General features: G+C 45.1%; 63 protein-coding genes and 1 pseudogene (2 of these 64 running past the window's edge). 13 read left to right on the forward strand and 51 right to left on the reverse strand.

The window, feature by feature from the left end:
- Positions 1–322 carry the 5' end (the start) of a zinc-ribbon domain-containing protein gene (locus HFA01_RS04060; protein WP_167506153.1) on the reverse strand. Its footprint begins 830 nt before the window's first position, so the window shows 322 of its 1,152 coding nt (coding positions 1–322); its start codon is at positions 320–322; the stop codon falls past the left edge of the window.
- Between the two features lie 439 nt (positions 323–761).
- On the opposite strand from HFA01_RS04060, the gene HFA01_RS19195 reads away from it, so the two are divergent.
- Positions 762–1,256 carry a 3D domain-containing protein gene (locus HFA01_RS19195; protein ID WP_146813488.1) on the forward strand — a complete coding sequence of 165 codons (495 nt, stop codon included), beginning with the start codon at positions 762–764 and terminating at the stop codon, positions 1,254–1,256.
- A 116-nt stretch (positions 1,257–1,372) separates the two neighbouring features.
- On the opposite strand, the gene HFA01_RS04070 is transcribed toward HFA01_RS19195, so the two are convergent.
- Positions 1,373–1,609 (reverse strand): hypothetical protein, encoded by a 237-nt coding sequence (locus HFA01_RS04070; protein WP_146813490.1) that lies wholly within the window; start codon positions 1,607–1,609, stop codon positions 1,373–1,375.
- A gap of 706 nt (positions 1,610–2,315) precedes the next feature.
- Between HFA01_RS04070 and HFA01_RS04075 the strand changes: the two genes are divergently transcribed.
- Positions 2,316–3,563, forward strand: coding sequence for a YeeE/YedE family protein (locus HFA01_RS04075; protein WP_146813492.1), 1,248 nt, complete (start codon positions 2,316–2,318; stop codon positions 3,561–3,563).
- Positions 3,564–3,891: 328 nt separating this feature from the next.
- Here HFA01_RS04075 and HFA01_RS19220 read toward each other — a convergent pair whose 3' ends face one another.
- The 6 genes from HFA01_RS19220 to HFA01_RS04105 form a co-directional block, all read right to left on the reverse strand.
- Positions 3,892–3,996 (reverse strand): putative holin-like toxin, encoded by a 105-nt coding sequence (locus tag HFA01_RS19220; RefSeq protein WP_146813494.1) that lies wholly within the window; start codon positions 3,994–3,996, stop codon positions 3,892–3,894.
- 155 nt (positions 3,997–4,151) lie between these two features.
- On the reverse strand, positions 4,152–4,547 hold the full coding sequence (locus tag HFA01_RS04085; RefSeq protein ID WP_146813496.1) for a secondary thiamine-phosphate synthase enzyme YjbQ: 396 nt from the start codon (positions 4,545–4,547) through the stop codon (positions 4,152–4,154).
- A 4-nt stretch (positions 4,548–4,551) separates the two neighbouring features.
- Positions 4,552–5,520, reverse strand: a complete 969-nt coding sequence (dapF, locus tag HFA01_RS04090) for a diaminopimelate epimerase (protein ID WP_146813498.1) — start codon at positions 5,518–5,520, stop codon at positions 4,552–4,554.
- Between the two features lie 75 nt (positions 5,521–5,595).
- Complete coding sequence (locus HFA01_RS04095; RefSeq protein WP_146813500.1) at positions 5,596–7,620, reverse strand: iron ABC transporter permease; 2,025 nt, start codon at positions 7,618–7,620, stop codon at positions 5,596–5,598.
- 14 nt (positions 7,621–7,634) lie between these two features.
- Positions 7,635–8,645 carry an ABC transporter substrate-binding protein gene (locus tag HFA01_RS04100; RefSeq protein ID WP_167506154.1) on the reverse strand — a complete coding sequence of 337 codons (1,011 nt, stop codon included), beginning with the start codon at positions 8,643–8,645 and terminating at the stop codon, positions 7,635–7,637.
- Positions 8,646–8,887: 242 nt separating this feature from the next.
- Positions 8,888–9,709, reverse strand: a complete 822-nt coding sequence (locus HFA01_RS04105; protein ID WP_146813502.1) for a helix-turn-helix domain-containing protein — start codon at positions 9,707–9,709, stop codon at positions 8,888–8,890.
- A 387-nt stretch (positions 9,710–10,096) separates the two neighbouring features.
- Here HFA01_RS04105 and HFA01_RS04110 point away from each other — a divergent pair, with 387 nt between their 5' ends.
- Positions 10,097–10,393, forward strand: coding sequence for a spore morphogenesis/germination protein YwcE (locus tag HFA01_RS04110; protein ID WP_146813504.1), 297 nt, complete (start codon positions 10,097–10,099; stop codon positions 10,391–10,393).
- A gap of 25 nt (positions 10,394–10,418) precedes the next feature.
- Here HFA01_RS04110 and HFA01_RS04115 read toward each other — a convergent pair whose 3' ends face one another.
- The 13 genes from HFA01_RS04115 to HFA01_RS04175 form a co-directional block, all read right to left on the reverse strand.
- Positions 10,419–10,625, reverse strand: a complete 207-nt coding sequence (locus HFA01_RS04115; RefSeq protein ID WP_146813506.1) for a cytochrome C oxidase subunit IV family protein — start codon at positions 10,623–10,625, stop codon at positions 10,419–10,421.
- Between the two features lie 20 nt (positions 10,626–10,645).
- Complete coding sequence (gene qoxD, locus HFA01_RS04120) at positions 10,646–11,020, reverse strand: cytochrome aa3 quinol oxidase subunit IV (protein WP_146813508.1); 375 nt, start codon at positions 11,018–11,020, stop codon at positions 10,646–10,648.
- A 1-nt stretch (position 11,021) separates the two neighbouring features.
- Positions 11,022–11,627: a cytochrome aa3 quinol oxidase subunit III gene (gene qoxC, locus HFA01_RS04125; protein WP_146813510.1), complete on the reverse strand. Its 606-nt coding sequence runs from the start codon at positions 11,625–11,627 to the stop codon at positions 11,022–11,024.
- A gap of 1 nt (position 11,628) precedes the next feature.
- Positions 11,629–13,572, reverse strand: coding sequence for a cytochrome aa3 quinol oxidase subunit I (qoxB, locus tag HFA01_RS04130; RefSeq protein ID WP_146813512.1), 1,944 nt, complete (start codon positions 13,570–13,572; stop codon positions 11,629–11,631).
- A 24-nt stretch (positions 13,573–13,596) separates the two neighbouring features.
- Entirely contained in the window at positions 13,597–14,544 is a 948-nt protein-coding gene (gene qoxA, locus HFA01_RS04135) for a cytochrome aa3 quinol oxidase subunit II (protein ID WP_146813514.1), read from the reverse strand.
- A 433-nt stretch (positions 14,545–14,977) separates the two neighbouring features.
- Positions 14,978–16,012, reverse strand: a complete 1,035-nt coding sequence (locus HFA01_RS04140; RefSeq protein ID WP_146813516.1) for a zinc-binding dehydrogenase — start codon at positions 16,010–16,012, stop codon at positions 14,978–14,980.
- A gap of 98 nt (positions 16,013–16,110) precedes the next feature.
- Positions 16,111–16,554 (reverse strand): AraC family transcriptional regulator, encoded by a 444-nt coding sequence (locus HFA01_RS04145; protein WP_146813518.1) that lies wholly within the window; start codon positions 16,552–16,554, stop codon positions 16,111–16,113.
- A 39-nt stretch (positions 16,555–16,593) separates the two neighbouring features.
- Complete coding sequence (locus HFA01_RS04150) at positions 16,594–16,956, reverse strand: GNAT family N-acetyltransferase (RefSeq protein ID WP_246139267.1); 363 nt, start codon at positions 16,954–16,956, stop codon at positions 16,594–16,596.
- Between the two features lie 151 nt (positions 16,957–17,107).
- A complete protein-coding gene (locus HFA01_RS04155; protein WP_146813522.1) occupies positions 17,108–17,608 on the reverse strand; it encodes a DUF4188 domain-containing protein in 501 nt (166 codons plus the stop codon).
- 13 nt (positions 17,609–17,621) lie between these two features.
- Entirely contained in the window at positions 17,622–18,158 is a 537-nt protein-coding gene (locus tag HFA01_RS04160; protein ID WP_146813524.1) for a GNAT family N-acetyltransferase, read from the reverse strand.
- A gap of 145 nt (positions 18,159–18,303) precedes the next feature.
- Positions 18,304–18,771, reverse strand: a complete 468-nt coding sequence (locus tag HFA01_RS04165; protein WP_246139268.1) for a thioesterase family protein — start codon at positions 18,769–18,771, stop codon at positions 18,304–18,306.
- Between the two features lie 13 nt (positions 18,772–18,784).
- A complete protein-coding gene (locus HFA01_RS04170; protein WP_146813528.1) occupies positions 18,785–19,738 on the reverse strand; it encodes a 3-hydroxyacyl-CoA dehydrogenase NAD-binding domain-containing protein in 954 nt (317 codons plus the stop codon).
- On the reverse strand, positions 19,735–20,631 hold the full coding sequence (locus HFA01_RS04175; protein WP_146813530.1) for a beta-keto acid cleavage family enzyme: 897 nt from the start codon (positions 20,629–20,631) through the stop codon (positions 19,735–19,737). Before HFA01_RS04175 ends, HFA01_RS04170 begins: the two co-directional genes overlap by 4 nt.
- Positions 20,632–20,994: 363 nt before the next feature.
- On the opposite strand from HFA01_RS04175, the gene HFA01_RS04180 reads away from it, so the two are divergent.
- Positions 20,995–22,539, forward strand: coding sequence for a BCCT family transporter (locus tag HFA01_RS04180; protein ID WP_146813532.1), 1,545 nt, complete (start codon positions 20,995–20,997; stop codon positions 22,537–22,539).
- 16 nt (positions 22,540–22,555) lie between these two features.
- A complete protein-coding gene (locus tag HFA01_RS04185; RefSeq protein ID WP_146813534.1) occupies positions 22,556–22,957 on the forward strand; it encodes a carboxymuconolactone decarboxylase family protein in 402 nt (133 codons plus the stop codon).
- A 57-nt stretch (positions 22,958–23,014) separates the two neighbouring features.
- Here HFA01_RS04185 and HFA01_RS04190 read toward each other — a convergent pair whose 3' ends face one another.
- Positions 23,015–23,557 carry a TetR/AcrR family transcriptional regulator gene (locus tag HFA01_RS04190; protein ID WP_146813536.1) on the reverse strand — a complete coding sequence of 181 codons (543 nt, stop codon included), beginning with the start codon at positions 23,555–23,557 and terminating at the stop codon, positions 23,015–23,017.
- A 56-nt stretch (positions 23,558–23,613) separates the two neighbouring features.
- Complete coding sequence (locus tag HFA01_RS04195) at positions 23,614–23,856, reverse strand: hypothetical protein (RefSeq protein ID WP_146813538.1); 243 nt, start codon at positions 23,854–23,856, stop codon at positions 23,614–23,616.
- A 192-nt stretch (positions 23,857–24,048) separates the two neighbouring features.
- Here HFA01_RS04195 and HFA01_RS04200 point away from each other — a divergent pair, with 192 nt between their 5' ends.
- Positions 24,049–25,068: a hypothetical protein gene (locus HFA01_RS04200; protein ID WP_146813540.1), complete on the forward strand. Its 1,020-nt coding sequence runs from the start codon at positions 24,049–24,051 to the stop codon at positions 25,066–25,068.
- A 70-nt stretch (positions 25,069–25,138) separates the two neighbouring features.
- Here the strand turns inward: HFA01_RS04200 and HFA01_RS04205 are convergent, their stop codons facing one another.
- From HFA01_RS04205 to HFA01_RS04215, 3 genes are all read right to left on the reverse strand, one after another.
- The gene (locus tag HFA01_RS04205; protein ID WP_167506155.1) at positions 25,139–25,318 is read right to left on the reverse strand and encodes a hypothetical protein; all 180 of its coding nucleotides are present in this window, start codon (positions 25,316–25,318) and stop codon (positions 25,139–25,141) included.
- Between the two features lie 59 nt (positions 25,319–25,377).
- Entirely contained in the window at positions 25,378–25,929 is a 552-nt protein-coding gene (locus HFA01_RS04210; RefSeq protein ID WP_146813544.1) for an ATP-binding protein, read from the reverse strand.
- Positions 25,930–25,994: 65 nt separating this feature from the next.
- The gene (locus HFA01_RS04215; RefSeq protein WP_146813546.1) at positions 25,995–26,822 is read right to left on the reverse strand and encodes an AraC family transcriptional regulator; all 828 of its coding nucleotides are present in this window, start codon (positions 26,820–26,822) and stop codon (positions 25,995–25,997) included.
- A gap of 113 nt (positions 26,823–26,935) precedes the next feature.
- Between HFA01_RS04215 and HFA01_RS04220 the strand changes: the two genes are divergently transcribed.
- On the forward strand, positions 26,936–28,144 hold the full coding sequence (locus HFA01_RS04220) for an MFS transporter (RefSeq protein WP_167506156.1): 1,209 nt from the start codon (positions 26,936–26,938) through the stop codon (positions 28,142–28,144).
- A 99-nt stretch (positions 28,145–28,243) separates the two neighbouring features.
- Here HFA01_RS04220 and HFA01_RS04225 read toward each other — a convergent pair whose 3' ends face one another.
- Positions 28,244–28,615: a VOC family protein gene (locus HFA01_RS04225; protein WP_146813551.1), complete on the reverse strand. Its 372-nt coding sequence runs from the start codon at positions 28,613–28,615 to the stop codon at positions 28,244–28,246.
- A 138-nt stretch (positions 28,616–28,753) separates the two neighbouring features.
- A complete protein-coding gene (locus HFA01_RS04230; RefSeq protein ID WP_146813554.1) occupies positions 28,754–29,173 on the reverse strand; it encodes an NUDIX hydrolase in 420 nt (139 codons plus the stop codon).
- Between the two features lie 79 nt (positions 29,174–29,252).
- Here HFA01_RS04230 and HFA01_RS19225 point away from each other — a divergent pair, with 79 nt between their 5' ends.
- Positions 29,253–29,585, forward strand: coding sequence for a TIGR04104 family putative zinc finger protein (locus HFA01_RS19225; RefSeq protein ID WP_371860307.1), 333 nt, complete (start codon positions 29,253–29,255; stop codon positions 29,583–29,585).
- A 43-nt stretch (positions 29,586–29,628) separates the two neighbouring features.
- Positions 29,629–29,865 (forward strand): hypothetical protein, encoded by a 237-nt coding sequence (locus tag HFA01_RS04240; protein WP_146813558.1) that lies wholly within the window; start codon positions 29,629–29,631, stop codon positions 29,863–29,865.
- Positions 29,866–29,951: 86 nt separating this feature from the next.
- On the opposite strand, the gene HFA01_RS04245 is transcribed toward HFA01_RS04240, so the two are convergent.
- Complete coding sequence (locus HFA01_RS04245) at positions 29,952–31,313, reverse strand: DUF2254 domain-containing protein (protein WP_167506158.1); 1,362 nt, start codon at positions 31,311–31,313, stop codon at positions 29,952–29,954.
- Between the two features lie 647 nt (positions 31,314–31,960).
- Here HFA01_RS04245 and HFA01_RS04250 point away from each other — a divergent pair.
- Positions 31,961–32,118: pseudogene (locus HFA01_RS04250) on the forward strand (DUF2200 family protein); the annotation flags it as partial.
- Positions 32,119–32,171: 53 nt separating this feature from the next.
- On the opposite strand, the gene HFA01_RS04255 reads toward HFA01_RS04250, so the two are convergent.
- The 9 genes from HFA01_RS04255 to HFA01_RS04295 form a co-directional block, all read right to left on the reverse strand.
- The gene (locus HFA01_RS04255; protein ID WP_146813562.1) at positions 32,172–32,957 is read right to left on the reverse strand and encodes an SRPBCC domain-containing protein; all 786 of its coding nucleotides are present in this window, start codon (positions 32,955–32,957) and stop codon (positions 32,172–32,174) included.
- Between the two features lie 405 nt (positions 32,958–33,362).
- Positions 33,363–33,836: a GNAT family N-acetyltransferase gene (locus HFA01_RS04260; protein WP_146813564.1), complete on the reverse strand. Its 474-nt coding sequence runs from the start codon at positions 33,834–33,836 to the stop codon at positions 33,363–33,365.
- Positions 33,837–34,136: 300 nt separating this feature from the next.
- Positions 34,137–34,490: a DUF2200 domain-containing protein gene (locus HFA01_RS04265; protein ID WP_146813566.1), complete on the reverse strand. Its 354-nt coding sequence runs from the start codon at positions 34,488–34,490 to the stop codon at positions 34,137–34,139.
- A 99-nt stretch (positions 34,491–34,589) separates the two neighbouring features.
- The gene (locus tag HFA01_RS04270; RefSeq protein ID WP_146813568.1) at positions 34,590–37,757 is read right to left on the reverse strand and encodes a hypothetical protein; all 3,168 of its coding nucleotides are present in this window, start codon (positions 37,755–37,757) and stop codon (positions 34,590–34,592) included.
- 170 nt (positions 37,758–37,927) lie between these two features.
- Entirely contained in the window at positions 37,928–38,764 is an 837-nt protein-coding gene (locus HFA01_RS04275; protein WP_146813570.1) for an STAS domain-containing protein, read from the reverse strand.
- A gap of 251 nt (positions 38,765–39,015) precedes the next feature.
- Positions 39,016–39,813 carry an MBL fold metallo-hydrolase gene (locus tag HFA01_RS04280; RefSeq protein ID WP_146813572.1) on the reverse strand — a complete coding sequence of 266 codons (798 nt, stop codon included), beginning with the start codon at positions 39,811–39,813 and terminating at the stop codon, positions 39,016–39,018.
- Positions 39,814–39,860: 47 nt separating this feature from the next.
- Positions 39,861–40,145, reverse strand: coding sequence for a hypothetical protein (locus tag HFA01_RS04285; RefSeq protein WP_146813574.1), 285 nt, complete (start codon positions 40,143–40,145; stop codon positions 39,861–39,863).
- Between the two features lie 62 nt (positions 40,146–40,207).
- Complete coding sequence (locus HFA01_RS04290) at positions 40,208–40,381, reverse strand: Fe3+ hydroxamate ABC transporter substrate-binding protein (RefSeq protein WP_146813576.1); 174 nt, start codon at positions 40,379–40,381, stop codon at positions 40,208–40,210.
- 162 nt (positions 40,382–40,543) lie between these two features.
- Positions 40,544–41,002: a nucleoside deaminase gene (locus HFA01_RS04295; protein WP_146813996.1), complete on the reverse strand. Its 459-nt coding sequence runs from the start codon at positions 41,000–41,002 to the stop codon at positions 40,544–40,546.
- 378 nt (positions 41,003–41,380) lie between these two features.
- Between HFA01_RS04295 and HFA01_RS04300 the strand changes: the two genes are divergently transcribed.
- Positions 41,381–41,767 (forward strand): DoxX family protein, encoded by a 387-nt coding sequence (locus HFA01_RS04300; protein WP_146813578.1) that lies wholly within the window; start codon positions 41,381–41,383, stop codon positions 41,765–41,767.
- Between the two features lie 252 nt (positions 41,768–42,019).
- Positions 42,020–42,868 carry a hypothetical protein gene (locus HFA01_RS04305; protein ID WP_146813580.1) on the forward strand — a complete coding sequence of 283 codons (849 nt, stop codon included), beginning with the start codon at positions 42,020–42,022 and terminating at the stop codon, positions 42,866–42,868.
- Positions 42,869–43,068: 200 nt separating this feature from the next.
- Here HFA01_RS04305 and HFA01_RS04310 read toward each other — a convergent pair whose 3' ends face one another.
- From HFA01_RS04310 to HFA01_RS04365, 12 genes are all read right to left on the reverse strand, one after another.
- Entirely contained in the window at positions 43,069–44,070 is a 1,002-nt protein-coding gene (locus HFA01_RS04310) for an aldo/keto reductase (protein ID WP_146813582.1), read from the reverse strand.
- A 142-nt stretch (positions 44,071–44,212) separates the two neighbouring features.
- Positions 44,213–45,313: an NADH:flavin oxidoreductase gene (locus HFA01_RS04315; RefSeq protein ID WP_146813584.1), complete on the reverse strand. Its 1,101-nt coding sequence runs from the start codon at positions 45,311–45,313 to the stop codon at positions 44,213–44,215.
- 254 nt (positions 45,314–45,567) lie between these two features.
- Positions 45,568–46,041 carry a hypothetical protein gene (locus tag HFA01_RS04320; protein WP_146813586.1) on the reverse strand — a complete coding sequence of 158 codons (474 nt, stop codon included), beginning with the start codon at positions 46,039–46,041 and terminating at the stop codon, positions 45,568–45,570.
- Between the two features lie 553 nt (positions 46,042–46,594).
- Positions 46,595–47,803 carry a Bcr/CflA family efflux MFS transporter gene (locus HFA01_RS04325; RefSeq protein ID WP_146813588.1) on the reverse strand — a complete coding sequence of 403 codons (1,209 nt, stop codon included), beginning with the start codon at positions 47,801–47,803 and terminating at the stop codon, positions 46,595–46,597.
- A 381-nt stretch (positions 47,804–48,184) separates the two neighbouring features.
- Positions 48,185–49,129: an esterase/lipase family protein gene (locus HFA01_RS04330; RefSeq protein WP_146813590.1), complete on the reverse strand. Its 945-nt coding sequence runs from the start codon at positions 49,127–49,129 to the stop codon at positions 48,185–48,187.
- A 138-nt stretch (positions 49,130–49,267) separates the two neighbouring features.
- Entirely contained in the window at positions 49,268–49,924 is a 657-nt protein-coding gene (locus tag HFA01_RS04335; RefSeq protein WP_246139269.1) for a methanogen output domain 1-containing protein, read from the reverse strand.
- 156 nt (positions 49,925–50,080) lie between these two features.
- A complete protein-coding gene (locus tag HFA01_RS04340; protein ID WP_146813594.1) occupies positions 50,081–51,067 on the reverse strand; it encodes a Gfo/Idh/MocA family protein in 987 nt (328 codons plus the stop codon).
- A 164-nt stretch (positions 51,068–51,231) separates the two neighbouring features.
- The gene (locus HFA01_RS04345) at positions 51,232–52,680 is read right to left on the reverse strand and encodes a PTS mannitol transporter subunit IIBC (protein ID WP_281290444.1); all 1,449 of its coding nucleotides are present in this window, start codon (positions 52,678–52,680) and stop codon (positions 51,232–51,234) included.
- A gap of 62 nt (positions 52,681–52,742) precedes the next feature.
- Positions 52,743–53,183: a PTS sugar transporter subunit IIA gene (locus tag HFA01_RS04350; protein ID WP_146813596.1), complete on the reverse strand. Its 441-nt coding sequence runs from the start codon at positions 53,181–53,183 to the stop codon at positions 52,743–52,745.
- 20 nt (positions 53,184–53,203) lie between these two features.
- On the reverse strand, positions 53,204–54,367 hold the full coding sequence (locus tag HFA01_RS04355) for a mannitol-1-phosphate 5-dehydrogenase (protein ID WP_146813598.1): 1,164 nt from the start codon (positions 54,365–54,367) through the stop codon (positions 53,204–53,206).
- Positions 54,368–54,614: 247 nt separating this feature from the next.
- Positions 54,615–55,175, reverse strand: a complete 561-nt coding sequence (gene hxlB, locus HFA01_RS04360; RefSeq protein ID WP_146813599.1) for a 6-phospho-3-hexuloisomerase — start codon at positions 55,173–55,175, stop codon at positions 54,615–54,617.
- Positions 55,168–55,878, reverse strand: a complete 711-nt coding sequence (locus HFA01_RS04365) for a ribulose-phosphate 3-epimerase (protein WP_146813601.1) — start codon at positions 55,876–55,878, stop codon at positions 55,168–55,170. Before HFA01_RS04365 ends, hxlB begins: the two co-directional genes overlap by 8 nt.
- 180 nt (positions 55,879–56,058) lie before the next feature.
- Here HFA01_RS04365 and HFA01_RS04370 point away from each other — a divergent pair, with 180 nt between their 5' ends.
- A complete protein-coding gene (locus HFA01_RS04370) occupies positions 56,059–56,811 on the forward strand; it encodes a DeoR/GlpR family DNA-binding transcription regulator (RefSeq protein ID WP_146813603.1) in 753 nt (250 codons plus the stop codon).
- 121 nt (positions 56,812–56,932) lie between these two features.
- Here the strand turns inward: HFA01_RS04370 and HFA01_RS04375 are convergent, their stop codons facing one another.
- Positions 56,933–57,291, reverse strand: the 3' portion of a protein-coding gene (locus HFA01_RS04375) for an FAS1-like dehydratase domain-containing protein (RefSeq protein ID WP_146813604.1). Its footprint extends 13 nt past the window's final position; 359 of the gene's 372 nt are visible here — the last part of the coding sequence; the start codon falls outside the window, past its right edge; its stop codon occupies positions 56,933–56,935.

The raw sequence follows: 57,291 nt of genomic DNA on the forward strand, positions 1-57,291 counted from the left end.
TCTGAAGGGCTTCAATCTCCGGACGGCGGTCAATCGCCCCGACGAGCAGCTTTTCCGCTTCCCGGTACTCCCCGGCAAGGGCTTCCTGCTCCGCTTCTTTTTTCATGGCGACCACTTCAGCATTCACATCTTTCTGGTAGTCATAAACAAAATAAAGGGCCACCCCCATTACGACCAGCATGACGAAAGGCGTAATGATTGGCAACCACGATCGTTTAGCCGTGCTATTCTGTTCAGGTGTTCGCATCAAGTTCTTTCCGCATTGAGAACAAAAACGGGCACCGTCATCCATCACATGTTGGCAATGAGGACATTCAGTCATGGTCCCGTCCTCCTTTTCTATCACTTTCATAATTCTGGAATCTCTAAGAATCCTTATCTATTATAGCATGCCTTACACTGGATAAGTAAACGACATAGGTCCCTTTTTTTAAAAAAGTTCCTTCATACAGGATAAGCGCACGGCCCGTTCTTATTTGTCCGCATAAAATGGTATATCTCAAACCCGAGAGGAGGGTCCTCATGTCGAATCGTCCTAATGAAAACAAGCCAAGCAGAAAGCCCTCAAAACCGTGTTGTGGTCGTAAACGGAAAGGAACGTCCCGCTGAAAATAGCTGGAGCCGCACCGAAAAGCGGCTCTTTTCAATAAGGTGTCATTTGTCACAGGAATGTAATCTTTTTGTAGGTATTTTGTCTTTGTATATCAAAATAACGGTTGTTACAATGGGCAAAGAGAAACTTTGAAAGGGGACATCTACTTATGAACAAACGTCTATTTTCCCTTCTTCTTTTGCCTATGATCATCTTTGGCCTTGCCCTTCCGGCTGCTGCCGATGAAGTGGACAAGCCCGCTCAAAATATAGAAACGAAATCCCTCTCTTTAGATAAAAAAACAAAAGATCTCGAACGTTTTCCTGACAAAGAAAAGAAAGCCGTCACAGCATCCACTGAGAAAGATGATGTGAAACGCACGGTTGCTGTCGAAGCCACTGCCTACACTGCCTTTTGCGACGGATGCAGCGGCATCACGTATACAGGCATCGACCTCCGCGCCAATCCGGATCAAAAAGTGATCGCTGTCGATCCGAACATCATTCCGCTTGGCTCTAAAGTCCGCGTGCCGGGCTATGGCACAGCCGTCGCTGGTGACATTGGCGGAGATATTGAAGGTCACCGCATCGACCTCTTTATGCCACAGGAAAAAGATGCCTTCGACTACGGTCGTCGTCAAATAGAAGTCGAGATTTTGAACTAAACTCTTCCTTATAGGAAGAGTTTTTTTATGATTCGCATGAAGCCTTCTCTACTCCCTCCTTAACCAAAGACATAAAAAATGCGCAGCCTCCTTTTCATAAGAAAGCTGCGCATTTTTCAATCTCTGCTGAACCTTGTTTTCTTTGCACACTTGTCTAAATAAAAACTCTCAACCCCACTGGTATGAAGCGCGACGCCATCTTCTAAAAACCACCATGTACCCTTGTCCAGCTGTTTAGTGATGAACTCAGTAGCTTCCCGCTCATTCATATCTTCGCTCAATTCCAGGTCATGCGTCACGACACGCTTACTGTCCAACAGGAAAATCACGTGCCACTCTTTTTTTGATGCCATTTTAACCACTCCTTTTCCTATATGTAACTTACTATTACTTACCCACCTGCTTTTTAGTTTAATCTTAAAATGAAAACTCATACATCTTTTTAACGGACATAGGTATAGGTGGCTATGTGTTTCGGTTTTTTACGGTGTTTTTGATAATAAAGTTCTGACGCTTGTTATTTATTAGCAGCTTTCGCAATTATATTAGCAGGTTCAGTGAATTTATTAGCAACTTTCCTGTTTTTATTAGCAGCTTTAGTGAATAGATTATCGACTTCCCTGCATTTATTAGAAGGTTCTGAATATATAAGCCACATCCTCCTTTCATAGCGTCTATCTCAGCCTGAAAAAAAAAACAAAAAAGCCACGCCGGAAGCGTCGCTTTTGATCAGTCTTTATGTAGGGGGAGGTGCGCCAGATGTACGCCAAGAAGTTCTTCGATTTGCTTTCCCACAAACAAAGAAAAACCAGCGAGTAACATATGAGCGAGCGACAGGTATAAGACATCCCTCCAATAAGTGTTATAGGTCGTCCTGTCTACACATTTATTTTACCACTTGTCCTCGTTGAATCATGTTAATTCTACGTAAAGACTGGTCTTTGTTCTCTTTGTACAACCATTGTATGCAAGATGATTTACAAATAGACGAGTCTCCGTTACAATATCAAAAGTTCAGTTAATACTAAGTAAACAAATCGGATTTAGGAGGAATGAAACATGCAACAACAGACTGTCCAGCAGACGGCCGAGGAAAACAACCGTTCGACCGTTGTCGCTCCATTAGATCCGGTACAAAAACCATTCGTATGGATCGGAGCGATATTATCGCTGCTTTTATTTATAACGATTGTATCTGTCACCACTTTCACACAGGGCGTATTATTCTTGATCGGCCTTGCTTTCGGTCTCGTGCTCTTGCATGCACGGTTCGGTTTTACTTCAGCTTTCAGACGGCTGATCTCCGTCGGGAATGTACAGGGACTTCAAGCGCACATGCTTATGCTCGCTGTTGCGACAACGCTTTTTGCCATTATTTTAGGAACAGGGTTCAGCTTTACAGGTAACGCGCCTCAAGGGTATGTGTTCCCTGTCGGCATCAGCGTCGTCTTCGGTTCCTTTATCTTCGGAATCGGCATGCAGCTCGGCTCCGGCTGTGCATCCGGAACGCTTTACACTGTCGGAGGAGGTAAATCTTCCATGATCCTGACGCTGCTCGGTTTCATCGGAGGATCCGTACTCGGTGCTTACCACATCGGATTCTGGCGCGAAACACCGACGCTTCCGGCTATTTCATTAGCGGAGTCTACAGGCTTCGGTTATTTCGGCGGCTGGATTCTGCAGCTGGCGATTTTCTTAGGGATCTATGGCATCACGGTTAAAGTGGCTCGGAAAAAGAACCCGCCGAAAATGGCACCACTGAAAACAACGACCGGTTTAAAGAAATTATGGCGCGGGGCGTGGCCGCTGCTTCTTGCTGCTGTGATCCTGGGTGTATTGAATGCCATCACGCTGGCGGTCCGCGGCAATCCTTGGGGCATCACTTCCGCTTTTGCGCTATGGGGATCCAAATTCATCCAGATGTTCGGCGTCGATGTTGCGAACTGGACGTACTGGTCCAATAATTCGGCACCACTCAATCAAACCGTCCTTGCCGATTCCACTAGTGTCATGAACTTCGGTATCATCCTTGGTGCGTTCATCGCGGCAAGCTTCCAAGGCAACTTCAAGCCTGGAAAAATCAAACCCGGCATCGGTGCGGCATCCATCATCGGTGGTGTGCTTATGGGCTATGGTGCACGCCTTGCGTTCGGATGTAACATCGGTGCGTATTTCGGCGGCATCGCCTCCTTCAGTCTGCACGGCTGGGTCTGGATGATTATGGCGCTCGCCGGAACCTACCTTGCTCTGTTCCTGCGGCCAATGTTCGGGATGAAAAATCCAAATCCAAAAGATTCGATCTGCTAAATGGAAACCCTCCAGCTTCCGCGCTGGAGGGTTTTACTTTTTATATAGAAGGCTGATATACCGCTGAATATCCTGATAAATCCTTTCAAATACTGATATATAGCTTGAAATGCTGATATATTCCTTTAAATACTGATAAACTCCCCAAAATCCCGATATCCCCCGCCCACCTGTTACTTTTTCAAAAAATGTGGTATGATAAGAGCAGATAAAGGATACACATAAGAAAAGGACCACAGCTGGCACTGCGGTCCTCCCGGATCAGCGCTTCAGCCAAAGGGCGCAGCCTTAAAATAGACTCACCCGCATTCACGTCAGAATAGGGAGTCTATTTTTTTATGCGTAAAATCGCGACAACTAAGCCGAGAACGGACACGATGAACGAACTGAACGCGATCATCACCATCAACGATTCATACATACTCAGAGGCATCACCCCCTTTGCTGTGGGGTTAGCCGACACCCTATTCAATTGGCGAAAAGCGTGATCCACTTTAAATTATACCATGTCCTTCCACTGAATTAGAGAGGCTTTTTGGACTATCCCATAAAAAAAGGAAGGCACCGACCTCGGGCCTTCCTTTCCTCTTATAACAACTTCGCAACAAACTTCCGGCTTCTCGGCCCATCGAACTCACAGAAATAAAGTCCCTGCCACGTCCCAAGAACAAGCTTGCCATCTTCTACAAGCAGCGTCTGAGCATGTCCAACGGTGCTCGTTTTCATATGGGCAGCTGTGTTTCCTTCCGCGTGACGATCTTCCGGATGGTCCCATGGATACACTTCACGGAAGCGGCGCAGCATATCTGTCTTTACGTCAGGATCGGCGTTCTCATTCACCGTCAGGCCTGCCGTCGTGTGCATGGACTGCACAACGACAACACCGTCCTTGACGCCCTCTTCTCTAATCCAGTCCTGAACTTGATTTGTTACATCGATCATTTGATCATGGTGATCGGTTTTCACATGAAATGTTTTCAACATATCCTCAACCTCCGATTTCTGAAGCGGCAAACGCTTCTAGTTTTTCATAGGTCGCATTTTCTTCTTCAAAAAATTGTTTCTCGGAAACTTCAAAGGTGCGGGCTTCCCAATCGATGTCGACCTCTGCTACATAGACATTGGTTCCATTCCCGCGCAGCTGGATGGAGAAACGTCCGTCGTTCTTTTCTACGACACAGTTGACGAGTCCCCCTTTATTGATGACGACAATCGGGGTATCCAAGTCATTCGGACCTAGAATCGTAGATACGAGCGAAGAGGCACTCATCGCAGTTCCGCAGGCATTCGTCAGGCCGACTCCGCGCTCAAACGTCCGGACGAAGATTTTGTTTTTCTCTAACACCTGGACGTAGCTTACGTTTACACCGTTCGGGAAAACTTCCGGAAGATTGTTCGCCTTTTTCCCAACCGCAAGCAGCTCCTCTTGATCAACAGAATCGACGAGACTGACGATATGCGGATTCGGTACGCTTAAGGCTGTGAATGTGCGTGTCTCGGACAACTCTGGAATTTTCACATCCACCGCTTCTTTCCCGGCGGCATTCATCGGCAGGGACTCGACCTCAAAACGGACAGGCTCAATCATGACAGAGAATGTATCAATCTCTGGGAAAATTTCCTCCACTTGTAAAACGGGAAGGACCGCTTTTTCTGTTTCAATCGCGATTTCCTTTTTCCCGAGTTTCTCAATCATATGTCGAGCCACACAGCGCAGGCCGTTGCCGCACATTTCCGCTTCCGTGCCGTCTGAGTTGAACATCCGCATCCGGCCTTCTGCCTTTTCACTAGGCATCACAAAAAGAATGCCATCCGAGCCGATCCCCTTTTCACGGTCACACAATAATAATGAGAGCTCCTCGCGCTCTTTTTCTGAAAAACGAAAGTCGTGTTCAATCTCATCGATCAGGATGAAATCGTTCCCCGATCCGTGGCATTTGATGTATGGAATCTTCATTATAAAACTCTCCCCTGGCGTTCATTTTTTCATTATCATAGCATACATACGCGTAAAAAAAGAAGCGTGTGACCGTTAAGCCGCACGCTTTTTCATCAACCATAAAAAGTAGGGGGCTCCGATCAAGGCAACGAGGATCCCTGATGGAATTTCATTCGGCGCAAGCAGGGTCCGGCTGAACAAATCCGCAACAACCAACAATGCTCCGCCGATCAGCATCGTAACAGGCAGAAGCTTCTGATTGACACTCCCCACAAGCAGTCGTGCCAAGTGAGGGGCGATCAGGCCGACAAACCCGATCGAACCGACCGCAGCGACACTGCAGGCGGCAAGGAGTGTGGCAATCAACGCCATTTGAAAACGGACGTTCACGACACGAAGTCCGAGACCTTTGGCCGTATCGTCTCCGAGGGACAGGACGTCGAGTGTTTTAATGTAAAACGCAAGCAGCGGGATGAACAACAAGACCGGCCAGATCAAGTATTGGAGCAGTTCACTCCACCCTTTGGCATAGGTCGTTCCGGAAAGCCATGTCAGTGCAGAAGCCACTCCGATATCCGCCTGGACGACCATGATTTGAATCAAGGCTGAACCAAAGGCGGACATCCCGATTCCGAGTAACGCGAGCACCGTGGGCTGGAATTCTGCTTTCGCTCCCAGAGCCATAACGACGATGAAGAAGACCAATGCTCCGACCATTGCGCCAACGGGGATCCACACGGCTGACACGCTGAACCAGTACATCGTCATCAGCGCACCGACCCCTGCACCGGAAGTGATCCCGATAACGGAAGGATCAGCAAGCGGGTTCCGTAACACCCCTTGGAAAATGAGCCCACTGACCGCGAGAATTGCCCCGCTGAACAATGCAACAAGCGCACGAGGAAGCCTCAAGTCGATGATCAAATTTTGAAGGAAGGTGTTCGCTTCTCCGAAAAACGCGTTGTAGGTGACCAACGGTTCAAATCCGTAGTTTCCAGAAGCAAGACTGACGAGCAGCGTTACCGTAATGAGCGCAAACAAAACAGGCAGCAATTTTTTCATGGAAAGGGTTGCGGAGTTTTTCCCAGCCATGATGGCCCCGCTGTCCTGGCTGCCTGTCCGTTTCATCCGCATGACAAGCCAGATGAGCCAAGGCGAACCAACAAGTGCTGTAATCGCTCCGACCGGCAGTTCATTAAAGGACGGATCGATGACGCGTGCGAGAACGTCCGCTAAGAGGAGCACGTTTCCTCCCCATAAAAAGGACCCAAAGATAAGCGGCAGGTGGGCACGGTAACCGATCAATTTGATCAAGTGCGGCGCGACAAGTCCGACGAAGCCGATCGGTCCGACGATACTTACCGTCACACTCGTCAAAAGCACAGCAGCGATGATGGTCACCACTTTTACACTGCGCACATTCTGCCCGAGCGCTGTCGCGACATCGTCCCCTAAAGTAAGCGTGTCGAGTTTGCTTGAGTAGATCAGCGTCACGACTACTCCGACGATGATGACCGGCAGTGAAAACGTAACGCCATCCCAGTCATTCTGGATCAACGTCCCTGAGCCCCACAAAAACAGTCCCTGCGTTTCATTTTCATAAAAAATCTGCAGGACGGATGTGAGCGCTGAGAACAGGAAGGTGACGATCATCCCGGCAAGCACCATCCGGACAGGTGTCGTATCCGAACCACCGGAAAGAACGTAAACGAAAAGGAACGTCAAAATGCCACCCAGAAAAGCGGTTAGGATTCCGTTTCCTACCATAGCGGTCGGCAGAAAGATCGTTGTGACAACGACCGCAAAATACGTTCCGGAATGGATGCCGAGCGTACTTGCAGACGATAACGGGTTTTTCGTGACGGTCTGCAGAATCACACCGGATACAGCAAGAGCCCCGCCGGCGATGATTCCCATGACCGCTCGCGGCATCCTGAGTGTACGGACCGTGTGGTGCTGCAACGTATCCTGAGGATTAAAGATCGATTCAACGACGACCCCCAGTGGGATCTCTACATTCCCCTGATTAATATGTATAAATGTTAAAAGACACAACAACGCGGTCCCACCTCCGAAGGTGAGAACCGCAATCATTGTGTTCTTAAGCGTAGAATTCATAACATCCACTCACTTTATTTTTCTTCAAGTGCTGCGTTCACCACTTGTTCAGCTAAGACTTCTGCGGATAGTGGTCCACCGAATGTCCAAGCATCCCCTGGCATTTGATACGTGCGATCTTCTTTTACGAACGCAAGATTTTCCCATACCGGATTACCTGCCAGCTGATTTTCGAAAATGTTGTCTTCTTCCTGAACGATGTAGAAAAAGTTGGAGTCCTGATAGTTTTGCAGCGCTTCGACGGTCGTTTCCGTATAGCCGTAAACTTCAAGCTTTTCAGACTCATAATCGTTCTTCATGCCCATGCTGTTCATGATCTGTGCGACCATAGAGTTGTCTGTGAACAAGCGAAGTGTCGGCGTATCCTGCATCGTAAACGCTTGAGTGATCACGTAGTTCATGCCTTCTTTTCCAGCCTCTTCAAGACGTGCCTGCTGCTCCTGGAATGTATTCTCCATATCAGAAAGGACTTGTTCAGCCTTGTCCTCTTTATCGACGATTTTCGCCATCGTGTTGAACTCATCTTTCATGTTCTGGAACTGATCCTGTGCTGCTTCTTCAGAGTATGGCGCAAACATGACCGTTGGGGCGATACTTTCCAAATCCTCTTTAATCGCATTGTGACGGAAATCAACACCAATGATCAAATCAGGGTTCAAACGGGAGATTGCTTCCAAGTTCGGCTCCTGACGCGTTCCTACATCTTCTACTTCTTCACTGAACGGAATACCGACGTTGACCCAGTCACCATAGTGTTCAAGACCAGCAACCCCGACCGGCTCCATGCCAAGCGCCTGAAGGTTTTCCGCATACGTCCACTCTAAAACAACGACTTTCTTAGGTGTTCCTTCAATCGTCTGTTCTCCGTTCGCATCTTCAATCGTGACTGAACGTGTTTCCTCTTCTGTTGTTTCTTCTTCCTGATTTTCTGTTCCTTCACTCTCTGAACCTTCCTCAGATCCGCCACCGCAGGCAGCTAAAACGACAAGCCCAAGCATCAGGGCAAATAACCAAAACTTCTTCATGTTCGACATCCTTTCACCCGTTTCTATTATGTAGAATCCTTGATCAATCGCTTCATCTTTATACCCTTTTATAAAATTTCAACGAATGATAAAGATTCTCATTATCATTACAATCATTATCCTACCTCAGACTCAAATTTCTGTCAATGAAAACTTTTCTCAATTAAGAGGCTAGGAACCGTTAGGGCGTTACTCCACCTCCTTAGGTCGTTACTGGCACCCTTCAGGACGCAATTCACACGTTAAGAGTCCCTCTCCCCCAGCCAATCATAAAAAATCAATCCTTTCCGAGACTCAAAACTTTCCTTCCGCACCCGCTGTTTAAACACTTCCATTAATCCACCATAAAAATAGCGCAGCAACTCTGTACGCACCATCCCTTTCTTATAAGCATAAACCGCCTGTTTAAACGTCTCGTTGATCTTATCCAAATAATGCTCGACCGGATGATCCAGCTTCCATTGTTTAGACGCGCTCTGGACGGTCCGCCAAGCCGGTAACACCTGCTCCACACCTACGAAGGGCTGAGTGGTTTCAATGAAAGAAGCCGGGATGAACGATGGCAGAAATGTCGCATCAAATGGTACAACATTACTAATAGAAGATTTCCACTGTTTTTTCTCTGTTTCAGGTGTAGATTTGAGCGGTTGAGGGTTGTCCTGTTGGGGAGTTACCGCTTTTTGTGGGGTGTCAGGAAGGGTGTCATGAGGGGTGTCATCCGAGGGTAAAAAAAGATCTGGCTGCGGGAGAAACACGAGCAGGTTGCCCCCCTGCCGCCCGTTCGGCTTTTTCGTTGTCACTTTTTCAATCAGCTGCTCTTTCACTAAACATCTTAATGCACGAACTATCGTGCTCTCGCTCAATCCAGTCCCTTTCACGATCGTCACTCTTTTCGGAAAAGCAACACCAGGAAACTTGACGGCATGACGCCAGATGAACGTGAGTACCTTGAGCGTCCCTTCTGACAAGGCTGCCTTTCTTTTGTATAAAAAGCTGCGCACATGCAGATCGAGCTCCTTTTTATCTTTGAAGCGCTGATGATCCTTTAAACTATTCCAATCCATATCTCTCCACTCCCCATTCATGGTCTCAAACTATAATCGATAGAAGTGAGAGTTTGGTGTCTAAGAAAATGAATTTTTTCATAAAATTTATAGTTCGGACACTTTGGATTGGCATTCGGTCACTTTCAAGCTGCGTTAAGTCACTTTGCATAAGCGTTCGGTCACTTTCCCGCGACGTTAAGTCACTTTGACTCCCTGCCCGGGCACTTTCACACACCCCCCTATCCGAAACCTCGAAAAAACCTGTTTAAATAAGCATCAAAACGGCAATTCTAAAATTGTCAGCCCAATTTATGAACATTTTGTGTCCAAAGTTCGAATTTTTTGTTACAATAAAAACAAAGAAAACGTTTACATTAAGGAAACATCAATAGGGAGATGATTTTCATGGGTGCGATCGTAATGTTCTTGATTTTGGCGACAGTGGCTCCATTTCTATTCTTACAAGCGAAAAAGATGGCGTTCGCCGTCGCACAATCGATTTTGCTCATCGGCATGTGGTTGTACTTCTTCCAAGTGACGATGTACACAGATCCGGGAGCATTCTCCATTACATGGTCAATGTTCTATCTCGGTTTGATCGGCGCGCACGTGGCCTGGGTGATGTTCATCGTGGCAACAGTGAAATCAAGCCCGGGTTATCAAGATAGCTTAAATAAAGAAAAAGAAACGCTCCTTTCCTGATTTCAGGAAGGAAGCGTTTCTTTTTTTAATCTCTCGGCTGAAGTTTGTACAGTTGGATCATCGCCTGTACGAAACTGAAACCAGTGAGAATATATAGAACAAATTTAGGGTCATAGGAGGAATAAAGCGCTCCGCCTAAGGAAAAAGCCGTCAGCAGTATGCAAAGAACGAATCCAACTAAATCTTTCCACGGCCATCCGGCCTCCATCGGCATGTTTTGTTTTTGTTCCATCCTGATAACCCCCATTTATTTTAGTGACCGCTATGGTCTTCTGAATGCTGTTCTTCGTGCTGTTGGTTCTCGCCCATATCTCCGTGGTCTCCATGGTCATGCCCGAAGGACATAACGAACAGGGAGCCCGCGACTAAGATTCCAGCGAGAGCGAAGCCGTGGAACATCATGTTCCATGGTACATGTCCATTTCCGCTTGAAGCTTCCGTGACGTGCATGAACATGAACAATTGAACGCCTGCTTGCAGTAGAGCCAAAATCATGATGCCGATAATGACCCATGTGACAGGCAGATCGGATTGAATCGCTGCCCATGCAGCAACCAGCGTCATGACGAGTGACAAGATGAATCCAATGACGTGATTCATCGGTACGCGTTTTTTCGAATCGGCCATTTTAAATCACCATCCCAATCAGATAGACACTCGTGAAGATGAAGATCCAAATGACATCAAGGAAGTGCCAGTATAAGCTGATGATAAAGAATTTACGGCTTGTGACGTTCGTCAGTCCGCGCTGCTTGATTTGGATCAAGAGCAGAATCGCCCAGCCGATCCCAAGCGTGACGTGCAATCCGTGTGTTCCGGCAAGGATAAAGAATGCCGACCAGAAAGCACTGGACTGGAGCGTCGCGCCTTCATGTGCATAGTGGACGAATTCGTAAATCTCAAAGCCAAGGAAGCCAAGACCAAGAGCCAGTGTAATGACCATCCAGAGGATCAGACCTTTGACCGATCCCCGTCTCATTTCGTGAATCGCAAGTCCACAGGTGAAACTACTTGTCAAAAGCAGGAAAGTCATGACAAGCACGATGCCCGGCTCAAACAATTCGCTTGGCAATGGTGCATCAGCGGTACGTCCGAATAATACGGCATACGTTGCAAAAAGGGTTGCGAAGAGGACGACTTCGGCTCCGAGGAAAATCCAGAAGCCCATGATGCCCATCTGACCTTCTTGGGTGCGATATTCTAAAGGACCTGTTTTCAGTTCTTCCGCAGCCATATCATAACCCCCTCGCTTTTTTCTCTGTGCGTTTGATTTCTTCTACCGGTACATAATACCCGTCGTCATAATCGAAGGAACGGCGGATCATCATGAACACGGCTCCGATCAGTCCGAAGACCGCGACATACATCCATTCGAAGATGAGACCGAAACTCGCAAGTCCAAGGAGCGCCATCATGATAAACGGCTGACCTGTGTAACTTGGCATGTGGATCGGCTTCACTTTGTCTTCTTCAAACGTCGTCTTGCCTTCTTCTTTCATACGGATATATGGATCGATTTCGTCCACATAAGGAACCGTTGCAAAGTTGTAGTAAGGTACTGGTGTCGTTGTCGCCCATTCAAGCGTACGGCCGTTTCCATTCCAGGAGTCGCCTGTTGTTTCGCGCTCACTGTAACGGAAGCTGTAGTAAACGTTGTAAACGAACACGATGAATCCAAGTCCCATTCCGAAGGCACCGACAGTTGAGATGACGTTCAATGGAAGCCACTCAGCGACGTTCGTGATGAACAAACGACGCGGCATGCCGTCAAGGCCTAGGAAGTATTGTGGGAAGAAGCAGACATGGAAGCCGAAGAAGAACAACCAGAATGCCCATCTACCCAAACGCTCGTTCATCTTGTGACCAAACATTTTCGGATACCAGAACACAAGACCTGCAAAGCAGGCGAAGACAGTACCTGCAATCAGCACATAGTGGAAGTGCGCGATCAGGAAGTACGAGTTGTGGAACTGATAGTCCGCTGCCGCCATACCGAGCATGACACCTGTGACACCACCAAGGATGAAACTTGGGATGAAGGCCAGGGACCAAAGCATCGGCACAGTGAACTCAATTTTCGATTTATACAAGGTCGCAAGCCAGTTGAAGATCTTCACTCCGGTCGGTACGGCGATCAACATCGTCGATACAGAGAAGACGGAGTTGACGAATGCGCCGGCACCCATCGTGAAGAAGTGGTGGACCCATACTAAGAAACTAAGCAATGCAATGACGATCATCGACCAGACCATCACATTGTAGCCAAACAGTCGTTTTTTCGCGAATGTAGCGATGACTTCGGAGAAAATACCGAAGGCAGGAAGAATAACGATGTACACTTCCGGGTGTCCCCACATCCAGAACAGGTTCGCCCACATCATCGGCAGGCCTTCCCCTGTCAAAGTAAAGAATTGTGAACCGAAAATACGGTCAATGGTAAGTAGCGCAAGAGCTACTGTCAAAATCGGGAATGCGAACACGATGATGAAACATGTCACCAATGTCGACCATGTGAAGATCGGCATATGGAAAAGCTTCATGCCAGGGGCACGCATTTTCAAAATCGTCACCATCAGGTTGATCCCTGTAGCAAGGGTACCGATTCCTGATAGCTGCAGTCCCATAAGGTAGAAGTTTTGTCCAGGTCCCGGGCTCATCGCTGCACCGGAAAGTGGTGTATAACTGGTCCACCCGGCATCCGGAGATCCTCCGATGACGAAGGAGATGTTGAAGAGCGCCATTCCGAAGAAGAAGGACCAGAAACTTAAGGCGTTCAAATATGGAAACGCGAAGTCACGCGCTCCGATCTGTAATGGAACGATGATGTTCATAAGTCCGATCAAGAACGGCATCGCCATGAAAATGATCATGATCGTTCCGTGCGTTGTGAAAATTTCGTTATAGTGCTGGGAGTTCAAGAATCCCAAATCAGGAAATGCCAGCTGTACCCTCATCATCATGGCGTCGACGCCACCACGGAATAACATGAGAAGGGCACTTAAAATATACATGACACCGATTTTCTTGTGGTCAACGGTCGTCAACCATTCGCTCCAAAGCCATTTCCATTTTTTGAAATACGTCAGAATGAAAAGGAGGGCGATTCCTACTAGGGCCATCGATACCATGGCACCATAGATGATCGGTTCACCGGTGACTAGAATATCTGTAATGTGCATGTCTTCACCTGCTTTCTTTACGTTCTATTGGAAGCTTTCTTGTTTCTCAATTTCATATAAATGAAGCTTCTCTTTGAATTGCTCACGGTAGTTTTCTACCACGTAGCCCATACCATCTTTTGTATGGTGCTTCACATACTCTAAGTGCGTGCTTGAGAATGATTCAACATCGGTCAAACCAGGCTGCAATAATTCATTGTAGCGGTCTGCCGTCAACTCAGGTGCTTCGCTCTGAATCTCTTGGGCCCAAGCGTTGAACTCATCTTCACTTTCGGCATACACTTTGAAGGTTTGCGCAGCGAACCCTTCTCCGTTGAAGTTGGAGTTACGTCCATCGTAGACGCCTTCTTCATCGGCCTGCAGATACAATTTCGTCATCATACCTGCCATGTTGTACTTTTGACCGCCAAGTGCCGGAATCCATAGGGCTGACATCGAGTCTGCCGAAGTCAATCGGAATTCAATCGGGCGATCGGTCGGGATGTGTAAGTAGTTCACGGTTTCAATATCCTGTTCCGGATAACTGAAGAACCATTTCCAATCCGCGGTCGTCGCATAAACGACGAGCGGCTCTTTCACCTCTTCACCAGCAGCGGGCTCTGGAGGCTTTTCCAAATCGAACAGTGTCGTAACCGTCGGTATGGATAATAGGACGACGATAATAATAGGAATGACCGTCCAGATGACCTCAATGGTCGTATTTCCATGCAAATTCGGGTCATAATCACTTTCTTTACGTCCCGGGCGGTTCTCACGGTACTTGATGAGCATGTAGGCAAATAGAGCAAACACGACAACAATGATTCCCAGCATGAACCAAAGGGAGTATACAATCAGGTCATATTGACTTTGAGCGACCGGCCCTTTGGGATCGAGCACAGTCATTTCCAACTGCCCGCACCCGCTTAAGAAAAGAATCAAGCCGAGCGGCAGCAAACCTAACCATCTATTACGGAGATGTTTAGCTTTCATGAATCTTAACCCTCCTATCAATCTGTTAAATTATAAGTATAAAACTCGGAAACTAGGAGCTGTTATACGTATCAGGGCTTGACTGATTATATCAGATTTTGCGGAATTAGAAATACAAGTTCACAACTTTGTCATACATCGTTCAAAAACTTTTAATAAATCCGCCACATGATTGACGCTTTCAAGGAAATTACTAACAATTTAATAAAAAATAGGATAGGACTGCAGGAAGGAGCTTTCATTTTCAAACGTCGAATAAACAGGAACAAAGGGGGATGATGAGCTTCCCACTCTCCTTACCCCTACCGCTGATGGAACGAAACCTTTTCCAGCCAATAGAACCTTACACAATTTACAAATTTTAAATAAAAAAAATAAGAACCTGTACCACTTTTGATAGTGGTACAGGTTCTTTGAAATGATGAAACACCTTTTATGGAAGAAGGACGATTTTTCCTTTTTTGCCCGATTCCTTGAAATACTGCTGCGCTTCCTTTGCTTCCTCTAAAGGAAACGTTCGGTCGATCACTGGCTGTATTTTCTGTTCAGAAATCGCTTTTAACATGCGTTTGAATTCTTCACGAGTTCCGAGAACAGATCCATACATAGTAATATGCTTCAAATAGAGGGTGCGGAAATCGAGTTCTGTCTTTTGACCGCCGGAAGAGCCGGATGTGCAAAACTTGCCGCCTTTTTTAAGCACGGTCAAGGCTGTGGAGAACAGCGCATCGCCAACGACGTCAAGCACCGTATCGATCGGACCGCCGTTAGCTTCTAGAATTTCTTCCTCCAGATTCTCGGATTTATAAGACAGGACATGAGTCGCTCCGAGTTCCTTCATTCTCTCTTCCATGCTCAAATCACCGACGAGTGCGATGACGTCTGCTCCGAATACTTTCGATGCGATCTGGACGTTGAGCGAGCCAACGCCTCCGTTTGCGCCTGTGACCATCACGGTTTCGCCCGGTTTCGGCTGCACTTGTTCGACCATATGCCAGGCTGTCATACCACTGACAGAAAACACACAGCTTTCCGTGTAATCTTCAAGTGGCATATCAAAACAAAGTTCTGCCGGCCACACGACATACTCGGCATATCCGCCATCATATTCGGAGCCAATGAACGACATGTCTTCCGAAATGTGTTCTTGTCCATCCGGGCCGCTGGACGTGAATGGAAACAGAACAACGTCTTTCCCCTTCATCGTTTCATCGACTTGTGCACCGACCTGGACCACTTTCCCAGTAATATCAGAACCTGGGGTGCGTGGGAATTGAACGCCTTCCGGACGCCAGCCTGACTTGCTGCCTTGTCCATAAGCCCCTTCCCTCATCCAGATCTCTGTATTATTAATGGCACAGGCTTTTACCTGCACGAGCACTTCGTTTTCTTTTGGCTCTGGAGTCGGGATATCCACCAGTTTCAACTGATCGACATCGCCATATCCAGTCACTTGAACAGCTTTCATCTCGAGGCACCTCTTTCCGATTCGCTTTTCTCAACTAATATGCGACATTCATCATAAGGCTATTCATTGGTAAACATCAAGTGATTGGCTCACAGTATTCACTTAGGATCCAAGACAGGAAAGAACACCTCAACGTCTTCCCCGTTTTCCGTTGGGTGATAAGTTTCTACAATATAGGAGAGCCAATCCCTCGTGAGATTTTTTTCAGCTGTCCACTGTCCCACTTCCTCATAGAGGAGGTCTACGTGATCGATGGACCCTTTTGCCGAAACATAGGTGCCGGAAACCTCTAAATACTCCATCCCTTTGGGAACATGGCTTGGCTTGTCTCTTACTAGGATTCCTACATAATAATGACCTTCCAGATGACCGTCCCCCCATTTTGGCTCAAAAAGTGCGATTTCGATATTGGTGTGATGTTCGATCTCCCTCGTCCGATGTAAAAGCTGTCTAGCAAAGTCCGGGACTTCGGTTGCGAAATTTTCAAAGGCACCATGCCCTTTGATGGCGACGATTCGAAAGGTTCGTTTCAACGTGATCATTTTAAAACTCTCCGTTCTGAAGGAGCGGTTTTGAACCGCTTAAAGATCCTTCTTTAAATAGTGATGCGTAAAATCTCTTCCGATATGATCCAGGACACCAAATTCAACATATCCATGCTTTTTGTAAAAACCAAGCGCTTGAAAACTGAGGGTGTCGACTTTGATAAAATCGCACACCTTTTCCCTTGCGATTCGTTCCGCTTCCATTAATAGCTTTGACCCATGTCCAGAACCGCGAAGCTTCTCATCGATCATGAGGGTATGAATCTCAAGCCAGTTCCAGCAGATTTCCCCAAGAAGTCCTCCACGTACATGATCGTCTCTGTCTTTTACATAAAGCTGGGTTTCCTCATACCTGCCTCTTAAGTCTTCTGGAAAGTGTTTCACATTGTATTCGTACAATTTTTGGTCGATCTTATTTTTGTTATTGGCTGAGGTTCAAGTGATCGTTTCAGTTCCATCATTTATCCATCCCTCTGTTCACATTCAAACGAGTTTCTTCCTAGAACAATCTTTCTGACAATGTTCAAGGAAGGAGAGCGTATCCCCTTAATTAACGAGAATCCACAATCCGCCTTTCTTCTTTTTTACTTAACCTTTGTTTAGCTGAAGCCGTATGGGGTAGGACAGGGACATGCTGGTAGGCTTTTGCGAGACCAAATAAGGGCATATTCCCGTAGATGACTTCATGCGCCCCGTCCTTCACTTTGTATGTTTCATGGTAAATCCCTACAGCAGGGTTATCCTTCACTTTTCGGTTGAAATTTCTCCACGCCTTCAAATGCCTTGGAGCTTTGGCATAAGCATAAAGTTCCTCTTCCGACCGCCAATATTGGATCATCAATGTCGTTCTGAAATTGATGAAGTTCTCTGCAGAGAAGAATCCATTGTCCTTCTGTGAATAGAGTTCCTGAACCATCGGAGGCATGGCAAGTAGAACCGGCAGCCATTTATGGACAGCCCACCATTTGTTTACCCTCATCCCAATTAAAAACACGATCAATTCGTCATCAGCTTCCGCTGTATATCGTCCCGAAAATACTTTAGCAGCCATCCGCTTCCTCCTTTTATGTAAAACGCGCCATCAATATCGTCGAATAATAATTCCCATCAGAAAGCCGCTTGTCTTTTTTCAGCACCCCTTCGACCTCAAAGCCAGAACGCTTATACATTTCAATAGCTTTCTCGTTCGTTTCAAGAACACGTAGGGTTATTTTCAAAATTCGGTTGTTTTCAAACCAGTGGATTGACTGCTGCAAAAGCTCTTTGCCAACACGGTATCCCCAGTAATCTTTTAATACTCCTACACCAAACTCCACTTGGTGCGAGAGCCTCTTCAAATCACTGCCCGCACATCGGCTGAAACCGATGATGGCCCCTTGTGATTCAGCGACCAAGAATAAACGGTTCGCCTCGGTTCTATCCTTATGGATGAGCTCTTTAAAATCACTCTCGCTTAAGTAGCCTTCTCCCTGTTCTCGATCCAGGTATTCGGTCTCCCCATCAATCTGAAGCCTAACTTGAGAAAGTGCCTTCGCATCCGCTTCTTGAGCGACTCTTACGACATACGACAGATCACGAACAACATAAATAAGGTTTTCCATCTCCTCCACACACCTTGCCAACATCATAGAATTCTAAATATTTCCTTTATTATAGCATGATTCCTGCACGATTATAGGATGGAAGAAAAAGTAAGACCTGGTCACCCAATTCTTGGGTGACCAGGTCTTACAGATAATTCCATATTCATTTCCTACGAATGCCGATTGTGCGGCCGACTTGTTTGGGTTGTTCTTGGTCGGACGTCTTCTCATACTCCGCTTTCATATTGTTAGCCACTTCTTCCGGGAATGGTGCCGGTCGGCCTTCGTTCTGGTCGATGCCCATCAGCATCTCTTCGAGCGTCGCAGCAACTTCCCCGTCAGCATTGTGCATTTCCAAGAACAGATGGATACGCTTCGCATCAAAGTCCAAAACACGGGCGGACACATTAAAGTCTGCCCCTTCGTGCATCTCCTTCAAATAACACGTATGCGTCTCAAGCGTGAACATCGTGTACTGGTACTGCTCACGCCCCTTCTCATCAAGGCCGATCCAATCAATAAACGCATCGGTAGCAAGACTGAAGGCACGATTGTATTCAGCATCATTCATATGCCCGTTATAATCGACCCACTCACTTGGAACGCTTTGTTTGTAGGAAAAGGATGACACAAAAACCCCTCCTTTACGCTTTTGTCTTTTCTGTTTCCTGCGGCCAGTATTCCTGGACAAGATCATACAAGCGGATCAGGAATTCATTTCGGTTCTGGTCGAGTTCAGACATGCTCATGCCGTTCGCCTGCTCTTCACAACCGGTCACGACTTTCTCATAAAGCTCATCTGTCAGTTCCGGCGCTTCAAGCTTCGTCCACGGCTTCTTCAATGCCGGTCCGAACTGTTTCAACATGTGACGCATGCCGCCTTCTCCACCAGCCAGGTGGAAGGTAAGGAACGGTCCGTACTGCGCATAGCGCATGCCCGCCCCATGGGTGAAGGCTTTGTCCACTTCCTCTGTCGTTGCGATGCCTTCATTGACGATATGCAGGGATTCTCTCCAAATCGCTTCGATCAGTCGGTCAGCGATGTGCCCTTCAATTTCGTGACGCACAAGCAGGACACTCATGTTCAAGCTTTCATAAAAAGCCTTCGCTTTGTCTACGTTCTCCGTCGTCGTCTGTTTTCCTGCCACGACTTCTACAAGCGGGAGAATATAAACCGGGTGGAACGGGTGCGCAACGACCACGCGTTCCGGATGCTGCAAGTTCGCCTGCAGTTCGGATGGCATGATACCTGAAGTACTGGATCCGATCAGGGCATCAGGTTTGGCATATTGATCGATGTTCTTCAGGACCGTCTGCTTCAACTCTTCCACTTCCGGTACGTTTTCCTGGATAAAGTCCGCATCCTTCACAGCATCCGCCAATTCTTTTTCAAACGTCAAGCGGTCTTTGGATGCTCCTTCTGCAAGCCCAAGGGCTTCAACATAAGGCCATGCCTGATCGACCGCACGGCGCATGCGCTCCTCCGCTCCTTCTGCTGGATCTGTCGCGACGACGTCATACCCCTGTGCAAGCATGCGGGCAATCCAGCCGTTTCCGATAACTCCTGTGCCGACGACGGCTATTTTTTGTACAGTCATGATTCCTTCCCTCCGCGTGGATTTCTAAGATTGTAATAGTCACGTGCTTCCTGCGGCGTCATTGGCTCAAGATCAAGGCCACGCAGCATCGTCACCGCTTTGTCGACAAGCTGTTCGTTTCTGGTCACCACACCTTTAGAAAGATAGATATTATCCTCAAGACCCACACGAACATTTCCACCAAGCATGGCCGCTTGAGACGCCATCGGCATTTGCATACGGCCGATGCCGAACGCGGACCAGTGCGCATTGTCAGGGATACGGTTCTTCATATAAAGCATCGTTTCCGCATCAGCGGCTGCTCCCCACGGAATGCCAAGACAGAATTGATACATCGGATCGCCGTCGATCAATCCTTCTTCCACCAATTGATTAGCAAAACGAATGTGCCCGGTATCAAAGCATTCAAGCTCCGGTTTCACACCACTTTCCTGGATCAATTTCGCCTGATCACGAAGCCAGTCGGTCGGGCTCATGTAAATCATGTTGCCGAAGTTCGTACTTCCACAGTCCAGTGTGCACATTTCCGGCAAAAGTTCTCCCACCGGTTCATGACGCTCTGCAGGTGTTTGGATGTCTGTCCCATCGCCACCAGCTGCTGGTGTATTCAAACTCGGAATAAAATCACCGCCGCCTCCGGACGTGATGTTAATGATTACATCCGTTTCTGATTCACGGATGCGATCGACGATTTCACGGTAGTGCTCCAAGTTATGACTGATTCCACCCGTTTTCGGATCCCGGGCATGGACGTGAGCAACCGTCGCACCCGCTTTTGCCGATTCAATCGCAGATTCTGCAATTTCTTTCGGTGTTACAGGTACATGTGGATTTTTCTTCATCGTATCTCCCGCTCCTGTCACGGCAGATGTCAGCAATACTTTATTTTTCATTCCAAAGGTCCTCCTTTGAATTTGTTTGTTTAATCAACTAGCACAAACTATACCATCTGGACTGTTTAGTTTCAAATGATTTTTATGGATTTTTCTTTAAAAACTTTTTACTTCCCCTATATGAGGGACATTAATGACTTAGCCATTCGTTCAATTTTTACATTTCACAGTAGATGAATAGTCAACAAAGCAGAAAACACACGAAAATAAGTGAAAAATAACTTCACACCCTATCATTCCTTGAATATTGCTTTATATTCTCCCATTTGCACCCTTATCCATGTTTTGAAACAAAACCGTCCAGATTGTACAGTTTAAAAAGTCACAAACGAAACAACGCATTTGCATAAAGGAGGAATAACCATGAAGAAACAACTCATGGACTGGAAAACGTTCGGAGGCGCACTTGCTTTATTACTATTCGTATCATTGCCTCTGATCATTTTCCCTGAACAAGGAAAAGAGATCGTGCTGGCGGCGAATGAAGTCGTTACACAACGATTAGGATTCTTATTTTTATCTGTCGGATTAATCATGCTGCTCTTCTTACTATTTGTCGGAGTAAGCCGCTATGGAGATATCAAGCTCGGAGACGCTGAAACGAAAGCGGAATTCAAAACGAGTTCCTGGGCCGCGATGCTGTTTACGAGTGGAATTGGAACCGGAATTCTTTATTGGGGCGTCATTGAGTGGGCCTACTACTATCAAGGACCTCCCTTCGGTGTCGAAGCAGGCTCCAATGAAGCAATTCAGTGGGCTTCTACCTACGGATTCTTCCACTGGGGGCCGATCGCGTGGGCGATGTTCGCGATCCCAGCTCTTCCGATCGGCTACATGTTTTTCGTTAAAAAAACCGATGTGTTCAAAATCAGTGAAGCCTGTCGCCCTGTCCTCGGAAAATACACCGATGGCTGGGTCGGACGTCTTGTCGACATTCTGTTTATGTTCGGTCTGTTAGGTGGAGGCGGAACAGGACTTGCCCTATCCGCACCGATCATTTCTGCTGGACTGAACAACTTGATTGGCATTCCAGATACGATGACGACGAAGTCGATCATTCTGCTGTTCTGTACGTTGATCTTCGGCCTGAGTGCTTATTCGGGTTTACAAAAAGGGATCCGCGTCCTCAGTGATATTAACTTGTGGCTCGCGTTCATCCTGTTGATTTTCATTTTCACTGTCGGACCGACAACATTCATTACAGAATCGACGACTTCTGCGCTCGGCCGGATGATGGATAACTTCTTCTTGATGAGCTTATGGTCTGAACCGTTCAATGACCTGGCCTCCTTCACCCGGACAGGATTTCCTGAAGGCTGGACCGTCTTCTACTGGGCATGGTGGATTGTTTATGCTCCGTTTGTCGGCCTGTTCATCGCCCGTATTTCCAAGGGACGGACGATCCGCCAAGTCGTGTTTGGAACTATCCTTTTCGGAAGTTTAGGGACGATCCTTTTCTTCGGAATCCTAGGAAACTACTCCATGTATCTCGAATTGAGTGGTCAATACCCGGTCATCGAAACCTTGAACCAGCAAGGAGCACCGGCGGCCATCATCGGCACCTTGACGGAACTGCCGCTCGCAACACTCGCGATCATCGTGTTCATTCTGCTCGCCACCATTTTCTTATCGACGACCTATGACTCCGGATCGTATGTCATTGCATCCGTTGTGCAAAAACACGTCGAAGGGGAACCACTGAAATGGAACCGTCTGTTCTGGGCCTTGGCATTATCTATTCTGCCGATGATTTTCATGAACATGGGCGGACTGACAACCCTACAGACAATCAGCATCGTTGGCGGTTTTCCATTACTGATCATTCTGCCAATTCTCGGATGGTCGTTCATCAAAATGGTGAACGAAGACCGCGCCAAAGAAGAAAAAGAAAACAGGAAAGCATCTTAAGAAAGGAAGACACACCATGAAAACACGTTATGAAAAAGGATTGGAAACCCTCCGTTCCTATACAGATGAAGAAAAAGGCACCAACCATTTTGAACTTATGAAAGCACTGGAAGATATCGCCCCGGACCTCGGAACGTACATCATTGAGTTTGCCTACGGCGATATCTACAACCGTGATTATTTAAGCAAACAATCCCGAGCACTTACGGTCCTGTCAAGCCTTGTCACCCAGGGCTCTGGAAGCCTGCCGCAGCTTGAACTTCACATCAATACCGCTCTAAATGCCGGCCTTTCGGAAAAAGAAATCATTGAATCCATGATGCAGCTCATCCCGTATGTTGGTTTCCCATCCGTCATCAATGCGTTAACTCAGGCCAGAAAAGTGTTCCAGGAACGCACAGAAAAAGCTTTGGCCTAAATCATCATAAGCTAAACGAAATAAAAATCACCAGCTCTTACAAAGAGCTGGTGATTTTTATTTCGGTTTATATGTTTGTTCGTTCAATCGTTCAAGGACCTGCTTTCTAAGCGTCGGCGGCAAAGTCCCGAGCCCGAAAATCTCAGACAGCCATAACCCATCGACCGCAAGACGCAGGATCGTCGCATCCACTTGGTCGAGGCCGTCATGCTCGATATGATTCTGCCAGTCGGCATATGTATCCTGTAGAGGTTTCAACAACTTGGGATTGATCCCTTGTGCGGCGAGCATCCCGGAACTGAGCGGACGGTTTTCCGTACTTTTATCGTGCATGACGTTAATGAACGACCGTGCCCATTTCCCTGTGCTCTCCTCATCGTTTTCTACTAAATCTTCCACGTTCTCCCGATAGACATCATTCATGTACTGAACGAGTCCTTCTACGAGCGCTTCTTTTGTGGAAAAGTGATACAACAGTCCGCCCTTGCTCACTTCTGCACGTTTAGCGACAGCGTCCAATGTGAGCGCATCGCTCCCCTGCTCTCGGACGATGAGTGCGGCGGCTTCCAAAATCTTTTGCCGTTTCGATACTCTTGGCATGTGCTTCCCTCATTTACGTTCATTTTTCTTCATGTTATCAGTATTCATGGGGCTTTTCAATTTGAGTGAGCCCGATATCGATTCTTTTGCCGCTTCTTTTCGTATGCATTTCCGACGATGTAGCTGACCGCAATCGCCAGGATAAAAGGAACGACGGAACCACCTATGGTAACCCCATTCGCTGTCTCTTCATAAAAGGAGAATAGGAACAGTTTGTACTCAAGAGTGTGACCAATCCCTAAAAGAAACGTGCTAAACACTACGAAAGTCAAAAAACCAATCATGACCGTTTTCCACATCTACCGTCACCTCCTATACCTTTCCTACAACGACTAAACAGCAGGATTATTGTATCAAACTCTTATTCATAGGAGTATTCGTCCCCCCTCTAACCTTGTAGGTAAATGAGGATCTTTTTGGAAAAATGTGAAAAAAACGAGCTTGAAATGATAGGATAAAAGAGCACGCACGCAGGGATAGGAGAGGTTTGCATGTTAATGACGTTCTATATCGAAGAAACAGAAGGGGCAAAAAAGAAAATAACCAAAAGCACAGAAGAAATTTCTAAAGTTACATACAAAAAACTCGGATTAACCGAGGACGCCTTGGAAGACTTCCTCCAAGATCACACGGAAGTGATTACATTGGAAGAAGATTGGGACTTGAAAATGATCGGAAAACAAGTCCGTAATGATGCGAACAAACGGACAGACCTGGTTGGACTCGATAGCAACGGAAGCATAGTCATTATCGAAATCAAGCGTGATGAGCAGGATATGAAAGCGAGAAGAGATAATTTCGAATCACAGGCGATTCGGTATGCCGCTTCTTTTGCCAAAATCGAAACCATTGAAGAACTTGTGGAACAAGTGTATGGCCGTTTTTTATTACAAAATGGTGAGGTTGATGAAAGCAAGATCGTTGAAAAAGGAGTGGAAGAAATCATGGACTTTCTTGAAGAACACGAGGCAGTGGACAACTTCAATCAGAACCAAAGGATCATCTTGATTGCGTCCAGTTTCGAACCAAGCGTCCTTTCTGCATCCACCTGGCTTTTGTCCCAGGGCGTGGATATTTCCTGTGTTGAAGTCGCTCCCCATTTCATTGATGGGAGGAACGATAAAGCGTATATCCTGAAGGTGAACAAACTGCTTCCCCTCGGTTCAGAAGATGATTATCTAAGTGAGATTGTGAAAAAAGAGTTCACCTCTACCTCCGATAAAAAAGCGGGAGGAAATCACCGCGTTCTTCCTCGGTTACCTCAAATGCTGGAAGACGGCCTCGTGGACATTGGTGATGAAATCTATCATGTATCAGATGAAGAAGGGATCAAGACGAAATCCCATATTCATGGCCCGAAAGAAGTCATCTGGAACGGGAAAGTTTACTCCTTGAATGCGTGGGGTGCGATGTTCCATCACAAGGAAAAAGTGAATGCCTACACGAGAGCTCTAGTCGTTCGCTACGGAAAAACGTTGGAACAGATTAGAAAAGATTACTATAAGCTTTAATTTTTAGGTGAAGAAAAAAAAGCCAAAGGTACACATCAGAAGGGTGTACCTTTGGCTTTTAATCCCTGACTCACGCGTGACTTTTCACATTCTCAAGCGCCATAAAATAATTGAGCACAAACTGGCGCACTTCCCATTCTGGCACTTCGTTCACGCCATCCGTAAACACCGACTGATGATAAGAATAATTTCCGAAATGACGGCGTTTGCCTGAAGTCAGATCGGCCATCACTTTGTTCGTCTTCTCCATGTATTGCATGCTCATCACCCTTTCTATCACAAGCATAGCCAGAATAAGAGATTCTTATACTAGGACGATAGAAGACCTGCAACCTCTACAAGCACGTGGTTGTCTTCCCCTTCTCTTTCAATGGTAAAAAAGTGGTCCGCCTCCTCAGCAGACGGAGCCACAATATTCGGGGAGTTTTCCTGCTGTCGTTGCAGGACCTCATCAAAAGAAGAGGCGGTCCGCAGCACAGATGGATCTCGGTTTCTTTCTGCTACACGTTTTTCAAGGAGGGAGTCCGACACATCAAAATTTACAAGAATCGTAGAAAAGCCTTTGCTTTTAAAGTCTTCCAGCAGCGCTTTTCTTGCCTTATGATTCCGGTTCGAATTGCAGATGATGAGGTGCATCTCTGTCTTTTCAACCGCATAATCGACAAGCATTTTCGTCATCTGGTATTTGATCGTATTCGGTCCATCTTCAGGAACCAACCGCGGATATTGTGAATTCAAAAACGCCGCCTGATTGTCCTGGTCAATGACGACCGTGTTCTTCACCTTTTCCTCCAGCCGCCTCGCAAATGTCGTCTTTCCACTATGCGTCATGCCTACAGTCATGATGACGAACCTTGCCATTTCCAACTCCTCCCCTTGCCTTGAAAGGATCAGCTCACAGCATCCAATCTTCTCTCGCTCCAACCCTACGTTCCTATTTTATTTTCCCTGACATACTGAGAGGGTGTAACCCCATATTTACTTTTGAACGTCCGATTAAACGTACTAACAGACTGAAAGCCGACCCGGTAAGCAGTACGAGTCACATCCGCCTTTCCTGACAGTAGCAGAAAGGCTGCTTTTTCCAAACGCACTTGCAGCAGGTAAGCTTTTGGAGTCAGACCTGTCTTCGCTCTAAAAGAACGATGAAGATGGTACTTACTGATGTTCATCTCTTCTGCCAGCCGATCGAGGGTTAGATCCTCTTCATAACAATCCTCAATAAAACTTTTTACTACATAGGCGGAATGGTCGGAGTCATAGTTTTGTACCGCTTTCGCCTTCTGCCAGCCTCTCGAGTGGGAGCCTGCCATTTGATCAAGGATCACGCTTGTAAAAGCCTCCTCCTGTTTCATAGCTGCATCCACTCCTTCGAAAGAGGCCGCCTGAAATAACGCCTTCGCTTTCTTCACTAACAAGTCGGAGTTCATTTGAATGCTAGAAAAATCAAGATCCTTCGAGGCATCCCCCGTAAAAGAAGTGTACGCCCGATCCATGATTTCCTCATTAAAACTGATTAACATGATCTCCTTCCGCGAGCCTGAAGCTTCATGTTGATGGGTATCCCCCGGGGGGACAAGCAAAGCCTCATCATGATTGAGAACGGTACGCTTGTGATTATGGTAAGTCAGTAGATCACCGGCGAGCGGGACGCTGATTTGAAAATGGTCATGTGGGTGAGTTTCATCAGCCTCTCCGTCCTTGAGGTCAAAAATCAGCACCCCTGTATGTTCGAGATCGAGTCGCATTTCCATCTCTTCTTCCCCTTTCGCAAGTTCTGCTCACCGTTCAGCAAGAATTGCATAGTTTCCTAGAATCCCTTTCGTTATTCTGTTCTTATTCCTATGAAGAACAGGAGATGAACGCTATGAAAGCTTATCTACACCAGTTTCCGAAAATCGTTTGGATCCAAACGGCTGGTCATGCGGTCACCAGCTTTGTATCCATCATTCTTCTACCTTTTTTGACTTTGTATATGTATGATCAGTTCGGAAATAACATCCTGCTTGCGACGCTCGTCATCGGTGTACAGCCTTTGACCGAAATCTTATTCACTTTCCTTTTCGGAGGCTGGATCGACAAAGCCGGCCGTCGAGCGGTCCAATTAGGATCGCTCGTCATCCAAGTAGTGGCTGTTGCAGGTTTTGCCTTTTCTGATCAGATGGGGGTGTTTATCTTCTTCGCCTTTTTGAACGGCCTTGGTCGTTTCGCCTACATTCCTGCAGCAAGAGCTCAAATTTCAGAAACGGTGGCCATTGAACGACAATCAGAGACGTTTGCCTTACTCAGTACCGCTTCCAGCATAGGAGCGCTCGGTGGCCCGGTAATCGGAGCGGTTCTTTTTTATCACGACCCACGTTCCTTATTCTTTCTATTAAGCGGCGTTCTCCTTGTCTATTTATTGACCGGATTAAAATGGTTACCAGAATCAAATCTCCGAGTAAAATCAAACGAACCGGTTCCCCGACTTAACAGGCGGGATTATCGAACCATTGGATGGCTGCTTGCAGGGATGCTGCCGCTCAGTCTGTTTCATGCTCAAATGGAGACCAACTGGCCCGTTTTCCTTAAAGAGAATATCGTCAACTATTTATTCGTTTTTTCCTTACTGGAGACCATCGGTACAATCGTGTTCATCTGTTTGGAAGTTGTTTTAGTCAATCGTACTAAGCACATTTCCCGCCTCCACGTCATTCAAGCGGGGTACATCTTTTATGTCTTTGCCGTTCTTGGATTTGGATTTTTCCACCATATCATTGCGTTCATTGTATCACAATTGTTTTTCTGTCTTGGAGCGATCCTTACGTTGAACCATATGCAGACATTCATCAGCACGCTTGCTCCCAGCGAACATAAAGGAAAATATTTTGCTTTGTTCGGACTCCACTGGGACATTTCCAGATCCACAGGCCCCTTGCTCGGGGGTATGGTTTTATCTATATTCAATGGACACATCCTGTTTCTTTCTTTAGCGCTACTCATCGTTGGCGGGGCCTTTATTCAAACCATGGCGATCCGTTCCCTGGTTCCCTCCGCACTTAGAGATGACCATCCCTTTGATGAAGAAGTAGGATAAGGGACATCGGTTATTTTTTATATGAAATAGAAAAACGGCGGTCCTGGAAAAGGACCTGCCGTTTTTATTGTTATGTTTTAGGACACTCGCCAATCATGCTTATCTGTGTTGATCGATAAGGATAGGGTTACCATCAGGGTCTTCAATCGTAAAACTTTCCGGACCTTCGCCCGCTTCATCTGCTTCTGAGAGGATTTTAATCCCCTTTTCTTTCAGCTGCTTCTGTAAATCGCGCACATCTGTAAACCAATCCATGTTTTCTGCCTCTTGGTTCCAACCCGGATTGAACGTGAGGATGTTTTGTTCAAACATCCCTTGAAACAACCCGATGACACAGCTTCCATTCTTCATAATCAGCCAATGTTGCTCAGGATCTCCTCCAAAGCTTTGAAAACCTAAATTCTCATAAAAAGCTTTCGATTTGTTTATATCTTTCACCGTTAAACTTACTGAAAACGCACCAAGTTCCATAGAAGATCCTCCTCTAAAAAATTTGCTCTATGGAACAGTTTCGCTTTCAAATAGGAAAAACCCTGCCATTTCTTTTCATTATGCTTAAGCAAGAAGGCGATGTTTATCAAACCAGGCTGGACTAAGAATGGAGAGAGTTCAGGTGAAAATGAGGTCTAAATAATCTCCATGACCTCTGATCAGTTCAACTTCATTCATTGAAGAAATCCAAAAGAAATGAAAAGTAAGCCCCTCTTCTTCTCCCCCACCCATCGGTTGCTGATCCCACTCATCCTCAACATCCGAGACCATCAGTTTATAGAAAAACCGGTGGTGGATCGCACCATCATCATTTTCCCATAAATCATCAGCGAGGCGTTTCTCGACATGCAGGTTTTTTAATCCCGTTTCTTCCTCTATTTCTCTCAGGACTGCATCCTCTGTATCTTCGCCAGGCTCCACCGTCCCTTTGGGAATTTGTATCCCCGCTTCAGGGATCGGATGTTGGAAAACTAATACTTGTGTTTGACCATCTATGATTCTCGTTACGTAACCATAGACTTTCTTTATCGGAGTCATCTTTTCTATCCTCCTCTCCATGTTCAACTAACGGAGCAGGCGATCATCATGAGTATTGGTACATTTTTCAACTGAAAACGTGAGGTTTCATTATGTTAACGTTGATCCAAGAAAGGATGTTTCTTTGGGAATACAAAAGTGTAAGTCTTGCAGCCATACATTCACATGGAAAGAAGTGCAGAAAGCTATTCAATGGACTTTTAAGCCTCTAGTGTGCAAGATGTGCAAAACAGAACATCGTGTTACGAAAAAAACACGGACCGTTTTTGCCATACCGTTTCATGTAATAAGCGGTGGGATTGTTGTTAGTACCCTTCCCATATTAATCAAAATCGCGCTTCTTCTCATGATTACCATACTAGCAATCCTCATCTTTCCATATATAGCTAGTTACGAAATGAATATAGATTGATTTGTTTTCCTATTGTGCAGAAGCTTACAAGACGAATGGAAGTGTGGTGAACTATATTTTTGCAGCTTTTTATGATTTCATTTTGCCTTTACTCGCCATTGGGATTGTTGTCTTTTCTTCCATGTACTTAAGTGATAAAAACGAATATAAGAAGCAACTTCAAAAAATACGGAGATATAAAAGGAACGTCTCCTTTACAGTTATTCTTGTTGTTTTCTATCCATTTGCCATTTTTCTCTTCATTTATTTCTCCAAACAGATTGCTAATGTATTTGATTAATTCGATTTTTCACCAAGCAGCGCTATTCACTTCATAGGTAAAAATATAGGAGAGGGGCATCTATCGGATTAGATGCCCCTCTTTTCTTAAAGGGAAGCTCCCTCCTCTGTCGCACTCTTTGAACTCACCCGCTTCAACATATATTCAAGCAGGAACAGATAATCCTGCTGATGGCCTGTGCGTTTAGAAAGCTCCGACAGCTGCTCTAAAATATACAGGCAGTCATTTTCATACAAACTGTAGTTATCAAATCCTAAAATCGTCTGACGGGCGAATTCCCATAGGTCTTCATGAACTTCCTCATCCATTGTTTTACTTAATAGAGAGATCATAGTCAAAAGCTCTGTCATTACCGTCGAATTCTGGTTCGCATACTCACGAATCGAAGCGAATCCCTTATGAAGGTAATACCGGAAATTCTTTTGATTCAGGATGAGGCGAAGCTCTTTTTCATTGTCAAAGAGATAAGGAGAGAAATTTGTAGACTGGCCGATGCTCTTCAAAAGATCCGCAATCTGATGAATCGTATTCGTAACGGTCAGCGGGTCATTATGTCCTAGAGCCTTGATGGCTACTTCGGCAAGCTTATTCAATCCGTACTCCAGGTCTTGGATTTCTGTTTGTTTGACTCCGATCTCGATCGACTTGAAATAGCGATCGGGATCGACCGTTTGACCACGTTCCCAATACGTAAGGATCGGTGTTCCCTCTAAAACAAATTCTCCGATTCTAACATCGAACCTCAGCAGACTGTCATCATTTTTCGCCAGCTTAATCAACCTCGAAAAATCTGCGACCTGAAAGTAACCAGACTGCCTCGTACTAATCACCTTTCCCTCTTCTTCAGCAGGAAGCGTGCTTACGTCAACCTTCTTTTCCAGGTGATAAGGTTTTAACTCCTTTTCCAAAGACGCCTGGACCTCTTTGGATTTGGCATTCATATTGAAACTGATGTTATGAACCTGCATCCAGGTGGTAGTATGGTTGATGAAATAAATGAACGTGACCGCTGCTGTAATGGCTGTGAGGATAGATAGAACTGGTGTCGCAACAATATACTCCTCTTCTTCATGCGTCACATACAGGAAGTTCAACAGAACATAGATGAAACTTCCGTTAAAAATACCAAGCACATGCTGAGTAGCCCGGTCACTGACAAAGTTCACAAGCATTTTGGATGAAAACTGACCGCTGAACGTCGTCAGCGCTACAAGCAGGGAGTTAATTGTAAAGGCACTCAAGGTCAGCACCCCTCCGACGAGGGCACTCAAAAGCACCTGCAGCGTCTGCCCGCTGAAACCGATGGCCGCCGGCAGGTATAACCCGACATCGACCACATAATCCATATAATAGGTGAAAGCGGACAATCCGACCGCACCTACGATATACCAAAAAGGCATGAACCACAGCGTTGACTTTAATTCACTTTTTCGCTGGCGTCTCGACATCTTAAAGTATTTCTTTATATAGTAGAAGAGCCCCATATGAACCCCCATTCTATTCTTAAGTCTTTAGAATCCTCCTAATTCCTACCCCACAAAGAAGGAAATGAACCTGTTTTTTCCTGATTCCCATAAAAATAGGGATAAATGTCGACAAAACGTGGGTTCATCAACCTAGAACTATGAAACCCCTGTGATGTTATTAGGTAATCCTTGATTTATCAAGAATCATTTACCTATCAATATAGACATCTCCCTGTTATCATTTCCTTTATACTTCAGATGACCTTTTCTCCCCCATGACAGTAAGTTCATGTTGTGGAAAAAGGAAAACAAGGAAATACCGTTAACATAATTTTTAACGATTTTAGCTATAGACAATACGAGCATGGAGGTCCACATGAACTTCCGTGTGTAAATCTACGTTATATTTCTACTAACGGAAAAACCGTACCAATACTAAATTTCCAGAGGCACATAATGAGGTGTTTCTGCTTATCAAAGAGATACGTGAAGGGCCCTTCAACTCCTAGGGAAGGTCCTTATTGTTTCATGTCACTCCAAATAAAAAAAGCCGCTCCCCTTCGTTTCAATTCATGGGAGCGGCGTTTAATTTTTATTGCGGTTACCGTAATATCTTCTCCATCGTGACGATGATCAAAGGTGTCATCTGGGATTTAGGGTGGAAGACATCGAAGAATCGACGATGCAGAAAATTCGTTATTTGAATAAGCTGATCGATGAGGGGGGTAAAAGGGACGCGAAAGGTTCAGTTCCGTCCTTCCGCAAAACTAGTTCAATGGAAGCATAAATTTTCGTTTCTGTAAGGACATTCAACATAATTTCTTATCTTCCAAAGCATGGTCAACCTTGTTCTACATAATTTTTCAGTAGGTTACCAAGCAGATGGTTCCACCCCTCTTTATGGGACTGCTCCCAATCCTCTTCAATCAGACCAGATGCCGTATGAGTCAACTGGAGAGTCGTCGAGCCATGATCCTCCTTAAGACGATACGTATAAGCACTGTTCACCGCTCCCTGCATACCCAAATGACCGATCAGTCGAATTTCTTCTGGTGCATTCACATAATAGACATTTCCCCATACGGCTCCTTCATTATTTCCCCACTTCTCTAAAAACTGCCCTCCAAGTACTGGGTCTAAAGAAAGCTTAGATGGTTTCCCTTCCGGAGCTATCCGAAACTCCCACCAATCCTCAACATTTCCAGTCAATGCCTGGAACACTTGTTCACGCGAACCCTCAATCACAACTTCCTGTTCAATTTTAAATACGGTTGCTTGTTCATTTGCCTTCATTCCTTTTTCTCCTCCATTCTGTTCAACTGCCGATTTTACATTCAATAATGAATGGGCAGTCGAACCCATATATTGTCCTACCCAGCGTCTGTGCACTTCCTGTAAAGGAACAGCGTTTAAAAAGTTCAGCCTATATTTTCCTTGCCTTCGTACTAAAACCAAATGTGCTTCCTGTAATGTAGACAGATGTTTCATAATTGCATAACGGGAGACATCAGGAAAGTACTCATCCAAATCCCCAGTGGTTTTGGGGGCATGTCTTAGTAGATCCAGGATCTCCCTTCGAATAGGGTGGCCTAAGGCTTTGAATAAAATTGATAGCTTATCTTCCATAACAAAACCTTTCTATAGCGAAATTATCGTGAAATCTATCATGTGACCATATGGTAACATGAATAATAAATAATAACCAGCGGATTTTTCAAAATCAATGACACCATATACTAAGTGAGTATCTCGACATACGTTCGAAACCCTCACATTTATAAATGGTGCCCCTGACACATTTATCCTATTCATACTGGTGTGAAGCACAGAGGAAGGTCATTAGATTGGTGATAAATAAAAAAAGGAACTTCCTCTTATGGAAGTTCCTTTACTGATTGTATGACAGCCCAGTAAAATTCGTAGTCATAAAAACGGCAGACTCGGGCATTATCATTATTCTTTAAACGATGTAATCACCGTGGTGAGCAGAAGGTTCCTCCGTCTCGATGTTTTCATTATTGGAAAACAAACTTAGTCATACAGTGTGAAAATGTATTCTTCCACTTCTTCCCTACGAGCGTTAGCGAATCCTTTATCCTCACCCGTCATTTGAAATCCGTTTTTCTCCAAAACCTTTCGGGAACCAATGTTATCTTTGGCTGTTCTCCCCCTAAGCGGTCGAATCGAAACCGTCTTGAGGAATTCGCTTAGGGCGCGGCTCGCAATCCCTTTTCCCCAATACTTCTTATCAATCCAGTAAGTCACTTCCCACTCACCGAACTGTGTAAAGCATATGATGCTTCCCACTACGTCATCATTTATGGTGATCGTCCTTTTAATAATCCTGTCTTCACGAAGGATTTTGCTCCAATGTTTTATGTAACTCTCCCAATCATAGGGATCTTTTGCAGTGAAAGCCGCCATATGGTTGGCATCTCGATCCTTTTGAAATTCAAAGAAAAAATCCAGGTCATTCCGCTGCATTTCTCTTAAACTGATGTCCATGGGTACATCTCCTATCGTTAGTAAGACATAAGATGAAAAAATTATGAAGTCCTCAAAAACTATACTACTATGTATTTCAAAATGGCTCCACCTCTGCCTTAACCAAGTCAACCTTTACATAGTGAACATTCGGCAATCCCTATCTATACTTTAACCATAGCAAGGGAAATTAAATGGAACCTTAAGCCTTCATAAATAATTGTTAAAGCTACGATCGATAAATGAAAACTATAGCTTGCGCAGTGAACAAAAAACCCCACTTCCTGATTCAAATAAGGAAGTGGGGTTTATCGTTTTCTATTAAGGTTTCCGTAAAATCTTTCCCATCGCTTTCCCCTTGGCCAGCTCATCAATCAGCTTATCCAAATAGCGAATCTCCTGCATCAACGGCTCTTCAATCTCTTCCACCCTGACGCCGCAGATGACACCTTTGATCATCTTCCGGGAAGAGTTCAGTTCCGGGGCTTCCGCAAACAATGTTTCAAAGTCTGTCTTTTTTTCCAATAGCTCCTCTAACTGTTCTTGACTATATCCCGTCAACCAGCGAATGATTTCATCGACTTCCTCTTTCGTCCGCCCCTTTTTCTCTGCCTTCGTCACGTAATGGGGATAAACACTTGCAAAACTCATCGTATAAATCTTATGTTTAGCCACGACCCAACCTCCTTTTTTTACGTATCATCATCTCTATTCGTAAGTATATCACTTTACGTTTCATTTGACTTAGCTACCTTGAACGGGAAAAGATCATGATCACTTCACCGTAGAAAAGATATCTCTAATAGATGGGTACGATTTCTTGAGTCGTTCTTCATGAAGAGGTAAATCCCAGTTATCCCACGTGTAACGGGCTGGTTGATCAAACCCAAATGAGTCCACGATGTCCCCTTGTTCGATTACAGAGGCCGTGATATCCAAACCATCGATAGAAATAGATGAATCCAATCCATCCTCATAAAGATCACCGATAAACTCCTTCTGACTAGGATCCTTCGCATTTAAGAGCATCCATGGAAGACGGATTTCAAGAATTGCTGTCTCTTCTGAGAAATAATAATCGGCGAGAGAATCATAGTCTTCGGATTCAGGATCGCCGACCCCATAGCGCAGAACGCCTGTCTCATAAGAATCAAAAGGAAACTTTTCACCTGTATCCGGGCGGACCAGCCCCTTGTTAAGCGCGAGACGGATAGGGTGGAAATCTTCCTCCGCATAGGGATCCTCTGTCATCTTCAATTTTTCCACATAGTCATAATGAAACACATCGTAGTCGCGCGCTACTTCAATCTTCGCGTCTTCTTCCCCTGGAATGGTCACACGGAAATCAGAAACGAGTTTTTGACCATCCAGCTGAATCCCTTTGTCCGGTCGCACGCTGATATGGAATTGAACTTCTTTCTCTTTCCAAAAACCTTCCGTGCCGACTTTCGCTTTGAGATAGAGATACCGTTCATCATGATCAGCCATCAATGACTCGAGATCCCCTTTTCCATCTTCATAGAGGCTTTCTCCTTCTTCCCAATCATCCTTCCCATCGACTTTTACTTTCAGACGATCGAAGCTTAACAGTCCGAACTGCTGTTCATTGGTCTGCGCATTGGACCAGTACGGTCTGCGATCGGGATTGTCATAATCCATCGTATTCCACGTCCGTTTGAACCACTCATCCTGCCAGCTGAATACCAGACCACCGAGCAACTCTTCATGTAAGATATCCTCATACAACCGTTTGACGATTTCCCCTTGTTCTTTCTCTGAAATGAACCCCTGGTTCCAGCCAAAAGGATTTTCGTGCGTCTTCCCTCGCGAAGCCGGGATGCCGAATTCCGCAATCAAAATCGGAAGTTCGTGCGAGTCATGCAGATCTTTCAAGTATCCGGCATAGTTGTTCCTTTCCCCTCGGTGATCCTCAAACTCGGTATAAGATTCCTCAATGTTGAGAAAATCCGGGTAGTACGGATAAACGTGATAGGAAGCGAACATCCCTACGGCTTCCGCCTCTCCTTTTGGAAAGATATGATTCGGATCGATACTGGCCATATCCTCCTGTTCCAACGGTTCCGCCGGCTGATCCAAATTGTCCGTCGTGACCCAATTAGTGAAGCTCAATGGACGCATGCTTTGATACTCCTCGATTTCATAACTGGTAAGCACATCCATCTGTTCGGCAAGCCAGTATTCCATTGGACTTGCGCCTTCGGTCAGAGTATAGGTGCCTTCATAATCACCAAGATCTGGGTAATCCTTTTCCATCTGATCGACCATTTTAGGAAACCACTCGATTCCGATGATCCACCCAACCACATAAGGAGAGATGTCTTTCGTGTAAAGGCCGGACGCATGCCCGGTTTGTGCCGGTATTTTTGCTTCGCCATGGATGACATCCACGATTTTTTTCATTTCCTCCTGAAACGCTGTTGTACTTTCTTCATTAAAAGCATCCTCTGTCTCTTCTAAAGGTCCTTCATCAATCCAAACGCCATGAAACACATAAAGAGGCTCTTCGGCATCTGCATTGTATTCGGCCAAGGCTTCATAAAAACCGGGTGGGTGCAGGGTGTACACACGTATGGCGTTGGCGTTCATCTCACCGATCTGTTCAAACCAACGGGCGTATTCTTCTTTTTCAATCGCTGCTTCCCCGGGAAAATATCCAGGTTTCCCCATCCCGATATTGACGCCTTTCATCGTCATCGACTGCCACTCATTGTCTTGAAAAACTTCGATTTTTTGATCATGGACACGAGACGGATGAGAGATCTTTTCTGTCACCGCTTGATGCGCAGAAACTGTTTTTGTTTGCTCCTTCGTTGCAGCCGAGGAAAGAATGCTTTCCATCATGGGACGGTAGGTACTCCAAAAGAAGCTCTCTTCCGAGTCTGGTTGGAAGTTCGCGACCCACTCTCTCACCTTTGCAAAGCCTTGATACTGATAAATCGAAGGGACGTCTGATAGATCAGCGTAATCCCCGGAAAAATAATAGCGGTCTGATTCTTGTTCCTGATGATAGGTGACAGCGGGAAAGGTGGAAGGAATGCCATAGGTTTCAAGCTTCTCCTGCCCTTTGTCACTCGTTTGAATTTCGTATTCCGCCAAAACATCGGCTCCTTTTTGAGGCTCAAGGATATCGAACCAATAGAGGTAAGGGGTACTTTGCTGCAGGTTGAAGTGTTCTTCCCCTTTTTCATTAAAGAGGGCCAGGATCTTCGCCTCCTGTAAGTCTCCATCTTCTAAGGACAAAACAACAACCTCCCCTGAGAATTCATGGATGAGAACCACCCCTTCTCCTTCATAGGTCCACGTCTCTCCCTTTTCTTCAAAACGTGATACGACCCAAGCCGGGACTTCCCCACCTTCACTTAAATCCGGAAAATACCGGCCGATCCAGCCTTGCCAGTCCACCTTCAAAAAGTCGGTCACATCGTTCCGTACCGACTCGCTTGTTGGAGAGGCAAAGCTGTTGAACTCCATGATCAAATCCTTCCCGTTGGATTCGACCTGCTGCTTGATCTGCTGCCATTCATCCATCGCAAGGCCTCCCTCGATCAACTCAGGAGGTCCTTCATCAGTTTCCTCCGTCCAGGGGAGATCCTGCTTATATACTCCGTATGTATCAGCGACATAAATCAAGTCTGTCCCCCCGAGATCTTCTGGCAGCGGTTTTTCTTCTATGGTCTGCTTCTCTTCATCGGAAACTAAACCGTAGTAGTTCATAGAGTCATAGGATTTCTTCTCGTTGGTTTTGTATTTGTTATAATTCAACAGCCATGTCAGGCTTTTGTGTTCACGAGCGCTCTCATCCGGAACCGTTTTATCAAGAATCGTTACATCAAGTGATTGGGACGGCGAAAACAGCCAGATGACCCAGGGTAAGGCTAAAATAAAAAGTATGCTAAGAACAATCCATAGATTTTTTTTCATAAAATACCCCCGATTACAGGAAATTGATGCCAAGTTATGTTCATTATAATAGATAAGTAGAAGGATGAATATCTTTAATACCTTTTCGCCTGTATGATTAGGGGAGCCTGTCCTGGATCTTCCTCAATCCTTCTGGACAGGTGTCTATTTTCATAAAAAAAAAGCCAACATTAAATGTTGGCTTTCTCCTCAAGTAATTGCAAGGATTCGATGGCCCTGTGGAGGCTGCTGAAAGTGCTGATCCCTTTCATATCAATGCCCAGACTGACCATTGTCTGTACAATATCTGGACGGATGCCACTCATGATTCCATTCACACCCGTAAGTTTTAACGAATTGATCACTTTAAATAATTGATGAGCGACCATCGTATCAATGATACTCACACCGGATAAATCCAAGATAATCGTCTCAAGCTCGTATTCTTCCCCCTGCTTCAACGCATTCTCCATGAGGAGCTGTGCCCTTTTCGTATCTATTTCTCCAACAATGGGAATGACACCGACCGACTCTGTGACTCGAACGATAGGAACGGAAAGTTCATCCACTGCATAATTAGCCGTTTGTATGGTATTTTCAAAGTCATCCATATACGATTGACTGACAAATTGAACCGCTTGGTCAACCGCATGATTAAACGGAGTAAGGATATCATAAAAATCGTCAAAGGAAAGATTTTGTGTTTTTGCTTCGTCTTTGATAATCGCACCGATGACTTCTCTATACTCACTTATTTCTACCAGGGCTATGTTCAATGGTAACCTTAATTCTACAAGTTCACCTGACACACGATCGCTCCACTTTTCCAGATTCTGAGTAAACTCCTCGGAATCCTGGCTTAAAGAAGTGGCGTAGGCTTCAATTAATTCCATTCTCCAAGTAATTAATTGTTCCGAGACTCCCTTTCCTATTTCACTAGGTATAGCAACCGCACGGGCCAACTCTTCTTTCTGTTCCAGTATAGTAGTCGTTACAGGCGTTAATGTTGCTTGCTTTGCAGCCGTCATCTATTTTCCCCCTCAAAAAATATAACAAATCATATGAATCTATTTTAACTACCGAATGATATCCATTAATATATTACAATAATATGCGATAAATTTCGAGTGGGAATAAGAATTTTATAGTATAATGATACATCAGCTTTTTTAGTACTCAGCGATCTTCAAACAAAACTTGGCAGAGAGCATAAAGTCTATATAACATCCTATAGAAGAAGGACGGTCTATTAGGATTTTATTATGAATTTAATCATTTGCTAAATCTTATCCCCTTCCAATATGGACCGAATCATATGTTTGGAATCATATTCCTGCCTTGAGTGATAAACAATCATCGGTACTTTCGGAAATAATTCAGCATTTATTTCATCAACGTTGAGCCCTTTTCCATACAGGTGGTGAACTTGTTCCCTCAGCTCTTCTAAATAGTTAAGCTTTTCCCTCATGGCCGGTTTTCCGTTTTGTATGTAACCCGCATGCTGGCAGAACATGTCTTGAAAATCCAATTGAAGTACTTTTCTAAGCGATTGAATCATAACCGGGACAGATTCATCATCCATCATGACCTTAGGCTTTGGATGTAAAAACAGATCACCTGAAAACAGTCTCCCGTGCTGCTCGTCATATAAGACCACATGATTCTTCTCATGTCCTGGAGTATGTATGATTTTATATAAGTGATGATCGGACTCTATCGTTTCACCAAATGAGGAAGGTGAGAATGGCAGGCGTCTGCCCCATAATTTCTCCCTGTATAAAGGTAAAGTCGCTTCAACCTTACATTCAGGTATCGCTTCTTTCTTGATATATACAGGAAGATCGCATTCCTTTTGCAGCCACTTTGCTGTTCCTGTGTGATCTTCATGAGGATGGGTAAGGCTGACAAATTCGATGGGTGTTTGCTTAAAGAAAGCCTTGAAATCTTCAAGCATCCGTGATGCGCCCGTGTCAATCAACATTCCATCGATGTAATACATATAAACAGACATGGCAAAGTCTCCATATCTCACTTCTCCTAACACGGAGGTTACTTCTCCATGCTGATCGATTTTCATTTTAAAGCCCTCCTATAAGCGAAACGCCATGCTGTGATTCGATAATCCTAAAGCTTTTCCTGTTCTTCTCTTTCCCCGTCCTTTTTCTTCAATGTAAATTTCATGCCGGCCTCACCTGAAAAATCCACAAACAGCTTGGTCGCTCCTCCAGAATCAATGGCCCCTGCGATGTGTAACTCAATCGTATCCAGCTCAAACCCATGAAAGGAATTGACCAGTTCCGTCAGTTCATCCGGGAGAAATTCTAAATACTTTTCGCTGGATGTATTTGAGATTGATGCCTCTTTATGTTGATCAGGCAACATAAACGTAATCTTTTTTTCTTCACTCATTCCGCACACCTCCGACTTTAAGGATCATGGTACTTGGATGTAGATCTTAACTAACCCTTCCATTATTTCATTTTATCGTAAGAGCATTCTTCACAAATAAATGTCCCTTCGTTTCGTAAATAGGCCTTAATCTCTGTAAAACCTTTTCTCTTAGGGTAACGCATCTTCACAAAGACCACTTCATCCTCTTTGATTTCTTTTTCACAATACATGCATTGAGGTTTATCCCAGATCATAACAAAAATCCCCCTTAAGATACTTTCTATAATCGATACGAAAATCCTTTATAACCAAATTGAACGAGCTTCTCCTCTTTCTCACTCATGTAATGGTTTGATGAAAGACAAAGAACCCCAGGCATCTATCTTTTGCCTGGGGTCACTTAATAAAAAGGTGTACTAGCCAAACGAGTACCCATCAAATACCTTCAGCCCTTCGTCATTTAATACTTTACCAACGACTACAGGCTTAAGTGGGCTTTTAGCAAATACTTCTTTACAGGAAATCATAATGTTGTCCCCTGCAATATCTGCTAATTGATCGTGGGTAACGCTATAGACCATTTTACCAAGATTAGACCAAACCATGGCACCTGAACACATCACACAAGGCTCGCAGCTGGTGTACAGGGTGTATTCATTCAAATCAAATAGCTGGTTCTCTGAACAAAAATCTCGGATCAGCCCTATTTCTGCATGATAGGTAGGGTCGGAGTGGGTATGTACTTTGTTCTCTGCAACTTTTACAATATTATTGCCTTTAACTAGGATAGCGCCAAACGGTTCGTTTCCTTCTGCTCTCGACTTTGATGCTTGTTCGATCGCTATTTTCATGAAATATTCATCGTTGTATGTCATAGAAGCACTCCATTTCCTGTTGAATTCTTCTTCATTATAAATGGTGTGCAATTTTCTTGCCATCATGCTTGATCTATATACCCTTTAAATCAAATAAATTCCTCTACCCTTTGTCCTACACTCCATATTGAGCACATATCATTTACTGATGAATCCTCTGATATACAACCCTCTCTGAATCAACCACAAACCAGCCATTGATTGGCACTAGAGGTGGAGTGATCACTCTCATTCCTCCGATCAAGATGGAAGAACGAGTAGTTACTCAATCATTACTCTAAAGATAAGCAGCTGCCGTTTCACCAGAAAATATGTATAAAGTGATCCAAATCCTTCTTCTGAACGTTAACTAGGAAAATCATAAAAGAGGTGCTCATTATGGATAAAAAGATGGAATGGGGTTTACTTGGTGGAAGAATCGTGCTTGGGGTAATCATGCTGGCACATGGGATTCAAAAGTTTGGAGCGATAGGTGATACGATTGCTATGTTCGAGAGTATCGGTCAGCCTGCGTGGCTTGCGTACACAACAGCACTGATCGAAGGGGTCGGAGGACTATTCTTGCTTCTTGGAATTTTTGTCGTTCCTTCAGCCGTTTTACTAGGACTAACGATGGTAGGTGCCATTGTTATGGTAAAACTCCAGATGGGTTTAATCGGAGGGTTTGAATTTCCGCTGTCCTTGCTTGGTTTATCAATTATACTCGCTATGACGGGGAGTAGAAAATACGCGATTTCTGAATTAATTTCAAAAAAAATGAAATAGTAGGATCTCCACACGGATGTGGGGCAACCACATCCTAGGGTCTAACCCGTATGTATAGGCAGGGTGCAACTACTTCTCTCTAAGCGTATGGTAAATCCAATTTATAATTACTTGAGAATTTGCTAGGTAATTTGAACATATAATGTGACAATATGAACTTTTCCCATTAAACATTTCATGGAGCAGAATAGATGAATCCTGGCTTCCTTTTTGTTGATTTGCACTTACAGATCAGAATAAAGAGGTGTGACAATGGATCATTACAAAGGAACGCCGTCTCTTTGTCATGCGTTTGCGTCCATCATTGGCGGCTACACCATCCTACCCGTTACGCCACAATCCCCCTTCTGCACCGTTGGTCTAGCCCAGTGTATTGAGGTGAATATGTTAGGGAGATCGGCAGCTGATTCTACCATGGTGACGGATGCTTATTTTGACTTTGGGAATTTCGATGCGCAAGGAAAAGCTCTGATTATCGGACGTATCCCTGTTGAAGAGCGGAACATTGCATCCGTTACTGACATCTTGGTAAAGCAAGGGATTGTACACCATGTTGCCCATGGTTATTTATATAGTGAACCAAATCTCCCTGTTGTTTATGTCGCTAGTATTGAAAACCCAATCTTTTTTGCCTATCGCCTGTTACCTGTTTTGAATATATTGCCCGTTGGAACCGCTCATCGGTTTAATAAGCCTTTCTCTGTAAATATAAAAAATACATGCCAGCAGACGAGTAACATTCTGGGAGGTTTTCTAATCCCATATCCATCTCAGCAATCCTTCTGCAGTATCGCCATCCCTCAATACCATCCATTAAAGATATTAGGCCGGTGTGCCACCCAGTCCCCGACGGTGACAGATGGAATCTTTAGTTTTGTCAGTATGGACTCGCATGGGTACGCACTCAATATTGGGCGCATCCCTGTTCCATTTGAAGATGCAAATGTTGTCATGTCAGAATTAACACACCTTGGAATCTATTGTAACTTAGTCGACGGATTTCCTTGCAGTATGCCTATGCTCCCTTATGTATATGTTCAAAAAATTGAGGAGCCTGTTGTGTTTGCTAAGAACATTCGTCAAGTACTTTATGGCGTATAAATCATCTCCCACAAAAAATAACTCTATTAAATATTCTTTCAAAGATAATCTCGAAACAGAGCGTTCTACAAACCTGTGCGTTTCGTTAAGCCTTGAATACATGACAACCTCTATAGGATCGGGTGTTCATACCTACATCAATGAGGGCTTTTCATTAAAAAAACAAACAGCCTCCTACTAAGAAGGCTGTCCAATCACCTTTACAATTCTGAACGAACAGGCGGTCCGTATTCTTTTAACGTGCCGTTTTCTAGATCATCCACATGGTTGTATAGAATATCATCGATTTCACGCAGCTCATCGTTGGTCAACTGGAACTCGTCGGTTTCGTTGACACCATCCAGCTGAGATGGTTTACGCGCGCCCCATAAAGCAACATCTGCGCCTGGTTTATGGTCGAGCAGCCACCGAATCGAAAGCTGGATAATGTTACGGTCGCGTTTTTCAGCGAAATGTTGAAGTTCCTCCACCGCGTCAATCAGACTAGGGAAACGATCGCCCTGGAACAATTCAATATTACTTCTGAGATCATCATCCGGGAACGAGGCATCTTTGGAATACTTTCCTGTCAGCATGCCGTGCGCAAGGGATCCCCAGGATAACGTAGAGATTTCGTGGTTGTGGCAGTATTCAAACCACTCGATTAAGTATCGCTGCAGCATATTTAAATGCATCTGCGAGGTATGAATCGGGGCATATTTCTGCCACTCGTCCATTTGTTCAGGGCTGAAATTACTTACACCAATGGCACGGATTTTCCCTTGTTCATAAAACTCTTTCATCTTCTTCGCCGTCTTTTCGATCGATTCATCGGTATCCGGCCAATGGATTTGATATAAGTCGATATAGTCGGTTTGTAAACGATCCAGGCTTGCCTGCAGTTCTTCTTCCAAATGAGCAGGTCTACTATCCCGGTAGTTGCCGTCATCAGTGAAATCGATTCCGGCTTTTGTTGCCAGAACAAGGTCCTCCCGGTTTACCTCCGACTGAGCAATCGCTCTGCCAATCAATTCTTCGGATAACCCCTGCCCGTAGGCGGGTGCGGTATCGATCGTGGTCACACCTTTATCTATCGCTGTTTTTATCGTTTCAATCGATTGCTCTTCATCTGTACCGCCCCACCCGGTACCGCCGATGGCCCACGTACCCAGGGCAATGCGTGTGGCTTCGACGTCACTTCGTCCTAATTTTACTTTTTTCATGAAAAGTCCCTCCTTGTCCTAGACTTTTTCCTTTATGGAAGACAACGAAACTTTTGAATCGTCCAAAACAGATGACAAGCTTTTTTGATCTAAGCCAAATAGAAAAAACAGACGCCCTGATCAAAGGACGCCTGTTCTTTCATTAATATAGTTTTTTCAGAGCTTCTTTATCAAAAGCTAATAGCTCATCCGCTCTACCTTCATGGACTTTCTTCACCCACTCAGGATCCATCAATAAAGAACGGCCAATGGCAACAAGATCGAACTCCTCACGATCCAGCTTTTCCACTAAACCGTCCAGACTGGTTGTACCGGCACCGGAAAAGTCGGTGAAGACACCATCCAGGCCGACAGAACCGACAGAAATGACCGGTTTGCCTGAGAGTTTCTTCGTCCACCCCGCAAGGTTCAAGTCGGAACCTTCAAACTCTGGCTCCCAGAATCTGCGGGTCGAGCAGTGAAAGATGTCCACGCCTGCTTCAACAAGCGGCTGAAGGAAACGTTCAAGCTCCTCTGGTGTGTGGACCAGTTTCGCTTGGAAGTCGTTCATTTTCCACTGGGAAAAACGGAAAATGATCGGGAAATCTTCTCCGACTTCACGACGGCATGCTTCTACGATTTCAACGGCAAACTGCGTGCGCCCAACGAAATCCCCGCCATAACGGTCGGTGCGTTTATTGGTGTTTTCCCAGAAGAACTGGTCGATCAAGTACCCATGAGCTCCATGAATTTCAATCGCATCAAAACCGAGGCGCTTTGCATCCGCTGCCGCTTTGGCATAGGATTCTACTAAGCCTTCTACTTCCTCTGTAGTCAATGGTTCGGTCACCTTCTCCCCATCCAGGCTCAGGCCTGATGGACCCACCGGCATGGCCTCTTCATTTGGAAGGTCCCCTTTGCTGCGAGTCATTCCTACATGCCATAGCTGCGGAGCAATTTTACCGCCGGCCTCATGTACTTCTTTCACTACATTCGCCCAGCCGTTCAACGCCTTCTCTCCATGAAACACAGGAATATTCGCACCAGATACAGAAGCCGGATGGTCGATTCCTGTTCCTTCTGTAATAATCAAACCGACTTCATTCTCCGCACGTCTGCGGTAATAAGCCGCCACTTCCTCATTAGGAACGTTCCCAGGGGAGAACCCACGGGTCATCGGTGCCATCACAGTCCGGTTCGGAAGGTTTAATTTGTCACTCGTAAACGTATTAAATAAAGGTTTCGTTGTTGTTTGGTTTGTCATTGATCTGCCTCCTTCTTCAACGATGTCTGTCATTATTACAGATAAAAAAAGGAAACGAAAGAAATCTGTTTCGACTCAGCACATCCATTAAGTGTACGCTTAAAGAAAGAGTAAACGTAATCAAGATATTGCACGATCTCCTCTAATCCGTCGCAAAGGAGATAAAGTCAACAATATTTTGGTTGAGCAGACTCTTTCAAAATAAAAACCGCCCCCAAACGTTTTAAGAAACTTCTCTTGCTTGATTCAACCTCTTATTCAAATGCCTCCGCTGTCTTAATCAAGTCTTCTTTTGACACGTCAGTCTCAGACTGGTCACCCATGAATTTTAAAACATAATGGATGTCCTCTTCTTTCCATCTCAACGTTTGATCCCCTGAATCATGAGCAAAGTACGCCCCTGATACGCTGCCGATTTCTACGTCCTGATACTCTTCTTCAGAAGTTGAACTTACTTCGCCCCCATTTACAGTTAATAAACTTAGGTGTTCCTTTCCCTCTCCATAAAAGTCAAAGTTCAATGTATTCACGGACTGCTGCACTTCAGGAGGCTGACTGAAATCGGCTTGCTTCACTTCGAATGGCAGCTCGGTGGGAAGTTTAGGTTGAAAAGATACATCTCCTAGCTTTTGATTCAATTCTTTACTATCAAACCCTTGCAGTCCATCTTGAGAATTACATCCAAAAAGGACCATCGGTAAAGCGATGATAAATAATAATTTTTTCATGCAATCTTCCTTTCATGTTGATTCATGTTAAGTCCAGAGTTTTATTGGTTCATCTGCATCTGTTTGCTTTGATCATCATTACCTGTTTTTCCAAGATCATTTTTCCTCCTAACAGACAACGACAAAAGTGATAAGATCATACATCGTTCACTCTTATGTATCAAATCATATGAGAATATTCACCTCTTTTTCTTCCATACTCCTTTTCCATATCCAACAGCAAGAACACTACATAGGCTACCGACCAATAGGATTATTGCAGTCATGATTTACCTCCAAAACGAAACGTTAAATGAATAGTCAGTCCATATACTATACGATTAATGATCGGTAACGTTTCAACTAACCTACAAAACCATCACTTTATTTAAACCTAGGCAATCAACCGGATAGGCTCAATGATTATTTGGACTCTCTGAAAAATGATCTACTATAACCCCCCTGATTTCTACCCAAGGTCTCATCATTCTTATTAAATTAAAAAATCGGTGCCTGCCCCCGCTCCTTTACTACTGTAAAAGAGCATGGGGGTGGCACCGATTCTGAACAACCATCATGCAGTGGCCTGTTGTGGTTTCTTTGTCAACGTAAAAAAGATCACAGCACCAATGGAAGCTGTCGTAAATAAGATCGCTCCCATCGGTACAGCTGTCGTCTCATTAAGACCCACCAGCGGAGAAACCGTTGCACCAAACAATAATGGCAGCATTCCGAGCACTGCACTGGCACTTCCTGCCCGGTGCCCCTGATGCTCCATCGCCAAGGTAAACGTACTCGTCAAAACCATCCCCATGGCGGTCATGTAGATGAAGATAGGAATAACGATGGCATACAAAGGTCCTTCGACCATTGTCATCACTAAAAGGAAACCCGTTGCACTTACGGCAACAAGTACAGCCGTCCGCAGGAGACTTCTTTCATGGAAAATTCCTCCGAGACGACCGACTAAAAAGCTCCCTGTAATGATTGCGAGGCCATTGATCCCAAATAAAATACTAAACGCTTGAGGAGACACGCCGTAGATCCCTTGATAGACAAACGGCGTTCCCGATACATACGCAAAGCTCCCGCCGTGGACAAAACCGATCGTGAGCGCGTACCCGATGAACGAACGGTCCTTCAGCAGACGGCCGATGGTCAGAATCGATTCTTTTACAGAGCTTGGGATCCGCTTCTCTACAGGAAGGGTCTCCGGTAATTTTCCTGCGACTGTCAAAACGATCGCGATCCCTACGATACTCAAAAAGAAGAAAATCGTTTCCCATGTCGCGAAAGGTAGAAGCAGGATTGCCCCACCCGTCATCGGGGCGATCATTGGTGCTGTTGCATTGATCACCATCAGTAAGGCGAAGAATTTCGTCAGCTCTCTTCCTGAAAACACGTCACGCACGACCGCTCGTGAAAGGACGACACCCGCAGAAGCCGTGAATCCTTGAAGGAAACGAGCAATCACGAGCACAAGGATATTCGGGGCAAGCGCACATAGGAACGAAGCCAGCGCAAAGAGAGACAGGAAAACGATGAGTGGCCTCCTCCTCCCCTGTGAATCACTGATCGGACCTACGACGATTTGACCAACGGCAAGACCAATCAAGCACGTCGTCAAACTAAGCTGGACGAGAGATGCATTGGTTTCTAAATCAGAAGCGATGCCCGGAAAGCTGGGCAGATACATATCAATGTTCAATGGACCTAGAATGCCCAACATCCCAAGTAAAAAGGCGAGACCTATTCTTTCTTTCCCTTTTGGATTATGTAACATCGTTCAACACCTTCTTCTATTCAATCTACAACCTAAGAGCTTCTTGAATATCATCCCCAAGTTCTTCAGGCTGTTAAACTACTAATTTTATCTTCATTCATTCTTGAAGTCTATCCCTGCGCAAAAAAATCTCTGTCCGGTTCGGAGCAAAGAGATTCTCTCTTCAACCATAAAGAAGCGCCAATCGTCACGATTGGCGCTTCTTGTTCCATACTTTTCTTCTATTCTGAGGGATGACTCCCCTCTCTGTATCCTTATCTACTTTACCATTGATCATACGCATCATTGGTTATCGAGGACAAGAAGTACAAACATCCATGATCGATTTACCTGCGCTCCGAGGAAAGAAAACGTTTGAATCTTGGAATACTACGATCATCCCTATCGTCCAATCTTGGGACGAAGGATGTCCTTAGATTTGTAGAGGACTTCAATATGTGTCCCCTCAACCGTATAATGATCCCCATCGAGCAAGAACACACTTTCTTGAATAGCATCCCCGTCTCCCTCATTCGTATAGGCAGCAGCGGTGACCTCGCCATCCACCCACGCTCCCGTTCCTGTATAGGGGACAACTTCCAAGTATTTGATCGATTCTTCCCCCGTCCCTGCGATGACTGTCACATCGATGTTCCGCTGATCAAGGATTGAGCGTTCAGCATTCAACGAATCGAGAAAAGCATTGGTCGTCTTCATATGAGTGTAAGGAAGAAGAGCCCGGTTGTTACATTCCTTCATAATTAAATAATTCTGGTAATCGCTCCCCGGCACGATATCTAATAAGCCCGGAAAATGCCTATGGATCACGTCCATCTGGCTCCCCTTGTAATGATGTCTCAGATACTCCAAGTACCACCGCATGTAAAAGTGCACGAAGTTGATTTTACCCTTTTCTCCTGTGGGCAGTTCTCCTCCTGCCCAATAGCTATAGTTCGGCGCAGAGCCAGCATTAGGGGTACAAAGCTGGATCAGCTGATCGACATCATTCTGGTATTCGTCCCCTTGCACATACGCTCTCGCGACTAAACCTCCCATGCTGTGACTGATGAGGTTCACACGTTCCGCTCCTGTCTGCCGTTTAGCCATAGTCACCGTTTTTGCCAAGTAATGGCTCGCGGAATGTTCGATCTTCTGACTCCAGTCATAAAAGCAGATGAACAGGTTTTCACCCCTACGGTACCCCATCGTTTCCAACATAAGAACAAACGGTTCATAGACCATCCCGGCAAGACCAAAACTCCATCCGCCTGTTCCAGGAATGATCTCATTACTCATTGATCCAAATAACCCCGGGATTACAATTAAGGGAGTGTGATCTGTCCTCATTGTTTCTCCTCCTATCCATCACTTTTTAAACTATATGAAAAGCAGAAGGGAAACATTTTTACAAAGCTGGTCATCAGGCTCACTAGATTATACTCGCATGATCTATTTACTTAGCCACTTACATGTCCATGAAAAGATTCAATGATGAGGGGATGATGGAACTTTACTCTTCAATTCCTCGACTTCCGTACGAAGCCGCTCCAATTCTCCAAGTAATTCCATCACCATGTCATCGCTCTTACATAATTCGTTCCCTAGAGCGGTGATCGTCTCCTCTTCCCATGCAAAAGGATCTCCTTGTTCAGGTGTGATTGGAATATCTTCATAAATGAGCCCTTCCTCTTCTGTCGGTGTAAAGAAGATCGCAACTTCACACATCCCATCCCCGGCCGAAATCCGCTTACGTAAGTTCACTTTTCCGTACCCCATTCTTCTGGATGCGATCCCACCAAAAACACTGGACGTCATCATACATAAATGAGGAGCATCGTGCACAGCCCCCCCAAAGGGACAGGCGGATGCTTTTACAATGACATGATCTTCATAGACTTCAGAGATCTCAAAATGGCCACCGATTGAATTTTTCAAGTCGACGATTACATGGGCATATTGATCCGGTGTCCACGCTTGTCCTTTCTCATCGTAAAAGGTTTCAAACCATTCCCCCGTTTTGATTCCTAATTGGCGGATATATTCCTCAGCTTTAGATCCAACCGTACGGCTGTGCAGGTAAGCGTATTGTGCAATGAGTTTCGACAAGAATATCGTCCCTGAAAGTTTCATCGGCTTCTTCATTGCAATCTCCTCTCTCCTATTTTCTTTATTTTTATTATAGATGATAGAGGAGGGGGTTCCTAATAAAAAAAAACGACAGATTTCTCATATGTAGTTGGTATCGGCCCATCACAAAAAAGCCGCTCCATGTTTACCCTACACGAAACGGCCTGTTGATTATTTGGTTGTTTCATAATACTCACGCACGAGCGCTTCCATGACCTCATTCGTCCTGAGAGCAGTCTTACCTGTGCTTGGACACATCCCTTCCCCCAGCAATTCATGGACGATTGTCTGGATGTGATGATATTGAATATGTTCAGGGTGCTCCACATCGTAGGATCCTTCACCAGATTCCGATGAGAGTAGAATCGGCTTGTCATCAAACGTAGAAAATTGAATTTCTCCTTTCGTCCCGACGATGCGGTTATCGTCCTCTTTTTTATAGGAAGAGAAATTCCATACTCCTGTGCCGACAGCGCCGCTTTCAAATCTCCATACTCCACTTACGGTGTCCTCCGCAGGATAGGAATCGGCCAGATTATAGGCAGAGCCTTTTACATCTTTCAACGGTCCGAGTAAAAAATCAAATAGATCCAGCGTATGAGAGCCTACATCGTAGAATAACCCGGCCCCGCTTGTTTCCGGGATCACTCGCCAAGGCCAATTCCCGTCCTCATCTTTTTGAACGATCGGTTGCGTCTGCTGAATTGATACAAACCGAACCTCTCCAATGGAGCCGTTCTCAATCAACTCTTTTACTTTAAGAAATCTTGGAAGAGACCTTCGATAGTAAGCGACGAATAATGGGACCCCATACTTTTCGCAGGCGTGCACCATCTCCCTGCATTCTTCTGAATTATTCGCCATCGGTTTCTCCACGTACACCGGCTTCCCAGCTTCGGCTGCCATGAGTGTATATTTTTTGTGGGTGGAAGGAGGTGTGGCAATATAGATCGCGTCCACTTCGTCATCTTCAATTAACGCTTCCGCCTGATCATACCATTTAGGGACACCGTGGCGTTCGGCATAGTCTTTCGCCTTTTCCCCATTCCTTCTCATCACAGCTTCAAGGCTGCTGTGATCGACTTTCTGAAAAGCGGGTCCACTTTTAACTTCTGTAACATTTCCGCAGCCGATGATTCCCCATCGTATGTGGTTCATCTCATTTCCTCCTTTTCCCTTTAAGGGTTTTACTATCTAAAGGGCGATACCCCCCTAAAGGGGAGACTGACACTAAATAACTCAAAGATCAATATACCAGGGGACTAACAACCAAAAAAGAAGGTTCACGAATGAACCTTCTTTTCGAGACTGCCTATACACAATCACTTCCCGCTCTCCAACCTGTCGAGCAATTCTTCCAGGTTTGGATCACTGATATAGTTTTCAATCGTAATAATCTCTTTATCCTGGTGCGCGTGTTTCGCCCGGTCATAGAGATCTTTATGAACGACGATAATGTTCGAATCTTGTGGGGCATCTTCAATTCTGTAGTGTTTGACTTCCATTCCTTCGATTCCTCTTTTTTGCAATTTCTTCCTGAAGGTCGTGGCACCCAGGGCACTACTTCCTGCACCTGCGTCACACGCGAAGGAAATTTTATCAATCTTTTCTTCCTTTTTACTGCTGCTTGCCACTTGTTTTCCTTGCTGCTTCATCGCTTTCGATTTTTCGATGGAATCAGAAAGTTCATCTTCTTCCTCATCTTTATTCTTCTCCATTTTCAAAATCAGTGATGTGATCAAGAAAGTCACAGCCGCAGCAGCGAGAACGCCGGCGATGATGCCAATAAAGCTTCCTTTAGGAGTGAGTCCCAGGTAAGCAAAGATTGAGCCTGGGCTTGGTCCTGCAACGAGCCCTGCATCAAAGACGCTGAACACGGCGATCCCTGTCGCACCCCCGGCGATCATACCGATGATTGTAAGGGGTTTCATTAATACGTAAGGGAAGTATAGTTCATGGATACCGCCGAAGAAATGGATAATGATTGCACCTGGTGCGGTCCGTCGAGCCGTCTTTTTACCGAAGAAAGTAAACGCCAGCAGCAAGCCAAGGCCTGGTCCTGGGTTGGATGCGACAGTAAAGTAAATGGACTTGCCTGCTTCAGCTGCCGCCTGCATGCCGAGCGGGTAATAAATCCCTTGGTCGATCACGTTATTCAGGAACAATACTTTTGCCGGTTCGTTAATCACAGAAAGCAAAGGCAGTAGCCCTGTAGCCACCAAAGCTTCAATGGCTGAAGTAACAAAGTTGTTCGCCGATTCGATCACTGGACCGATAAACAGGAACGATACGATCATTAACAAGAATCCTAGAATACCAAGGGAGAAGTTGTTCACAATCATCTCAAACCCGGCAGGAATTCTGTTTTCAACGGCACGGTCAAATTTCTTTATGATCAAGCCGCCTAATGGACCGATCACCATCGCGCCTAAGAACATAGGAATATCGGATCCGACGATCAAACCAATAGCCCCGATCGCCCCCATGACAGCTCCTCGTTGGCCCCCGACCATACGTCCGCCGGTTATGGCGAGAAGCAATGGAAGTAAGAAGGTAATGGCTGGACCGACAATTTGCGCCAGCTGCTCATTAGGGATCCATCCTGTCGGAATAAACAAAGCGGTCAACAGACCCCAGGCGATAAATGCGCCGATGTTCGGCAAAACCATATTGGTTAAAAAGCCGCCGAAAGCTTGGACTCTGGCCCTTGCCGAAGGACGTTTCATGTCTACTACATTGCTCTCTGTTGTTGCCTTAGCTGGACTTGCCATCTTTCTCATCCCTTTCAAATGTTAATTATGAAAAATCATCGATTACGATCAAGAGACTGGACTTATTCTACCGTTTGAAGCAGATCCAGGATTTCCTGTTCACTGTTCGATTGTTCCAGTTTTTCTCTAACCTCATCTTCGATCAGCAAGGAAGATAAATCAGAAATCAAGTCTAAGTGGCCGGAGGTATCTTCAGCAGCTAGTGTGAACAGAAGATTGACCTTTTTGTTTTCAGGAAACGGTACAGCCTCTTCCAACTTCAGAAGCGCAATCCCTGTTTTTTTGACAACGCCATCTTCATTTTTGGCATGAGGCATAGCGATTCCTGGAACGATGACGATATACGGTCCATTTTCGTGAACGTTTTGAATCATATCCTCGACATATTTAGGAGTGATCGATCCATCATCCAGCAAAGGAGCTGCTGATTCTTTGATCGCTTCCTCCCATGTACTTACAGAATTCAAGAAATGAATATTTCCTTTTAATTGTTGGCTTAGCATATTGTCAGCACCCTTTCCATTCAGCTTTTTAGCGGTTGTTCTTGTTTCAATTGCATATAATGATTCTTGATTTTCGATACAATGGTATCATCATTCCATTCAGTGAAATGAGCGATGGCCGCTTCGACTCCTTGATCTTCCCTATAATTTTGAAGCGTCACGGATTCCTCATCTTCAGGGTTATCAAATAAAAGCGCGGCCGCGATCGCAGTGGTCAGGTTTTCAATCGGCAGGCCTAAATCATTAAGAACTTTGGCTGGTTTGACTAACCGTTCCTCTGACCCGAGCTTCCGGATCGGTGCTCTTCCCACACGGAAAACATCGTCGCTGATGTTCTCATTTTTAAAGCGATTGATGGTTTGTTCCATAAACGCTTCCAACCCCTCTTCGTCCATATCATGGATGTGGGTGAAATAGCGGGCAGACTCATGAAGGGCTCCTCTTAAGAACTCTTCCAGCTTGGCATCCTTTAATGCCCGTTGAATGGTTGGATAACCTTTCAAATACCCCATGTACGCTGTGGCCGCGTGCCCCATGTTCACCATGTACAACTTGCGCTCAATATGGGGTTTTAACGTGTCCACGTAGACGGCATTTTTCACTGGAGGTAGATCTTTATTCACCATCTCAGAACGGTTGATGATCCATTCATAATAAGGTTCAACAAGGGCGACCTCCTCTTCCCTCCGTTTTTCAGATAGCGAAAGACGGTCAATCGCGGAGTTCGGAAAACCAACGCAAGATAGGATTTCATCCATTTGTTGTTCAGAAACTATTTTTTTCACTTCTTCTTTCAGTTGAGAAGAAGCATTGATGGTATTTTCATTGGCCATCACATCAATGAGAGGTTTGCTCTGCTGCTTTCTTAACAAAAGTCCTCTAGATAAGATCGGAGCAATTCTTGAAAGATTCTGTGCTCCTACAGAAGTCGTAATGAGATCCGCTTCTAAAATAGCTTCGATGATTTCATTCTGAGCACTTGTATGCAGGGCTCTCACAGGAGAAACGGTCTCCTGTGTGTGGTTTTCATCCAATAACTCAATCACATACTGTTTGTTATCATTGATGCTTTCGACCAGCTGGTGGTCTGCATCCACAAAGCAGACTTCATATCCCGTCTTGTTCAGGAGATATCCGATTAAGCCTCGCCCGATATTCCCCGCTCCAAAATGTAGCGCTTTCATTTGTGGACCTCCTTTACGTCAGGTTTTCTCCTTCGTCCATTCGTCAGCAAACCATAAAAACCAGTATAATAGGACAATGGATGAGCGTCTATAGAGAAAAAAGAAAAATACCCTTTTTGTATAAATTTACATATTTTCTCAACTGCTTCATGATTGATTGAGGACTCGCTTAAGGATTAGGATTCCATGGCCTCCCCCTCTGATCTTCTTTCCTCTATCAAAGGGGCTTGGAATTTCAATACGTCTACTATTCTAAGTTCGCGTGGTATTCCCAAAGTGAATGCAGTTCGATGTTTTCTTTTTTGACGATCATTAACGCGATGGTATCCCCTAATAGAAGAAGACTTTGTTCAAATAGACTCTTCATTGGCTGATAGGATTGCACTTCTTCATCTGTTTCTGGATTCGAACTTATAGGGAGTCGAACGAACGCATCGGCGTATTGACTCATGGAACTATTCGGATTCGTCCCGATGTGGGCGACAGTTGCGTTCAGTTCTTTCGCTTTTTTTGCAATAATGAGAGGAAAAGCTGTTTCTCCGCTGCCAGATCCAACGATCAGCAGGTCCTTCTCCGTCATAGCCGGTTCTGTGATCTGACCTACCACGTAGGTTTGAACACCGAGATGGGCTAACCTTTTGGCGATGGATTTTAATGATAAAAGCACTCGTCCGACACCTACGAAGAATACTTTTTCTGCCTGGTTGATCTGCTCGATCAACTGTTCAATTTCCTGGCTGTCCACGTTGTTCAATGTGGATGTAATTTCATTGGTAATGACTCCTGCTGCTTCCTTATAGTTAACCATTGATTCCAACCTCCTCTTGTAATCCTTCTTGTATCAGTGATTCCATCAATTTTTTGTTATCTTTCAAGCTATTACTCTTTTCAAACAAACTTGTGCTTCCTGCAACTAGGATGTCCGCCCCTGCTCTGACCAGTGTCGGAATTGTATTCAAGGACACGCGTCCGTCCACTTCAATCTTCGTATCCAAATCTTTGAAACGGATCAGCTTAGCCAAATCCTCTACTTTTTTCGTTGCATACGACACTTGCTTTTCACCTTTATCTGTTGCAAATCCAGGGTTGATCAGCATCAACAGGACCGTGTCTACTTGCGGCAACACATAATCCAGGACCGATAATGGTGTGGCTGGGTTCAATGCGATCCCCACTTTGGTGTCATGCTTTTTAATCAAATTGATGTAACGATCAAGGTGGAAGCTTGTCTCCACATGGAAGGTGATTTGTTCGACCCCGATCCGCAGCATCTCTTGTATAAAGAATTCATTCGTGTTGGCCATTATATGAACATCGAATTTCATATCCGTTATTTTTCTTAATTGTTCAATGGTATTGATTCCTAAAGGCATGCTTGGGCTGAAGGTTCCGTCGATCATATCAATGTGTAACGTATCCAATCCTGCTTCTTCAATCTCTCTGACACTCTTCTCAAGATTGCAGAGATCCGCACACATGATGGACGGTGCAATCGTTATATTTCTTTGCATGTTTGTGCCTCCTTGTTTGTGTTTATGCGCCTTTGTCAAAATATTAAGGCATAAACAAGAAAATGTAAAGCGTTTTCTTGCGTGTTTTTGCTTTTATTTGCATCTTAGTGCTGTTTTGAGATTTGTGAAAGCTGAGATCCGTGATATACTGGAAGAAATCATAGAAGGAGTCTTTCGTGTATGCTTAAACAAGAACGCCAGCAAACCATTATTGATATAGTAAATGAAGAGCACAAAGTCATTGCCAGCGACTTAAGCAGAAGGCTGTCTGTTTCAGAAGATACCATTAGAAGAGACTTGAAAGAATTGGACAGCCAGGGCGTGATCAAAAGAGTTCATAGTGGGGCATTAAGAAAAGGACCTCCCGTCCAGGACTTCTCAACTAGGCGGGAAATTTTCAATGAAACAAAATCAAATTTGGCGAACAAAGCCTTACATTATATTGAAGATGACATGGTCCTGTTGATTGATGGCGGGACAACGAATTTACAACTGGTCCACCAGCTGCCTTTATCTTTAAAAGGGACCGTGATTACCAACAGCCCGCCGATCGCGATGGCCCTATCCAATCACAACGAGATCGAGGTCATTATGATTGGAGGAACCTTATTTAAACAGTCGATGGTGAATTTAGGCATCGACACCTATGAAGCGCTGAGTACGATGAGAGCAGATCTATACATCATGGGCGTCTACAACATCGATCCTGAAATCGGAATCAGTATCCCCCGTTCATCTGAAGCACTGATTAAACGCAAAATGGCGTCTATCTCCACGGAAGTATTAGCCATGGTAACCAATGATAAGCTGGATACCGTTTCCAACCATATTGTTTGTCCGACCGACCATTTGACGTACTTAATCACAGAAAATGTGCATCCGGATATTAAACGTTTGTATGAAAAACAGGGCATTACGCTCATCGACAGCTAATAAAAGTCTTGAGGTCTACAAAAATGAAACACAAAAAAGCCAGCCGATCCGGCTGGCTTTTTTCATCGATCTCTTTATAACCTCTCATCATAAAGCAGACCTTCCATTCATCATAAATAAATTAATCCCTGATGATTCCGTGACTCGAACCAATCAATACTTCTTTCCCTTTTTGATTACGATAGACAGACTTCATCTCCACTTTTTTGTGCCCTTCCGCCTGAGCAACCTTTTCCAAGGTCACTTCACAAATAATCGTATCCCCGGTAAAAACCGGCCTTAGAAACTCACTGACCATATCCCTTGCGATGTAGTGCAAATCCCCACCGATTTTCGTTCCGATGGTCGCTGTTAATAAGCCTTGTACCATCAACCTTCCTTCGTCATCCGGTTCCACATGATGTCTCCCTTGATCTCCGGAAATCCGGCCGAACTCCAATACTTCCTCATTCGTAAACGTACGCTTCCACGTGTACACAT

It is taken from the genome of Halobacillus faecis (assembly GCF_007991335.1).
GTDB lineage: Bacteria > Bacillota > Bacilli > Bacillales > Halobacillaceae > Halobacillus > Halobacillus faecis.

Coding starts and splice junctions, on each gene's coding strand:
- HFA01_RS19195 (WP_146813488.1), top strand. CDS start 762: ATGAACAAACGTCTATTTTCCCTTCTTCTTTTGCCTATGATCATCTTT.
- HFA01_RS04070 (WP_146813490.1), bottom strand. CDS start 1,609: ATGGCATCAAAAAAAGAGTGGCACGTGATTTTCCTGTTGGACAGTAAG.
- HFA01_RS04075 (WP_146813492.1), top strand. CDS start 2,316: ATGCAACAACAGACTGTCCAGCAGACGGCCGAGGAAAACAACCGTTCG.
- HFA01_RS19220 (WP_146813494.1), bottom strand. CDS start 3,996: ATGCCTCTGAGTATGTATGAATCGTTGATGGTGATGATCGCGTTCAGT.
- HFA01_RS04085 (WP_146813496.1), bottom strand. CDS start 4,547: ATGTTGAAAACATTTCATGTGAAAACCGATCACCATGATCAAATGATC.
- dapF (WP_146813498.1), bottom strand. CDS start 5,520: ATGAAGATTCCATACATCAAATGCCACGGATCGGGGAACGATTTCATC.
- HFA01_RS04095 (WP_146813500.1), bottom strand. CDS start 7,620: ATGAATTCTACGCTTAAGAACACAATGATTGCGGTTCTCACCTTCGGA.
- HFA01_RS04100 (WP_167506154.1), bottom strand. CDS start 8,645: ATGAAGAAGTTTTGGTTATTTGCCCTGATGCTTGGGCTTGTCGTTTTA.
- HFA01_RS04105 (WP_146813502.1), bottom strand. CDS start 9,709: ATGGATTGGAATAGTTTAAAGGATCATCAGCGCTTCAAAGATAAAAAG.
- HFA01_RS04110 (WP_146813504.1), top strand. CDS start 10,097: ATGGGTGCGATCGTAATGTTCTTGATTTTGGCGACAGTGGCTCCATTT.
- HFA01_RS04115 (WP_146813506.1), bottom strand. CDS start 10,625: ATGGAACAAAAACAAAACATGCCGATGGAGGCCGGATGGCCGTGGAAA.
- qoxD (WP_146813508.1), bottom strand. CDS start 11,020: ATGGCCGATTCGAAAAAACGCGTACCGATGAATCACGTCATTGGATTC.
- qoxC (WP_146813510.1), bottom strand. CDS start 11,627: ATGGCTGCGGAAGAACTGAAAACAGGTCCTTTAGAATATCGCACCCAA.
- qoxB (WP_146813512.1), bottom strand. CDS start 13,572: ATGCACATTACAGATATTCTAGTCACCGGTGAACCGATCATCTATGGT.
- qoxA (WP_146813514.1), bottom strand. CDS start 14,544: ATGAAAGCTAAACATCTCCGTAATAGATGGTTAGGTTTGCTGCCGCTC.
- HFA01_RS04140 (WP_146813516.1), bottom strand. CDS start 16,012: ATGAAAGCTGTTCAAGTGACTGGATATGGCGATGTCGATCAGTTGAAA.
- HFA01_RS04145 (WP_146813518.1), bottom strand. CDS start 16,554: ATGATCACGTTGAAACGAACCTTTCGAATCGTCGCCATCAAAGGGCAT.
- HFA01_RS04155 (WP_146813522.1), bottom strand. CDS start 17,608: ATGGCTGCTAAAGTATTTTCGGGACGATATACAGCGGAAGCTGATGAC.
- HFA01_RS04160 (WP_146813524.1), bottom strand. CDS start 18,158: ATGGAAAACCTTATTTATGTTGTTCGTGATCTGTCGTATGTCGTAAGA.
- HFA01_RS04170 (WP_146813528.1), bottom strand. CDS start 19,738: ATGACTGTACAAAAAATAGCCGTCGTCGGCACAGGAGTTATCGGAAAC.
- HFA01_RS04175 (WP_146813530.1), bottom strand. CDS start 20,631: ATGAAAAATAAAGTATTGCTGACATCTGCCGTGACAGGAGCGGGAGAT.
- HFA01_RS04180 (WP_146813532.1), top strand. CDS start 20,995: ATGAAGAAACAACTCATGGACTGGAAAACGTTCGGAGGCGCACTTGCT.
- HFA01_RS04185 (WP_146813534.1), top strand. CDS start 22,556: ATGAAAACACGTTATGAAAAAGGATTGGAAACCCTCCGTTCCTATACA.
- HFA01_RS04190 (WP_146813536.1), bottom strand. CDS start 23,557: ATGCCAAGAGTATCGAAACGGCAAAAGATTTTGGAAGCCGCCGCACTC.
- HFA01_RS04195 (WP_146813538.1), bottom strand. CDS start 23,856: ATGTGGAAAACGGTCATGATTGGTTTTTTGACTTTCGTAGTGTTTAGC.
- HFA01_RS04200 (WP_146813540.1), top strand. CDS start 24,049: ATGTTAATGACGTTCTATATCGAAGAAACAGAAGGGGCAAAAAAGAAA.
- HFA01_RS04205 (WP_167506155.1), bottom strand. CDS start 25,318: ATGGAGAAGACGAACAAAGTGATGGCCGATCTGACTTCAGGCAAACGC.
- HFA01_RS04210 (WP_146813544.1), bottom strand. CDS start 25,929: ATGGCAAGGTTCGTCATCATGACTGTAGGCATGACGCATAGTGGAAAG.
- HFA01_RS04215 (WP_146813546.1), bottom strand. CDS start 26,822: ATGGAAATGCGACTCGATCTCGAACATACAGGGGTGCTGATTTTTGAC.
- HFA01_RS04220 (WP_167506156.1), top strand. CDS start 26,936: ATGAAAGCTTATCTACACCAGTTTCCGAAAATCGTTTGGATCCAAACG.
- HFA01_RS04225 (WP_146813551.1), bottom strand. CDS start 28,615: ATGGAACTTGGTGCGTTTTCAGTAAGTTTAACGGTGAAAGATATAAAC.
- HFA01_RS04230 (WP_146813554.1), bottom strand. CDS start 29,173: ATGACTCCGATAAAGAAAGTCTATGGTTACGTAACGAGAATCATAGAT.
- HFA01_RS04245 (WP_167506158.1), bottom strand. CDS start 31,313: ATGTCGAGACGCCAGCGAAAAAGTGAATTAAAGTCAACGCTGTGGTTC.
- HFA01_RS04255 (WP_146813562.1), bottom strand. CDS start 32,957: ATGGAAGATAAGCTATCAATTTTATTCAAAGCCTTAGGCCACCCTATT.
- HFA01_RS04260 (WP_146813564.1), bottom strand. CDS start 33,836: ATGGACATCAGTTTAAGAGAAATGCAGCGGAATGACCTGGATTTTTTC.
- HFA01_RS04270 (WP_146813568.1), bottom strand. CDS start 37,757: ATGAAAAAAAATCTATGGATTGTTCTTAGCATACTTTTTATTTTAGCC.
- HFA01_RS04275 (WP_146813570.1), bottom strand. CDS start 38,764: ATGACGGCTGCAAAGCAAGCAACATTAACGCCTGTAACGACTACTATA.
- HFA01_RS04280 (WP_146813572.1), bottom strand. CDS start 39,813: ATGAAAATCGATCAGCATGGAGAAGTAACCTCCGTGTTAGGAGAAGTG.
- HFA01_RS04285 (WP_146813574.1), bottom strand. CDS start 40,145: ATGAGTGAAGAAAAAAAGATTACGTTTATGTTGCCTGATCAACATAAA.
- HFA01_RS04290 (WP_146813576.1), bottom strand. CDS start 40,381: ATGATCTGGGATAAACCTCAATGCATGTATTGTGAAAAAGAAATCAAA.
- HFA01_RS04295 (WP_146813996.1), bottom strand. CDS start 41,002: ATGACATACAACGATGAATATTTCATGAAAATAGCGATCGAACAAGCA.
- HFA01_RS04300 (WP_146813578.1), top strand. CDS start 41,381: ATGGATAAAAAGATGGAATGGGGTTTACTTGGTGGAAGAATCGTGCTT.
- HFA01_RS04305 (WP_146813580.1), top strand. CDS start 42,020: ATGGATCATTACAAAGGAACGCCGTCTCTTTGTCATGCGTTTGCGTCC.
- HFA01_RS04310 (WP_146813582.1), bottom strand. CDS start 44,070: ATGAAAAAAGTAAAATTAGGACGAAGTGACGTCGAAGCCACACGCATT.
- HFA01_RS04315 (WP_146813584.1), bottom strand. CDS start 45,313: ATGACAAACCAAACAACAACGAAACCTTTATTTAATACGTTTACGAGT.
- HFA01_RS04320 (WP_146813586.1), bottom strand. CDS start 46,041: ATGAAAAAATTATTATTTATCATCGCTTTACCGATGGTCCTTTTTGGA.
- HFA01_RS04325 (WP_146813588.1), bottom strand. CDS start 47,803: ATGTTACATAATCCAAAAGGGAAAGAAAGAATAGGTCTCGCCTTTTTA.
- HFA01_RS04330 (WP_146813590.1), bottom strand. CDS start 49,129: ATGAGGACAGATCACACTCCCTTAATTGTAATCCCGGGGTTATTTGGA.
- HFA01_RS04335 (WP_246139269.1), bottom strand. CDS start 49,924: ATGAAGAAGCCGATGAAACTTTCAGGGACGATATTCTTGTCGAAACTC.
- HFA01_RS04340 (WP_146813594.1), bottom strand. CDS start 51,067: ATGAACCACATACGATGGGGAATCATCGGCTGCGGAAATGTTACAGAA.
- HFA01_RS04345 (WP_281290444.1), bottom strand. CDS start 52,680: ATGGCAAGTCCAGCTAAGGCAACAACAGAGAGCAATGTAGTAGACATG.
- HFA01_RS04350 (WP_146813596.1), bottom strand. CDS start 53,183: ATGCTAAGCCAACAATTAAAAGGAAATATTCATTTCTTGAATTCTGTA.
- HFA01_RS04355 (WP_146813598.1), bottom strand. CDS start 54,367: ATGAAAGCGCTACATTTTGGAGCGGGGAATATCGGGCGAGGCTTAATC.
- hxlB (WP_146813599.1), bottom strand. CDS start 55,175: ATGGTTAACTATAAGGAAGCAGCAGGAGTCATTACCAATGAAATTACA.
- HFA01_RS04365 (WP_146813601.1), bottom strand. CDS start 55,878: ATGCAAAGAAATATAACGATTGCACCGTCCATCATGTGTGCGGATCTC.
- HFA01_RS04370 (WP_146813603.1), top strand. CDS start 56,059: ATGCTTAAACAAGAACGCCAGCAAACCATTATTGATATAGTAAATGAA.